Raw genomic sequence first — 57,671 nt, 5'->3', positions numbered from 1 at the left:
ATGCTCCGAATACCCATTGGCGACATCGATACAAATAAACTTCAGTTCCGACGACAGCGCCAGAATCTGCTTGAGTTTGATGAAATCAGCTTCTGAGGTACCGGTTGAGACCATCACATGGCGTAGCACGGACACGGATGCGCGTTGCACGAAAGCAGCCCATTGCTCCACCGAATAATGCTTGTGGACTGCCGTTAATACGTCAAAGGACGCCAACGCCTCCGCCATGCCAAATGTCCCGACGGTATCCATATTGGCGGCGATAACCGGCACGCCGGACCAGTCGCACCCGGCGTGGAGAAAAGTGAATTGCCGCTCAAGCTCAACATCAGAACGGCTTTTGAGAGTAGAGCGTTTGGGTCGGATGAGAACGTCTTTAAAGCCTAACTTTAAATCTTCTTCAATACGCATGAGCTTTGGATTCCTGGCTAGTGGCGACGATTCGCAAAAATTGCGAGCGATAAGATTAATGCCATTCCCAGTGACGTTATCATACGCAGGAATAATCCTGCGGCAAGACTGCGAATTTTCCTTTATTTGCGATAAAATCAGATAAATTTATCCATTAACTTTAAAAATCGGCATATGACCTATATCGTAGCCTTAACCGGCGGTATCGGCAGTGGGAAAAGCACGGTAGCCGATGAGTTTGCCAAACTTGGGGTAACCATCATTGATGCGGATATCATTGCGCGTCAGGTCGTTGAACCCGGAAAACCCGCGCTGGACGCCATCAAACACCGATTTGGCGACAATATCCTTAACGCTGATGGTTCTTTGCATCGTGCGGCGTTACGTCAAAAAATCTTTTCCTCTCCGGAGGACAAACAATGGGTGAATAGCCTGCTACATCCATTAATTCACGCACAGACGCAGTCTCAAATTCAAGCATCGACCGCCCCCTATGTATTGTGGGTTGTGCCATTACTGATAGAGAACGATTTACAACAACATGCTCAACGTGTTCTGGTTGTCGACGTGAACCGGGACACGCAGCTTGAACGTACGCTGGCGCGGGACGGCATCAGTCGACAACAAGCTGAAAACATACTGGCGGCCCAGGCTACGCGGGAACAACGCCTGGCTCATGCCGATGATATTATTGATAATAACCGTAGCCAAAGAGAGCTTGCTTCATGCGTTGCGCAATTGCATCAACGTTATCTTGAGCTCGCCGCCTCAGCCGCTAACAGGATTACTAAGAATGAGTGACGCATCCTCAACCATTTTGTTTGAATATCCGTTAAACGAGAAAATGCGTACCTGGTTGCGTATCGAGTCGTTGTTACAGCAGTTGCATCGCAACCATTCCCTCACTGATATGGGAAGCGCGTTGACGTTCTTTCGCGCCATTGCCGATCTGATGGACGTATTGGAACGCGGGGACGTTCGTACCGAACTGTTGAAAGAGCTGGAACGCCAGCAACAGAAGTTATTGCAATGGAGTAACGTGCCGGGTGTCGATATGGAACGTATCCATGCTCTGCGCCACCAGTTGAAGGAACATGCAACGGTACTGATGGCGGCGCCGCGTATGGGACAAATATTGCGCGAAGACCGCCTGATCGGCATGGTTCGCCAACGGATAAGCATACCGGGGGGATGTTGCAGTTTCGACTTGCCGACCCTGCATATCTGGCTCTATCAGCCACAGGAACTGCGCGAACAGTTGGTGGCGGGCTGGCTTGACTCATTGGCGCCGTTGAAGACATCGCTGACGATGATACTGGAGTTGATTCGTCATTCTGCGCCATTCCGCCCGCAAATTAGTCTGAACGGTTTCTTTCAGGATAATGCGTCAGACGCCGATCTTCTGCGCTTACGCATCGATTTGGCCCTTCAACTTTACCCACAAATATCTGGTCATAAAACGCGCTACGCCATCCGTTTCCTGGCGTTGGATAGCGAGAACGGACAAATTCCACAACGCCTGACGTTTGAACTGGCCTGTTGTTAATCATTTTTAAACAGTTAATCAGAATATACCCTATCGATTTCAACGCAACCATTTGAAAGATAAAAGGTATAGGAGAACCCCATGGATAATGACGTAACCATCGTAAAATGCCCGACCTGTAAAAAACCGGTCGAATGGAGCGAAAAAAGTATATATCGCCCGTTTTGCAGCAAACGCTGCCAGCTTATCGATCTGGGGGAATGGGCGGATGAAGAAAAACGTATCCCCAGTGACGATATCATTTCAGACAGCGAAGAGTGGAGCGAATCTCAGCATTAAAACACATAGCGACCGATTGCAACCGTCTGATTTTAAAAGTTAATGGGATTTCAACCAGCGGATCATTTCCGCATTCGCTGGTGGGAATTCATCTTCAGACAGCTCCTCCACCCGCAGCCAGCGAGAAGCCTGCCCTTCGCGGCCATACGGCTCACCCCGCCAATGCTCCACCAGAAAGAAATGCAGCGTTATCATACGTTCCGGCGTGGAGAACGTTTTATTGCCCAACGGCTGCGGATTTTCCGCTTCGATGCCGGTTTCCTCGCGCAGTTCGCGAATCAATGCCTGCTCCGGCGTTTCTCCCGCTTCAACTTTCCCACCGGGAAACTCCCACATACCGGCCATATGCACACCCGCGGGGCGACAGGCAATAAAGTACTTTTGCTCGGCATTACGGATAATACCCACCGCAACGGATAACTGTTTTTGCTCCATCATACGTCCTATCAAGTAAAAGGCGATCTCTGCGACCGCCTTTATATTATCGCTCAATTCAACGATCGGTTATTTCTGTAAACGACCGTGGCACTGCTTATATTTTTTCCCGGAACCGCAAGGACAGGGATCGTTACGACCAATCTTGCGGTCGGCATGAACAGGCGCGCCGGCGGTCTGGCCGGCCTCCTCCTGGTGACTCAGCTGCTGCTGGCGAGCCAGGCGTTCCGCTTCTTCACGACGCTGTTGTTCCAGCGCCTCAATCTCTTCCGGCATGCGGACCTGCACCTTGCTCAGCGTGCTGATCACTTCATATTTCAGCGATTCCAGCATAGCGGCAAACATGGCGAAAGACTCACGTTTATACTCCTGCTTGGGATCCTTCTGCGCATAGCCTCGCAGGTGAATCCCCTGACGCAGATAGTCCATTGCCGCCAAATGCTCTTTCCACAGGGAGTCCAGCGTTTGCAACATAACGCCTTTCTCAAAGTTGCGCATCACTTCGCTGCCCACAACCTCTTCTTTACGCTGATATTCTTCAATCGCCTGTTGCAGAATGCGCTCACGCAGCGTCTCTTCGTGTAGCTCGGGTTCTTTATCCAGCCATTCTTTAATCGGCATATCCAGATCGAAGTCGTTTTTCAGACGCTGCTCCAGACCTTCGGTATCCCACATTTCTTCCAGAGATTGCGGCGGAATGTAGCTATCGATCGTCACCTTGAAGACATCTTCGCGAATGCTGTTAATGGTTTCGCTAATATCGGAAACGTCCAGCAGTTCGTTACGCTGAGAGTAAATCGCCCGGCGCTGATCGTTGGCGACATCATCATATTCAAGCAACTGCTTACGAATATCGAAGTTACGACTTTCCACCTTGCGCTGCGCGTTGGCGATCGCCTTCGTTACCCAGGGATGCTCAATCGCCTCGCCGGGTTTCATACCCAGTTTACGCATCATGTTGGAGACACGGTCGGAAGCAAAGATACGCATCAACGCATCTTCCATCGACAGATAGAAACGCGACGACCCCGCATCCCCCTGACGACCGGAACGACCACGGAGCTGGTTATCGATACGACGGGATTCATGGCGTTCAGTACCAATGATATGCAAACCGCCTGCCGCCAGTACCGCATCATGACGTGTCTGCCATGCGGCTTTAATCTCGGCTATCTGCGCCTCATCCGGGTTTTCCAGTCGGGCGATTTCCGTCTGCCAACTGCCCCCCAGCACGATATCGGTACCACGACCGGCCATGTTGGTGGCGATGGTTACCGAGCCGGCTTGCCCCGCCTGCGCAATGATATCCGCTTCCATAGCGTGGAATTTAGCGTTCAACACATTGTGCTTGATGCCCGCTTTTTCCAGCGCCTGAGACACCACCTCCGACTTCTCGATGGAAATCGTCCCTACCAGCACCGGCTGCCCTTTTACGGAGCGATCTTTGATATCCTCAATGATGGCGTCAATCTTCTCGCTCTCGGTCATATAGACCAGATCGGGCAGATCTTTACGAATCATCGGGCGGTTGGTTGGAACCACAATGGTATCCAGCTTATAAATAGAACTAAATTCAAAGGCTTCGGTATCCGCCGTACCGGTCATCCCGGCCAGTTTTTCATACAGGCGGAAATAATTCTGGAAAGTGATCGACGCTAATGTCTGGTTTTCATTCTGAATAGCGACGTTTTCTTTCGCTTCCACCGCCTGGTGTAAACCATCGGACCAGCGACGCCCCTGCATGGTACGTCCGGTGTGTTCATCCACGATGATGACTTCACCATCCTTCACAATGTAATCCACATCACGCGCGAACAGCACATGAGCGCGCAAAGCCGCGGTGACATGGTGCATCAGCATGATATTGGCCGGCGAGTACAGCGACTCGCCTTCATCCATGATGCCTTCTTTCACCAACAGCTCTTCAACCAACACCAGACCACGTTCGGTCAGGTTAACCTGACGCGATTTCTCATCAACCGAGAAATGCCCTTCGCCGTGGAAAGTATCTGAATCCTCTTTCTCCTGACGGATCAGGTGGGGAATAATTTTGTTAACCCGGATATACATCTCAGAACTGTCTTCCGCCGGACCGGAAATAATCAGCGGGGTACGGGCTTCATCGATCAGGATGGAGTCGACTTCATCCACCAACGCATAATACAGCTTACGTTGCACGCGTTCTTCCGGGCTGAAAGCCATGTTGTCGCGCAGGTAGTCAAAACCATATTCGTTGTTGGTGCCGTAAGTGATATCGGCGGCATAGGCCTCGCGCTTGGCAGGCGCCGGCATGCCCGGCAGGTTAATCCCCACCGTCAGGCCCAGAAACTCAAACAGCGGACGGTTATTTTCCGCATCACGCTGCGCCAGATAATCGTTCACCGTCACCACGTGAACGCCGCGGCCGGTCAAAGCATTAAGATAGGCCGGCAGCGTCGCCGTCAGCGTTTTACCTTCACCGGTACGCATCTCGGCGATACAACGCTCATTCAGCACCATCCCGCCGAGTAACTGAACGTCGAAGTGACGCATCCCGAACACGCGTTTGCTCGATTCGCGCACCACGGCAAAAGCTTCCGGCAGCAAACCGTCCAATGATTCGCCTTTTTTCAGACGCTCACGAAATTCATCCGTTTTGGCTTTCAGTTCATCGTCCGAAAGCTTTTCCATATCAGGTTCCAGACGATTAATAATATCAACTTTCTTGCGCATACGGCGCAGGGTTCGTTCGTTACGGCTACCAAAAATTTTTGTTAATATATTCATGACCATAATAAATTTAATCTCACAAATGCCACTCATCCAGTGGCTGAACAACATCAAAAAACCGGGAAAAAGTCCTACCGCTGTTAATTATCAATCAATATTTTTCAGCAATGGAAATAGGGACCGGCTCGAATGCCGCGAACCTGGGCCAGCCAGATCCCGGTCTGATGCTGCGTAAGGGGAAAAGCGGAGATTCGCCCTGTCTGGCGAATAATGGTAGGTGGTTTCTCTTCGCGCGTTAACAGCGCATTGAGCGTATCCAGCAACACCAGAGAGTGCGGAGGTAAATCATCAACCTGCTGCGCGTTTATCTGCTGCGGCGCGGTCAGCGCAAAAGAGAGGTGACGGATGACCGTACGGATGGCATGCTGGTGCCAGTAGTCCACAGCAAAAGAAGAGCGACGCTGCGCTTCTTTCAACGCCACTAAATCGGTAAGGCTGAGCGATACGCTGTGCTGGCGGCTGACGCTGGAAGAGGAATCAGGTAACGGAACCATCTTCTGCGACGCATTCAGACTGTTGGGCAAGCCAAGGCTTGCCGCGACCATCCCCAATAGGAGATGCGGCCAGAAATAACGTCTGCCAAATTGTCGCCAACGATTTAGAATACCGATCACTAGTTTAACGTCCGTCGGAGCCTGATTTATGCGTGATAGCCGCCCACAATCACTGGAATCTCTGTTTGATAGCGCATCGGGTGCGGGTACTGGCCCACTGCGTGATGTGCAGCAGCGCGCTATCGCGTTATTAAAACTCAACCGGGCGGTGCGTGGCATCCTCCCCGCACAGTTACACCCCTGGTGCCGCGTCGCCAACTATCGGCAGGGGCTGCTGGTTTTGGAAACCGCCAACGCTAACTGGTTGATGCGGTTACGTTATGAACAGCCAGCATTGCTCTCTGCATTACGCGCCCAAATATTACCATCATTGGCCTCAATCGACATCAGGATTAATCCCGCGCTCGCCGCAAAAGGGCATGAAATGGTGAAAAGTCGTGATATCACCACGCCTGACCAGGCAGATCAACGGCCATTGCGTCAGTTGAGTGAACAAAGTGCGGAAACATTAAGAGGTTTGGCGAGTCACAGCCCGGAGAAGCTACGCAAGATACTAGAACGACTGGCTTCGCTGGCCGGAGAGAGTACCAGTAAAACCAGTCGTAATAAGAAATAACGACTTATACGTTAAGCCAGAACGGTCGACGGTGCTTTAAATGCCAACGGCATTTCCGCATCGTCTTCGAACGTCACGTATTCCCACGCTTCCTGCTTCGCCAACACCGCCTGCAACAGTTTGTTGTTCAAGGCATGTCCTGACTTGAATGCAGTAAACGCGCCGATGATATTGTGGCCGCACATGAACAGATCGCCGATGGCGTCCAGCATTTTATGGCGTACAAATTCATCTTCGAAACGCAGTCCGTCTTCGTTCAGCACGCGGTAATCATCTACGACTATCGCACAATCGAAACTGCCGCCCAGGCACAACCCACGAGACTGCAAATATTCGATATCACGCATAAAACCGAAGGTACGCGCACGGCTTATCTGACGCACGAAAGCATCGGCAGAAAAGTCCAGGCGATAACGCTGAGAACCCGCATCAATAGCCGGATGGTTGAAATCGATGGTGAAATCCAGGCTAAAGCCGTTAAACGGCGTCAGTTCAGCCCATTTATCGCCATCTTCAACCCGTACAGGCTGTTTGATACGCACGAATTTCTTGGCGCTGTTCAGTTCTTCAATACCGGCATCCAGCAGCAGGTATACAAAAGGACTGGCGCTACCGTCCATAATTGGAATTTCCGGTGCATTCACTTCAATGACAATATTGTCAATGCCTAACCCCGCCAGCGCGGCGTTAAGGTGTTCCACCGTAGAAATACGCACGTCATGCTCATTAACCAGGCAAGTACAGAGCATGGTATCACGCACGGATTTTGCATCAGCCGGAAAATCAACCGGTGGATTCAAGTCAGTGCGACGATAGATGACCCCGGTATTTGCCGGTGCAGGACGCATGGTCAGGGTGACTTTCTTGCCGGTATGCAAACCGACCCCTGTCGCCTGAACAATACGTTTTAATGTACGTTGTTTGATCATCATTTTATCTCGCATGTTACTGAACCTACCGACCTAGCATACACTAGGCTCGGTGGTACAGTTTAGCACAAAGAGCGGAGATTCCAACGTTATGAGACGGTATTAATCCGCCTGCTTACGCAGAAACGCCGGGATATCCAGGTAATCCGGCTCTTTATTCGTCTGCGGATTCTGGTCGTTAACCACTTTCGCCGCCGGCTTTTCCTGCGTCAGCGGCGTCATGCCATGCTGCTGATAGCGATGATCCATAACCGGCTGACTGGACTGCTTATTCGTCACCAGCGTAATTTCCGGACGCTTGTCCATCCCAATACCGGTAGCGACGACAGTGACGCGCAATTCGTCGTTCATTTCCGGATCGAGCGAAGTACCGATAACCACCGTCGCGTTGTCAGAGGCGAATGCACGGATGGTGTTACCCACCGTTTCGAACTCATCCAGACGCAGATCGAAACCGGCCGTGATGTTAACCAGCACGCCGCGCGCGCCGGACAGGTCGATATCTTCCAGCAGCGGACTGGAGATCGCCATTTCAGCGGCTTCTTCCGCACGGTCTTCGCCGCGCGCCACGCCTGAGCCCATCATGGCATAACCCATTTCGGACATCACGGTGCGCACGTCGGCAAAGTCGACGTTCATCAGACCGGGACGGGTAATCAGTTCGGCAATCCCCTGAACCGCGCCTTTCAAGACATCGTTCGCGGCGCCGAATGCATCCAGTAAGGAGATACCGCGCCCCAGAACTTTCAGCAGTTTATCATTCGGAATAGTGATCAGGGAGTCGACGTGTTTGGATAGCTCGGCGATGCCCTGCTCGGCGAATGCCATACGCTTTTTGCCTTCGAAGTTGAAAGGCTTGGTCACCACGGCAACCGTCAGAATGCCCAGGTCTTTCGCCACTTCAGCGACTACCGGCGCAGCGCCCGTCCCGGTACCGCCGCCCATGCCCGCGGCGATAAACACCATATCGGCGCCTTCAAGCGCCGTACGCAACGCTTCACGGTCTTCTTCCGCTGAATTCCGGCCGACTTCCGGGTTGGCGCCGGCACCCAGACCTTTGGTGATGCCGCTGCCGATCTGAATGGTTTGACCGACCGCGGTCTTACGTAATGCCTGCGCATCGGTATTCACTGCAAAGAACTCAACGCCTTCGATGCGCTCACGCACCATGTGTTCGACGGCGTTGCCGCCGCCGCCGCCAACGCCGATGACTTTTATCACCGCGTCGTTGGTTAATTCCATTGGTTCAAACATAGTTTCTCTCCGCTTTGTGCCTGTAACTGCGAGATCATAAACTGTGCTAAATGATCTCTTTGATAAAATTAAAATTCTTTCCTCAGCCAGCTATTGATTCTTTTGAACCAGTTGCTCACTGAAGCGCGTTTTTCGACTTCATGCTCACCACCGAGGTGAGACTCCTTGCCGTAATGCAGTAACCCGACAGCCGTGGAGTAGTAAGGTTCCTGCGCATAATCCGTCAGACCTGTAATATTTAGTGGCTGGCCGATGCGCACCTGAGTGTGGAACACTCGCTGTGCGCAGGCCGCCAGTCCGTCTATCTGCGCCGCACCGCCGGTAAGCACGATACCTGCCGCCAGGTGGTGTTTAACGCCTTGTTGACGTAACTGCTCCTGCAACTGTAAAAGTTCGTCGTTCACCAAATTCAACAGTTCGGTGTAACGCGGTTCAATCACTTCCGCCAGCGTCTGCCGTTGCAAACTGCGCGGCGGGCGCCCCCCTACGCTGGGAACCTCGACATTTTCGTCTTTGCCGACAATCGCGCCCAATGCGCAGCCGTGACGGACTTTTATCGCTTCGGCATCCGTCGGCGGCGTACCAAAGGCATAGGCGATATCGCTGGTTACCACGTTACCCGCGTAAGGGATAACTTTGGTATGCCGCAAGGCGCCGCCGGTATAGACCGCAATATCCATCGTGCCGCCGCCGATGTCGACGACGCAAACGCCCAGCTCACGCTCATCTTCCGTCAATACCGCGTAGCTGGACGCCAAACCGGCGAAAATCAGCTGATCCACTTTCAGACCGCAACGTTCGACGGCCTTGACGATATTCTTCGCCATATCGTTATGGCAGGTAATCAGGTGAACCTTCGCCTGCATACGCACGCCGGATAATCCGACCGGATTTTTAATCCCTTCCTGGTAATCAATCGCATACTCTTGCGGAATCACATGCAGAACGCGGTGTTCATCGCGCACGCGCACGGACTTGGCCGTATGCACCACGCTTTCCACATCCTCCTGCGTGACTTCCTCTTCTGAAATAGGCACCATCCCTATCTCATTCTGGCAACTGATATGTTTGCCGGAGAGCGCCAGATATACCGAGGAAATCTGGCAATCCGCCATCAGTTCAGCCTGGTCAATCGCGCGCTGAACGCATTTGACGACCGATTCAAGATCGTTAACGCCGCCTTTATCCATACCGCGAGACGGACAACTGCCCACGCCGATAATATTGACCATGCCATCGGGCAGAACCTCCCCTACCAGCGCAGCCACCTTTGCCGTACCGATTTCCAGCCCAACTACCAGTTTTCTGTCCGTCGACTTGATCATTGTTGTTTAGCCTGTGTCTGATTCTGATTACTGTTCTGTTGCTGATCAATGTGTTGCTGTTCAAACAAGGCCGCCCCCCAGCCTACCGCCGCACCAGAGTCATAACGCAGATCGACATAGTTGATACGTTTGTTATCGCTCTGTGCCTGACGTTGCAACAGCGGATAAAGCTCGATAAAACGATCTAAACGCCTGGCCCGATCGTCCCGTCCCAGTTCAAGACGGGTATCGTCATTCAATCCCAGTTGCCATGAATGACGCGCGCTCATCGCAACCATTTTCAAGGTAAACTTGCCTGCCGCCAGCACCTGACTCATGGTCCGATATCCTTCCAGCACTTCTTTTTCACTGCCTTCCGGGCCGTACAGCAACGGCATTTTACGATTACCGATGCGCTCGGCCGGTACGCTGAAAGCGTTCCCGTCATTATCAACCATGAACAGATCATTCCAACGCGCCGCCGGAACATATTCAACCAGATGAATCTTCAATTCATCCGGCCACTGCTTACGCACGCTGGCCTGCTTGATCCACGGCAGACGTTCAATCTGCTGTTGGATCACGTTGACATCCTGCGTCATAAAGGTTCCCGGCGAACCCAACGCTAAAATCGCCTGACGAATATCGTCGTTGGTGGTGTATTGCCTTTCACCGGTCACCACCAGTCTGGAGAGCGGCAGACGACTGGCGTCCTTCATCCACTCGACGACCATCCAGCCCCCCCAGACGATCGTCCCTATCACCATCAGCAGGAAAATCAATCCCGCCAGTTGGCCTCCGTTACTGCGACGCGCCCCGCGAGTCTCATGTTCTCGTCCACGCGTATTCAACGCTGCCTGCGACATATCAGTCAGCCAACTCCAGAATCCGGGCAACCAGTTGTGAGAACGTCATGCCGCGCTGACGAGCCGCCATCGGCACCAGACTATGGCTGGTCATTCCCGGAGAGGTGTTGACCTCCAACAGATAAAAAGCCCCGTCGCCGTCCATCATCAGATCCACCCGGCCCCAGCCGCTGCAATCCAGCGCACGGTAAGCCGCCATCGACAGATCGGCCAACGCCTGCTCTTTTTCCGATGACAGACCGCTTGGGCAAAAGTACTGTGTTTCATCCGACAGATATTTCGCTTCGTAGTCGTAAAACGTACCCGCGGCCTGGATACGGATAGACGGCAGCACCTCGTCGCCAAGGATGGCAACCGTGTACTCCGGGCCGCTGAGCCATTTTTCCACCAGCACCTCGTCGTCATGACGAAACGCCTCTTCCAGCGCGGCAGGCAGATCTGCTATCTCATTCACCTTGCTCATGCCGACGCTGGAGCCTTCGCGGCTTGGCTTCACAATCAACGGCGTGCCTAAATGCGCGAATTTTCCCGGCAGCTCATCCGGAGCGATCGCGGAAAACGCTTGCCGACTCAGGGCGACATAAGGCGACACCGGCAACCCCAACGCCTGCCATACCTGCTTGGTGCGCAGTTTGTCCATCGTCAGCGCGGACGCCATCACCCCGCTGCCGGTATAGGGCAGTTGTAAAAATTCCAGCAGCCCCTGCAAAGTCCCGTCTTCGCCGCCGCGGCCATGCAGCGCGATAAAAACTTTAGTGAACCCTTCATCCTTGAGATGCGTCACCGGAAACTCGCGCGTATCGATAGCGTGGGCGTTAATCCCCGCTTCTTGCAAACCTGCCAGCACCGCCTGACCTGAAAGCAACGACACGTCACGTTCGGCAGAGGTTCCACCAAGCAATACGGCAACTTTCTCTGTCATGATGTTCCTCATTCACTTATCTGCGGCTGTAACCTGGAATCAGCCAGTTTCCGCGCCAGCTTGCCGATATTGCCAGCCCCTTGCACCAAAACCAGATCCCCATCACGTAGCGCCTGTGACAACAACTCAGGCAAAGTATCCACGTCAGTCACTAAAATCGGATCAATCTTACCGCGTCCCCGGATAGTGCGGCATAACGACCGGCTATCCGCCCCCGGTATCGGCGATTCGCCCGCCGAATAAACATCCAGCATCAACAACACATCCACCTGCGACAGCACATGGGCAAAGTCATCATATAAATCGCGAGTACGCGTATAACGGTGCGGCTGAAAAATCATCACCAGACGTTTGTCCGGCCAGCCTGCGCGCGCAGCCTTGATGGTCGCATCGACTTCGGTCGGATGGTGTCCGTAGTCATCCACCAGCATGGCGCTGCCGCTTTGACCGTTAACCAGTTCCAACGGGTATTCACCCAGAAAATCGAACCGCCTGCCGGTTCCTTCAAATCGCTCCAGCGCACGCAGGATCGATTCATCGTCTATGCCTTCATCCGTCGCGACGGCAACGGCGGCCGCGGCGTTTAACGCGTTATGACGCCCCGGCGAGTTCAGCGTCACATTCAGCAGCGGTTTATCCTGGCGCGCCAGGGTGAAATGCCCCTGCGCGCCGACCTGCCGATAGCTGGCGATGCGCACATCGGCATCGTCGCTAAAGCCGTAGGTGGTGATATGACGCCCGACCCGAGGCAACAACTCGCGGATGACATCATCGTCCACGCACATCACCGCCCGACCGTAAAACGGCAAATTATGCAAAAAGTTAATAAACGTCTGTTTCAGGTTTTCAAAATCGCCCTGATAGGTATCCATATGGTCGGCTTCGATATTGGTTACAATCGCCGCCATCGGTTGCAAATGCAGGAACGAGGCGTCGCTTTCGTCCGCTTCGGCAATCAGATATCTGCTGGAACCCAGACGCGCATGCGTTCCCGCCGCCTTGACCAAACCACCGTTCACGAATGTCGGATCCAACCCGGCCTCGGCATAAATGCTGGCGACCATGGCCGTGGTCGTGGTTTTGCCGTGCGTTCCCGCAACGGCGATGCCGTGACGAAAACGCATTAACTCGGCCAGCATCTCAGCCCGGCGAATCACCGGGATACGCGCTTCATGCGCCGCCACAATCTCCGGGTTGTCGGCGGAAATGGCGCTGGAGACCACGACCACGCTGGCATTCAATACGTTTTCAGCTCGGTGGTGAAAATAAATCTGCGCCCCCAGTTCACTCAACTGTTGAGTCACGGCATTCGGCGCCAGATCGGACCCGCTAATCTCGTAGCCTTCATTAGCCAACACTTCGGCGATACCGCCCATGCCGGCACCACCAATGCCGACAAAGTGGATGTGCCGGACGCGATGCATCTCGGGCACGATTGAACGCAGTTTCGCCAGTTGTTGAGTATTCACTTTTTTCTATCGCTACCTTATTTAATCCCCGGCGGCTGTCCCGCCGGCGATACTAAATTAATGATCCGACCATGAACCGCATCGGTCGTTTAGCTAGCGCGCAGCGGCGCTCACTTCCGCCGCCACGCGCTCTGTCGCATCGGGAATGGCCACCGTTCGAGCCTTTTGCGCCATCGACAGCAGCGTGGCGCGATCCCAGCCCGCCAGCGTTTCACTCACGGACGTCACGTTAAACTGCGGTTGTTCGATAATCTTCGCCGCACCCGCTTTCTCCAGCGGCCGGGCGTTCCAATACTGCTGCCGATCCTTATGCAGGAAAGGGACAAACAGCGCCGGCAGCCCGGCGGCGGCAATTTCACTGACCGTCAGGGCGCCGGAACGGCACACCACCACGTCAGCCCAGGCATACGCCTCCGACATGTCATCAATAAACTCGTCGATGCGATGCTGAGTCCGCCCCGCCTGCTGGTAAGCTTGCTTAACATCCGCCAGGGCGCCTTTACCGACCTGATGCCAAATCGTAATACTGTCGCCTAACTTCGCGGCGACGCCCGGCAGCGTCTGGTTCAGGACTCTTGCCCCCTGACTGCCGCCGATCACCAGAACGCGAATCGGCCCGCTGCGTCCAGCCAGACGAATCTCCGGCGTCGGCAGAGCCAGCACATCCGTTCTTACCGGGTTACCGACCACATCCGCCTTCGGAAACGCGCCGGGAAAAGCCTGCAACACTTTTTTGGCGATATGCGACAACCAACGGTTGGTCAGCCCGGCAATGCCGTTTTGTTCATGCAGCACCACGGGAATGCCGCACAGCCAGGCGGCCAAACCGCCGGGGCCGGAAACGTAACCGCCCATCCCCAGCACCACATCCGGCTGATAACGACGCATAATCGCCCGCGCCTGACGAACCGCGCGGAAAATACGCAGGGGCGCGCTGAGCTGGGCTTTCAGCCCTTTTCCCCGCAGCCCGGAAATACGGATGAAATCGATCTCGATCCCATGCCGCGGCACTAAATCCGCTTCCATGCGATCGGCGGTGCCTAACCACCTCACCTGCCAGCCTTGAGCCATCAAATGATGCGCGACGGCAAGACCGGGGAAAACATGTCCTCCCGTTCCGCCCGCCATCACCATCAAACGCTTTCCTTCGCCACTCATCTGGCACTCCTCGTAAACGCCTGCGCTTTTGTCAGGCGCGTTTCAAAATCAATGCGTAACAACAAAACGATGGCCGTCGACATAATGAGCAAACTTGAACCGCCGTAACTGATCAACGGCAGCGTCAGTCCTTTGGTGGGCAGCATTCCCGCCGCCGCCCCGACGTTGACCAACGTCTGAAAACTAAACCAGATGCCGATAGAGCATGCCAGAAACCCCGAAAAGCGCTGATTAATCTCCAGCGCCCGCCGCCCGATAGACATCGCACGAAAAGCGACGAAGAATATCATTAACAGCGCTAAAACCACACCGATATAGCCGAGCTCTTCGCCTAAAATGGAGAAAATAAAGTCGGTGTGCGCTTCCGGCAGATATTCCAGCTTCTGCACCGAATTTCCCAGTCCTTGTCCCCACAGTTCGCCCCGACCGAACGCCATCAGAGATTGGGTCAACTGATAGCCGCTACCGAACGGGTCTTCCCACGGATTCCAGAAGGAAGTCACACGCCGCATACGGTAGGGTTCGGCGATAATCAGCAGGCAAACGGCGAAAATACCGCAGCCGATAATCGCCAGAAACTGCCAGAGCTTCGCCCCCGCTAAAAACAGCATCGCCAGCGTAGTGATAAACAGCACGACCACCGTTCCCAGGTCCGGCTGAGCCAGCAGCAACACGGCCAACACCACCATCACGCCCATCGGCTTACAAAAGCCCCAGAAATTGTTACGCACTTCTTCTACTTTGCGCACCATATAGCTGGAGAGATAACAAAACAGCGCCAGCTTGGATAACTCGGCAGGCTGAATACGCAGCGGCCCCAGGGAAATCCAGCGTGACGCCCCGTTGACCGAACTGCCGACCACCAGCACGACCAGCAGCATCACCATCGCCAACAGCAGCAGCACCGGGCTGTAACGCTGCCAAATTTCCATAGGAATGCGCAGCGTCACCAGCGCCAGCGCAAAAGCCAGCCCCAGATACAACGCATCCCGTTTGGCAAACAGAAAAGGATCGTCCGCCAAACGCTGCCCGATCGGCATTGAGGCCGATGTCACCATCACAAAACCAATCACAGCCAGCCCGAACGTCAACCACACCAGCGTACGGTCATACAGCACAAGGCTCAGCGAATCGCTTTCCCGCGACCCCATCACCCAATTTCTTAGAGGTTCGATCAATGCCAGTCCCGGGAACCGCATTAGCCCAACTCCTCAGCCAGGCGGGCGAATTCATCGCCGCGCTGTTCAAAACTGCGGAACTGATCGAGGCTGGCGCACGCCGGCGACAGCAACACCATATCGCCCGGCGCCACGCGCCCGGCTATCAGCCGCATCGCTTGTTCCATGGTCTCTGTTTGCTCTGCGATTTCAGGCCGCAACGCCGCCAACTGCCGGCCATCGCGGCCGAAGCAGTAGAGCCGGATGTCGTCGCCCTGGAAATAACGCAGCAAAGGAGAAAAATCGGCGGATTTGCCGTCTCCCCCCAATAATAAGTGTAAGGTACCCTCGACCTTCAGGCCGTTTAACGCCGCTTCGGTACTGCCGACGTTGGTGGCTTTGGAGTCGTTGATCCAACGCACGCCGTTGCGCTCCCAAACCAGTTGGAATCGGTGGCTCAGCCCGGTAAAAGCGGTCAGCGCGGTTAACGCGGATGAACGCGGAATACCGACGGCATCAGCCAATGCCAGCGCGGCCAGCGCATTGGTATAGTTATGCCGTCCTACCAGTTTGATTTCCCGGGTGTTCAGCACCCGCTCCCCCTTAATCCGCAGCCAGGTTTCTCCCTGCTGGCGGTTCAGGTGATAATCGCCGACGTCGACGCCGAAACTGACACAGCGTTCATCCGCGCCGCGAATGGGCATCGTCAGCGCATCATCCGCGTTAACAACGCACACTTTGGCGTTTTCATAAATACGCAACTTCGCGGCGCGATACTGCTGCAAGCCGAACGGGTAACGGTTGGTATGGTCTTCGGTCACATTCAGTATGGTCGCCGCCGCGGCATGTAAACTGCTGGTGGTCTCCAGTTGGAAGCTCGACAACTCCAGCACATAAAGCTGATATTCATGCTGAAGCAATTGCAGCGCCGGCAGGCCGATATTCCCCCCCACGCCCACCTGCCAACCGGCGGCGCGCGCCATATCGCCGACCAGCGTCGTGACCGTGCTTTTACCGTTCGACCCCGTAATCGCCACGATAGGCGCCTGAGCCTCACGGCAAAACAGCTCGATGTCGCCGACGATCTCAATTCCCGCGTCTGCGGCATCGCACAGTATGGGCGTGGACAAGGCGATGCCCGGACTCGCCACAATCAAATCGGCGTCCATCAGCCAGGTTTCATTGAGATCGCCGAGATGACGCTCGACATTTTCCGGTAACTTATCCAATCCGGGAGGACTGACGCGGGTATCCACCACGCGCGGCACCACGCCACGCGCGAGAAAGAAATCAACGCAGGAGAGACCGGTTAGCCCCAACCCGATGATGACGACTTTTTTACCCTGATAGTCCACCATATTTTACCGTACCTTCAGCGTTGCCAGGCCAATCAGCACCAGCATCAGCGAAATAATCCAGAAACGTACGATCACGCGCGGTTCCGGCCACCCTTTAAGTTCATAATGATGATGAATCGGCGCCATGCGGAAAATACGCTGACCACGTAACTTAAAAGACCCTACCTGCAAGATGACCGACAGCGTTTCCACCACGAATACGCCGCCCATAATCACCAGCAAAAACTCCTGACGCAGCAGCACCGCGATGGTGCCCAGCGCGCCGCCCAACGCCAGCGAACCCACATCCCCCATGAAAACCTGGGCGGGATAGGTGTTAAACCACAAGAAGCCGAGTCCCGCCCCGACAATCGCCGTACAGACCACCACCAGTTCGCTGGCATGCCGGATATAAGGAATATGCAGATAACCGGCAAAGTTCATGTTCCCCGTCGCCCAGGCGACCAGCGCAAATCCCGCGGCGACGAAGACCGTCGGCATGATCGCCAGGCCGTCCAGACCATCAGTCAGGTTCACCGCATTACTGGTCCCGACAATCACAAAGTAGGCCAGTACGATATAAAGCAGTCCCAACTGCGGCATGACGTCCTTAAAGAACGGCACCACCAGTTGCGTCGCCGGCGTATCCTTGCCGATCGAATACATGACGAACGCCACCACCAGCGCAATCAGCGACTGCCAGAAATACTTCCAGCGCGCAATCAGTCCCTTGGTGTCTTTGCGCACCACTTTGCGGTAATCGTCAACAAAGCCGACGAAGCCGTAACCCAGCAGGACAACCAGCACGCACCAGACATACGGATTAGCCAGATTCACCCACATCAGCACCGAAATGGAGATGGAGGCCAGAATCATCACGCCGCCCATCGTCGGCGTTCCCCGCTTGCTGAAATGCGACTCCGGTCCGTCATTACGCACCACCTGCCCAATCTGCAAGCGTTGCAGCCAGGCGATCAAATGCGGCCCCATCCATAAAGAAATGATCAATGCGGTCAGCAGGCTGACGATGGCGCGAAACGTCAAATAGGAAAAGACGTTGAAGCCGGAATAAAATTTGACCAGATGCTCGGCCAGCCACACTAACATGTTGCATTCTCCTGTAATGCGCGTACTACCTGCTCCATCGCAGTGCTACGTGAACCCTTAACCAATATGCTTATTATTTTGTGTTCAGACACCAACGCGCCAAGTCGTGAAACCAGTGCGGCTTTATTCTGAAAATGTTCGCCCTTGCCGCTGGCATGGCCGATTAATTCGCTTAACGTCCCCACGCTTAATACCTTGTCGATACCGGCCGCGCGCGCGGCCTCGCCCACCTGACGATGACACTCCGCCGCCTGCTCGCCCAATTCGCCCATATCGCCGACCACCATCACGCGGTAGCCCGGCATTTCGGCAAGAACCTGCGCCGCCGCCGTCATTGAGCCGACATTGGCGTTGTAGCTGTCATCCAGCAGCAATTTTCCTTCCGCCAGCACGATCGGGAACAGTCGTCCCGGCACCGCCTTGATTTGCGCCAAACCGGTTTTGACCGCCGCCAATGTCGCGCCGACGGACATGGCCAGCGCCGTCGCCGCCAGCGCATTCGCCACGTTATGCCGCCCCGGCAAAGGCAGCATCGCCTCAATCTGCCCGAACGGCGTATGCAGATTGAACGCCGTCCCCTGGGCAAGCACCCGGACGTCGCTGGCAAAGAAATCGAAATTGCTGGCTGCCTGCGCGGCAAAACGCCAGAGCGTTTTGTGGTTCAGGATTGTCTGCCAGTGCGGGAAATCGTTGCTGTCCGCATTGATAATCGCCACGCCGTCGGCGGGCAGACCGGCGAAGATTTCCCCTTTCGCCTGCGCCACGCCGGCCAGAGAACCGAAGCCTTCCAAATGCGCGGCGGCAAGATTGTTGACCAACGCGCTTTCGGGACGCACCAGATCGGTGGTGTAAGCAATCTCGCCGATATGGTTGGCGCCTAATTCAATGACCGCGAACTGATGTTCCGGCGTCAGACGCAATAGCGTCAACGGCACGCCGATATCATTGTTAAAGTTGCCGGCGGTATACAGCACATTGCCGCACTGGCGCAGAATGGCGGCGGTCATTTCCTTGACCGAAGTCTTACCGGAAGACCCGGTTAACGCCACTACGCGCGCGCCTGACTGCTCTCTTACCCAGCCGGCCAGTTTGCCCAACGCCAGGCGGGTATCTTTCACCAGCAACTGCGGCGCATTAACAGGTAAGCGCTTACTGACCAACAGAGCCGCGGCGCCGCTTTGACAGGCCGCGTCGGCATAATCATGCGCATCAAATTTCTCGCCTTTTAACGCGACGAACAAACACCCTGCTTTCAGCTTACGCGTGTCGGTTGAAACCTCATCGATCTCGACGTTCTCGCCAATCAATTCGGCGCTCACCACGGAGGCTATCTGCTGTAAGGAAACGCGAATCATGCGATCACCCCCAGCAAGCGGGCGACGGTAATCCGATCCGAATAATCCAGACGCTGATTGCCTATCAATTGATAATCCTCATGGCCTTTACCGGCTACCAACACCACATCCTGTTCTTTTGCCTGCATGACCGCGCGGGTCACGGCTTCAGCCCGACCATGAATCACCTGGACACGCCCGGCATCCAGCAAGCCCGATAAGATATCGTCGATAATGGCGGCGGGCGCTTCGCTACGCGGGTTATCGTCGGTCACCACGACACGATCGGCCAGTTGCTCCGCTATTCCCGCCATAAGTGGGCGCTTACCTTTATCGCGATCGCCGCCGCAACCGAAGACGCACCACAGTTGGCCTTTGCAATGCAGCCGCGCGGCCGCCAGCGCTTTTTCCAGCGCGTCCGGGGTATGGGCATAATCCACCAACACCATAGGGCGGCCTTCGGCGTGAAACGCCTCCATCCTGCCGCACACGGGTTGCAGATGCGATCCGGCCGCAATCAACTGGCTGAGGGGATAACCCAGCGAAAGCAGCGTCGCCAGCGCCAGCAACAGATTGCTGACGTTAAATTCGCCGATCAGATGGCTTTCAATCTCGCCATGCCCCCAACTGGAGTCAAAACGAATAATGGTGCCGTTGTCGTGATAATCGACGCCGGTGGTTTTCAGCCAGCGCCCACGACAGCCGGGAATCAGATTGTTTTCCATGGTAACGGCGACGGCATCCGGCAGTTTATCCAGCCAGCGACGACCAACGTCGTCATCCGCATTGATAATCATCTGCCCTACCCGATGCTCGGCAAACAGGGACCATTTAGCGGCTTCGTAATGTTCCATATCGCCATGATAATCCAGATGATCCCGACTCAGATTGGTGAACGCCGCGGCGGCAAACGGCAGCGCCGCCACACGGCCTTGCGCCAGACCATGAGAAGAAACCTCCATGGCGGCGAACGTTGCGCCCTGATCGACCAGTTGCCTCAATACATGTTGCACATCGACTGCCGAACCCGTGGTGTTTTCCGCCGGCGTGATGCGTCCCAGCAGGCCGTTGCCGACCGTACCCATGACGGCGCTGGTTTCTCCCAACGCCTGGCTCCACTGCGCCAGCAACTGCGTCGTGGTGGTCTTTCCATTGGTGCCGGTCACGCCGATCAACTGTAATTTTTCTGCCGGCTGTTGATAGAAGCGTCCCGCCAGTGCGGAAAGGCGATGGTTCAGATTGCTAAGGTAAACCACCGGTACGCCATGCATTTCACGCACCGTACCATCGGAAGCTTCGTCCTCGGCTTCAGCAATAATCGCAGCCACGCCTTGTGCAATCGCCTGCGGGATATAGCGCCGCCCATCCGTTTGGTGGCCGACGACAGCGACAAACAGATCCCCGGCAGCCGCATTGCGGCTGTCTAGTATCATTTCCCGCAGCGCACACGCCGGAGCACCCTGCACCCACGGCGCTAATAACTCGCGCAAATTACGATCTGCCACCTGACCCCTCTTCTCGATTAATCACAAAATCATTTTTGTCACCCGTGGGCAAGGCATCAGGCTCTACATTCATCGTACGCAGAACGCCCCCCATGATGGCGCCAAAGATCGGCGCGGAAACCGCACCGCCGTAATACTTACCGGCCTGGGGATCGTTGATAACCACGACCAACGCAAACCGGGGGTTGCTGGCGGGCGCGACGCCCGCCGTATAGGCAATGTATTTATTGATGTACTTGCCATCCGGCCCGACCTTTTTCGCCGTCCCGGTTTTAATGGCAATCCGATAACCTTTAATCGCCGCTTTGGTGCCGCCGCCGCCCGGCAGGGCGACGCTTTCCATCATATGCACCACGGTACGCACCAACGCTTCGGGAAACACGCGTTCACCCGCAACCGGCGGATCGACTTTGGTAATCGATAACGGGCGGTAAACCCCGAAGCTGCCGATGGTGGCGTAGACTCGCGCTAATTGTAACGGCGTTACCATTAGCCCGTAGCCGAAAGAGAAGGTGGCCCTCTCTATGTCAGACCACCGTTGTTTTTGCGGGTATAAGCCACTGCTTTCTCCGACCAACCCCAAATTGGTCGCTTTTCCCAACCCCATGCGCGAGTATGTTTCGACTAGCGCGGAGGAAGGCATCGCTAACGCCAGCTTGGAAACACCGACGTTACTCGACTTCTGGAGGATCCCGGTAAGGGTCAATTCATTGTAACGGGCCACGTCTTTGATTTCGTGACCGTTAACGTAATACGGCTGGGTGTTGAGCACGCTGTTTTCTTTTATCACCCCGCGTTGCAACGCGGTCATTACCACCATCGGCTTCACGGTGGAGCCCGGTTCAAAAATATCGGTAATGGCGCGGTTGCGCATAATGTCTTTAGGCGTACCGGACAGATTATTGGGGTTATAGGACGGACTGTTCGCCATCGCCAGCACTTCCCCGGTATTCACATCAACCAATACCGCCGTGCCGGACTCCGCCTTGTTAAAGGCCACGGCGTTGTTCAGCTCACGATAGACCAGCGCCTGTAAACGCTCGTCAATGCTCAACGCCAGATTATGCGCGGCCTGACTGTCAACGGAAGAAATGTCTTCAATCACCCGGCCGAACCGATCTTTACGCACGGTGCGTTCGCCCGGTTGTCCGGTCAGCCAGCGATCGAAGCTTTTTTCGACCCCTTCAATGCCCTGGCCGTCGATATTGGTAAAACCAATCAAATGAGAAGTGACCTGACCCGAAGGATAATAACGGCGCGACTCCTGGCGTAAGTTAATGCCGGGCAGCTTCAGTTTATGAATATATTCGCCGATTGCCGGATTCACCTGGCGCGCCAGGTAGACGAAGCGTCCTTTGGGATTGGCGTTAATCTTCGCGGTCATTTGATCCAGCGGAATCTCAAGCGCATCGGAAAGCGCCTTCCAGCGCGTATCCTGCGTGATGCCGCCATGGTCATTCAGATCTTTCGGATCGGCCCAGACCGCGTTTACCGGCACGCTGACCGCCAGGGGGCGCCCGGCGCGATCGCTGATCATGCCGCGAGCCGTCGGTATTTCCTGTACGCGCAGGGAGCGCATGTCCCCTTCGCGCACCAGTTTATCGGGGTTGATCACCTGGAGATAAGCGGCACGAACCATCAGTCCAACCATCGCCAACAGAATACAGCCGCAAAGCAACGCAAAACGCCAGCTAACAAAGCTGGCCTGGTCTTCCTGGCGTTTCAATCTTCCTGTACGAGCTGCTTTCATGCTTAATTGGATGCCTGTTTAGTTCATTGCTTAACCACAATATTTTCCTGTGACGGATCGACATGTCCCATTTTCAGTTTTTCCGTCGCGATCCGCTCAACGCGGCTATGATCCCCTAAGGAGTTCTCTTCCAGAATCAAGTTACGCCATTCAATATCCAGTGCATCGCGCTCCAACAACAGATGTTCGCGCTCCGAGGTCAACAAACGCGTTTTATGCGCCGTCGTGACGACGAACACCGCGGAAACCAGCACGGCAATCATCAACAACGTCGGGATCTTGGCATTACGCAGCAGATCCTCGCCGATAACGCCGACCAGTCCATGACGCTCATGCCCTATCATGCCGGCAGCCTCTCGGCAAACCTCAGAACCGAACTGCGAGCCCGCGGGTTTTCAGCCACTTCTTCAGCGGAAGGCTTCATTTTCCCCACCGACTTCAACGTTTGTCCGCCCTGACTGCGAAGTTGCGCTTCCGTCAACGGCATACCCGCCGGCACCTGGGGACCGCGGCTCTGATGACGAATGAAGCGCTTCACAATTCTGTCTTCCAGCGAGTGGAAGCTGATAACCGACAGGCGGCCATGCGGAGCCAATACGCTCAACGCGCCGTTCAACGCCTGTTCAATCTCTTCCAGTTCGCTGTTGATATAAATCCGGATAGCCTGAAAACTGCGCGTCGCCGGATGTTTATGCTTCTCGCGAATCGGACTGGCGGCCGCTATCAGTTCGGCCAGCTCTTTGGTTCGCGTCATCGGTTCGGTGCGGTTACGTTCGACAATGGCGCGGGCGATCCGCTTCGCAAAACGTTCTTCGCCGAAGGTTTTTAATACCCAGACGATGTCATCCGCTTCCGCTTTCATCAGCCATTCCGCCGCCGAAACGCCGCGCGTGGGATCCATGCGCATATCCAGCGGACCGTCGCGCATAAATGAAAAACCGCGTTCGGGATCGTCAAGCTGAGGCGATGACACGCCCAGATCCAGCAACACGCCGTCAATGCGACCGGTAAGATCGCGCTCCGCCATATAGTCTGCCAGCGCTGAAAACGGGCCATGAATAATAGAAAAGCGGGGATCGTCTATCGTCTTGGCGACCTCAATGGCCTGAGGATCGCGATCGATTGCCAGTAAACGTCCTTCTGGTCCCAGTTGGGAAAGAATAAGACGAGAGTGGCCGCCACGGCCAAAAGTACCGTCTACATAGATTCCGTTACCGCGAATGTTCAAACCGTTAACGGCTTCATCCAATAGCACGGTTGTGTGTTTATAATTTTCCGGCATGACTATAGTGATAAGTCCTGCAATCGCTCAGACAGCGCTTCCTGAGTCGACTGTTCTGCGTCGATATCATCCTTGACCTGTTGATACCAGGTCTGTTCATCCCACAGCTCAAACTTGTTGAACTGCCCGACCAGCATCACTTCTTTTGTAAGACCTGCGTGTTGCCGCAACGTACTGGCGATTAATAAACGTCCCGCATTATCCATCTGACATTCGCTGGCATGCCCCAATAACAAACGCTGAACACGACGTTCGGCGGGGATCATGCTCGACAGACGAGAAAGTTTCTGTTCAATAATTTCCCACTCAGGCAAGGGATAAAGCAGCAGACATGGCTGGTGAAGATCAATGGTGCAGACCATTTGACCTTGCGATTCCTCGTTCAGCGTATCCCGATAACGGGTGGGTACGGCAAGCCGCCCCTTGCTGTCGAGATTAACCAGCGTAGCCCCACGAAACATACCTGAGTTACCCCTTCATAACCTTTTTCGCCACTTTATCCCACAAATTCCCACATTGGAGAGTGTACGGAGGGTATGAAAACCTTGTCAAGCCAGAGCGGGCGTGCTTTGGAATTATTTCTGCATGAATTTGAGCCGACATGAGGGTAAAAAAAATAAGGATGGATAATTAATAAAGATTAACGTCATGAAAATTTAAGAAAAATTCACCCAAAAATAACTTTGTATAAAGATATGGCAATAAATTCGCAGCAAGAGATTATTTTTACTGTCACAGACTGATACCAAATATAAATATTTCCAGAATAGTCCGAATGCGTCTCAGGCCTGAGCAGACAAGGCTTGCGCGCTTTGGAGCCATTATACTGCCATCGGTGAGATTTGCTCAACGTCACATTTTTGACATCCTCACTTATTGTTTCTTTATTAATCATCAAATCGACATTAATTTACATTTCCTTCCCCGCCGACTTCACGACCAGAGGAAATAAAAACACTGTTTATATAAACAGAGTAATGACCCGCTTTAATAACCTTTGCTGTCGTGGTTAAAGACGAACAGAACTATTTCCATCATTAATTATCAACCTCCGCCTTATTCCCTTTTTATTAATGTCACTATCGCCGTGAACCCTTCTGGGGTAAAAATCACAACCTATTGTTTAAAAAGATTTTTCACATCCTTCGCACCATAAACTCGCGATTCCATGAATTGGCAGAAATAAAGTAGCGATAAAACTGACCAAGCGGTCAAAAATAAATATTTTAAGCTACTTATTAAGCAACAATGCAGTGATGTACACTAGCAAAAAATTTAAAAGCAAAACAAAAGACCAACACAGATGCTTTACTCTGATTTTTGTTCTATCCGCCACCTTAAACTGGAGTTAGCTGGTATGTTCTCCCCGACATCGCGATTACGGAATGCCACCGCAGATACCTTTGCGTTAGTCATTTACTGCTTCATCACCGGCATGGTGATTGAGATTGGGCTGTCCGGCATGAGCTTTGAACAGTCGTTTTCTTCTCGTCTGCTGTCCATTCCGGTCAATATCGTGGTCGCCTGGCCCTACGGCATTTACCGCGACCAGGTGCTCGGCATCGCCAGACGTCATCTATCGGAACATTTCCTGATGCGCAACCTTGCCGACCTATTCGCGTATGTCAGCTTTCAGTCTCCGGTTTATCTCGCGATTCTCTGGGCTATCGGGGCGGATGAATCACAGATACTGACCGCCGTTGCCAGCAATGCGGTCATCTCCATGGCGATGGGGGTCGTGTACGGATACTTTCTGGAATACTGCCGTCGGTTATTCAGGGTGGCCGTTCCTCTTCAATTTCACGACACCAACCGGCGGCAACCGAACTAACGTCCTGCGCTCAGCCGAATAATCGCGCGCAGGCCGGGATCTTACTGGCGGGAAGCCGTCTTACGGCGCAGCTTGGCAAGCTGTACCTTGAGGCGGCTGCGCTTCAGGTCGGAAAGGTTGTCGAGCAACGAGACGCCGTCCAGATGATCGATCTCGTGTTGCAGACACACGGCAAATTCCCCTCCGGCATCTATTTCCTGGGTTTTGCCGTCCAAATCGAGGAATGTCACCTTCACCCGCTTTGAGCGTTCCGCCGGCATAGGATGTTCCGGAATGGAAGAACACAGCTCCAGATGTGCCGTCTTTTCTTCCGAGTATTCGGTTATCTGCGGATTGATCAACGTCAGACGCTGACGTTTGCCCTGCTCATCCGCCATATCGATCACGACAATACGTAGTGGAATACCGAGTTGAATGGCGGCAAGCCCCGAATCCTTCATCTCGTCAATAACGGCAAACATCTGCTCGACCACCGCTTTCACATGATCATCAATGGTATCAACAGGACGGGAAACCTGTTGCATCCGCGGATCGTCGATCCATAGCACTTCTGTTGCTGTCATCGTTATCTCCGTTTTCATCTCTCGTTCTGTAGCGACATGAGTACCGTACGCAGTTTTTCATCATGCGCGTACAGGTAAAGTCCATGGATGGCGCGGGTCATCAGCACATTGATGGCATTAAGCATGATGCGCTCTTTCACCGCCTCGCTGTTATCAATCCGCGCCTTGCCCTGAAAAGCCGCGCTGTCTTCGTATCTGGCGGGATCGAGCACAATCTCTTTTCTCTGCGCATCCCAGGCCACCGAAGGGCCAAGGATCAAACCGACGTAGTTCAGATCGAATCCCTGCACGGTATAGACCGATCCCACTTCATCAATGGTGTCTTCGCGCTCTGCCCACGGCAATCGCTCGCTGGGTTTTGAGCGATCCCAACGCAGGCGGAACCGCCCTTCCGCAATAAAATAATCCTGTCCGTCCAGCCGATAAGGATAATCGTAAGTGGACAACATTCTCGACAGCCCGCTGGCGGCATTTTTTTCTTTTACCGCGTCATACATTGCCTGCGCATCGTCGAATATTCGGATTTCGAAATCGCTTTTCCCTCCGGCTACGGCGGAAGACGGCAAAGGCTGTAGTTTGCGCTGGCAGAAAGCGCGGATCCAGCGCTGAACCGCCGCATCAGCCCGCATTCTGAACTGGTGTTGCAGCACATAAACGTCATGCGGCCACTGGTTCATCATGCGCGACAACTGGCTCTCGCTCCACAGGCTCTTGAATTTCAGCACCTGACGCTCATCAAAAACCAGGACGACGATCCGCGCCAGGCGAATAATCTCATCCAGATGATTATCGTAGAAAAAGTGGTTATAGCTATCGCGTCGGGTCAGCAGCAGATGGGCTTCATCAACCAGAACGATATCCGCGATTGCTCCGCGTTTGTCCATACGATTAATAAAGGTGGTGGGACGCTCATAATCCTTTTTGCGCAGGCTCGGTTGGTTATCCGTCGCATTTTTATAGGCTTTCAGCATCTCGGGATGGTTTACCAGCAGATAGTTTTCACTGCCGTAAAGCGGATGCCGTGGCTGAAGGCGGGCATGGGTTTGTATATCGCGAAAAATGGCGTTCAATAAAACGCTTTTGCCGGTTCCTGCTTCGCCGTGAATCACAAAGAACGCATGCCGATCGTGCCGATGCGTGTTCAGGAAGTCCTCAATGTTGCGTTTCAATGCGTTCTGTTCGCCCGAAAGGGCTTTTTCCGGCGAGAGTTTGAAGCTGGCCTGATTAATGTCTGACATAGTGACTAACTAATTGATGAATGATGCGTCCGTTGCAAGCAGGCGCCATATTTTCCGATAAGTCATATGGCGCAATAAAAGCGGAATTAACGTCGGCTGAGCGATCCCCGACGATAAAGGTTACGGCGGATGCGGTTAAGGCCCGGTTTCGGCCTTTTCGGCTCATCCAGACTGGCCAGCACCAGTTCCAACACGCGCTCAGCCACTTCACGATGACGCTGGGCCACCGACAAGACCGGACATTCCAGAAAATCCAACAGCTCATTATCGCCAAAAGTGGCAATCGCCAGATTGTTCGGCAAACGCCCGCTCATTTTCAGCGTCACGTCCATCACGCCTTGTAAAAGCGGAAAAGCGGTGGTGAATAACGCCTTCGGCATCGGATGATCTTTCAGATACTCGGCGAATACCGTTGCCGCCTCCACGCGTTCGTAACTATTGGCGTACAGGTAATTCACTTCGCGAGGATCGCCGGCCCAGGCCTGACGGAACCCCTGTTCGCGCAGGAAACTCACGGAAAGCTCAGGTAACGCCCCCAGATAAAGCACCGAATCCGCCGGAATTTTTCTCAGTTCCTGCGCCAGCATTTCGGCATCCTCCAGATCGGCGCCCACCACGCTGGTAAAATGTTCGCGATCCAATGCCCTGTCCAGCGCGATAATCGGCAGACTGTCATTGGCCCAACGCTGATAGAACGGGTGCTCCGGCGGTAACGCCGTCGACACGATGATGGCATCGACCTGGCGTTGCAGCAGATGTTCGATACAACGCATTTCGTTATCCGGCCGATCTTCAGAGCAGGCAATCAACAACTGATATCCGCGTTGTCGCGCCTGGCGCTCAAGATAGTTGGCAATACGCGTATAGCTGGTATTTTCCAAATCGGGAATCACCAGACCGATAGAACGCGTGCGCCCGGCACGCAATCCGGCGGCGACGGCATTAGGATGATAATTATGCTCTCTGACCACGGCCATGACTTTTTCAACGGTCTTATCACTGACGCGATACTGTTTTGCTTTACCGTTGATCACATAACTGGCGGTCGTGCGTGAAACACCCGCAAGACGCGCGATTTCATCCAGTTTCACGGAAACCCCTTAGTAAGCCGGATAAATAAATAGAGCGATGACCATAAGCTCCTCATGGATATGGCGTAGATCTAACCGCAGACGCTACTGAACAGCAACCGCTTTTATCATATACCTGCATATTTCAGATTGCCGCCGATCCGTACGTTAAAATCAGCAGACAAGGAAGACGCGGAATGCGGTAGTCGGCAGGCCCGACGCCATGGTCGAGCCTGGTCAGCGAAAATCGGCCTTAGCGCATGATTTTATCGCCGCGGGAGACGCCGACGATCCCGGAACGCGCGACTTCCACAATATCCGCCGCTTCACGCACCGCATTCAGAAATGCATCCAGCTTATCGCTGGTTCCCGCCAACTGTACGGTGTAAAGCGAGGTGGTGACATCGACAATCTGCCCGCGAAAGATCTCGGCGCAACGTTTGACCTCTTCACGGCCGTAACCTGTCGCCTGCAATTTCACCAGCATGATTTCACGTTCGACGTGAGAGCCTTGTCCCAGTTCGCTGACGCGTAATACATCCACCAGCTTATGCAGCTGTTTTTCTATCTGCTCCAGCGCTTTTTCGTCGCCGACCGTTTGAATGGTCATGCGCGACAGCGTTGGATCGTCAGTGGGCGCGACCGTTAAACTTTCGATGTTGTAGCCGCGCTGAGAGAACAGGCCGACGACACGCGACAATGCGCCTGATTCATTTTCCAGTAATACCGATAAAATCCGACGCATGATCAGGTCCTCTCCGTTTTGCTTAGCCACATTTCGTCCATCCCGCCGCCGCGGATCTGCATGGGGTAGACATGCTCGCTGCTGTCGACGTTGACATCCACAAACACCAGACGATTTTTCTGCGCCAGCGCCTGCGCCAGCTTCTCTTCCAGCTCGTCAGGCGTATTGATGGAAATACCGATATGGCCATAGGCTTCCGCCAGCTTGACGAAATCCGGCAGGGATTCCATATAGGAGTTGGAATGGCGGCCGGAATAAATCATGTCCTGCCACTGCTTCACCATACCGAGGAAGCGGTTGTTAAGGTTAACCACCACGATCGGCAGGTTATATTGCAGCGCGGTGGAAAGCTCCTGGATATTCATCTGGATGCTGCCATCGCCGGTGACGCAGATAACCGTCTCTTCCGGCAACGCCAGCTTGATGCCCAATGCGGCGGGCAGACCGAATCCCATGGTGCCCAGACCGCCGGAGTTAACCCAACGGCGCGGGAGATCGAATTGATAATAGAGCGCGGCAAACATCTGATGCTGACCCACATCCGAGGCCACATAAGCCTCGCCCTTCGTCAGCCGGTACAGGGTTTCAATCACGGCCTGAGGTTTTATGCTATCGCCATCCTGGTTATATGCCAGGCAATGCCGCGACCGCCATTGCTCGATATTCAGCCACCAGTCGCGCAACGCATCGAACTGCTGCTGAGCGCCGTCCTGCGCCAGCAACTCCAGCATCAACGTCAGTACCTGCCTGGCATCGCCGACGATCGGCACATCCGCCGAAACCGTTTTCGAGATCGACGCCGGATCGATATCGATATGCAACACCGTCGCCTCAGGACAATATTTCGCCAGATTATTGGTGGTGCGATCGTCAAAACGGACTCCGACGGCGAAAATCACGTCGGCATGATGCATGGCCATATTGGCTTCATAAGTACCGTGCATGCCGAGCATGCCCAGACTTTGACGATGCGTGCCGGGGAAACCGCCCAGTCCCATCAATGACGTGGTCACCGGCAGATTGAGTTGCTCCGCCAGCGCCAGCAGTTCCTGATGGCAATCGGCGCTAATCACCCCGCCGCCGCTGTAGATAACGGGTTTCTCCGCCGCCAGCAACGTTTGCAGCGCGCGGCGGATCTGGCCTTTATGTCCCTGAACCGTCGGATTGTACGAACGCATGCTGACATGGTCGGGATACATATAAGGCAGCTTATTGGCCGGACTCATCACGTCTTTCGGCAAATCCACCACCACAGGACCGGGACGGCCGCTGGATGCCAGATAAAAGGCTTTTTTCAGTATGGTTGGCACATCTTCCGCCTGCTTGACCAGGAAACTGTGTTTCACGATGGGACGGGAAATGCCCACCATGTCGCACTCCTGAAACGCGTCATAGCCAATCAGGGATGACGCCACCTGACCGGAAAGCACCACCATGGGAATCGAATCCATATAAGCGGTGGCGATGCCGGTAATGGCGTTAGTCGCGCCGGGACCGGAGGTCACCAACACCACGCCGACGTCGCCGGTGGCGCGCGCATAGCCATCGGCCATATGCACCGCGCCCTGTTCGTGACGAACCAAAATATGTTCAATGCCGCCAACCGTATGCAAGGCGTCATAAATATCCAGCACGGCACCGCCGGGGTAGCCGAACACATGTTTTACGCCCTGATCGATTAACGATCGGACCACCATCTCGGCGCCTGACAACATCTCCATGGGTTTGCCTCTTTTGTTCAGAAAGCGGTTACGCTTCTCTCTATCTTTTATATAGACGGGGGAAATCCCGATGTTCGCTCTGTTTTGATTTCGTTATTTTATTCAAAAGCGCATTTAATATATACACAATAGATTAGGGAAAAGCCGTACATAATTTTGGCAGCAGTCTACCGTTATCCGCCAAAACCGCAATGTTATTCGGCGGCGCAAACAAAGCCGCCGGGCGATGATTCGGCCGTAGCCAAACAAATCAAATATTGACATAACCCTGCAAATCAAGTACCAATATGGGCAGCGAATCAATTTCAGATGACGAGATATCATGTTCAATTTCTCTTTCCTACTAGGCCTACTACTAAACGCATCTACGTTGCGCGGTATGCTGGTGGGCAGGATTCAGAACTGATTTCGCACCTTCCAATAAAAAAACCCGCGCCGATGCGCGGGTTTTTTTTTAACTCGCCGGGCGCCAGTAAATACGATAAGGAATCAAGCCGATGAGCCAACAAGTTATTATTTTCGATACCACATTACGTGACGGTGAACAGGCGTTGCAGGCCAGTCTGAGCGTTAAGGAGAAACTCCAGATTGCACAGGCGCTGGAAAGAATGGGCGTCGACGTAATGGAAGTCGGCTTTCCGGTGTCCTCTCCCGGCGATTTCGAATCGGTACAGACCATTGCCCGCCATATCAAAAACAGCCGGGTTTGCGGCCTCACTCGCTGCGTTGAAAAAGATATCGACGTCGCCGCCGAGGCGCTGCGCGTGGCCGACGCCTTCCGCATCCACACCTTTATCGCCACCTCGCCGATGCATATCGCCACCAAGCTGCGCAGTACGCTGGACGACGTTATCGAGCGCGCGATTTATATGATCAAACGCGCGCGCAACTACACCGACGATGTGGAATTCTCCTGTGAAGACGCCGGGCGCACGCCAATCGCCGATCTGTGTCGCGTGGTGGAGGCCGCCATCGATGCCGGCGCCCGCACCATCAACATCCCGGACACCGTCGGTTATACCCTGCCTCACGAATTCAGCAATATCATCTCTTCTCTGTATCAACGCGTACCCAATATCGATAAAGCCATTATCTCCGTTCACACCCATGACGATCTCGGTCTGGCGGTGGGCAACGCCATGGCGGCGGTCAACGCCGGCGCGCGTCAGGTGGAAGGCACGCTGAACGGCATCGGCGAACGCGCCGGCAACTGCGCGCTGGAAGAAGTGATCATGGCGATCAAAACCCGTCATGACATTCTGAATCTGCAAACCAATATCAATCATCAGGAAATCTACCGTACCAGTCAGTTGATCAGCCAGATTTGCAACATGCCGATCCCGGCCAACAAGGCCATCGTCGGTTCCAACGCTTTCGCCCACTCCTCCGGCATTCATCAGGACGGCGTGCTGAAAAACCGCGAAAACTACGAAATCATGACGCCGGAATCCATCGGCCTGAAAGAAGTCCAGTTGAACCTGACTTCCCGTTCCGGTCGTGCGGCGGTGAAACACCGTATGGAAGAGATGGGTTATAAAGACAGCGATTATAATCTGGATAATCTGTACGCCGAATTCCTGAAACTGGCCGACAAAAAAGGTCAGGTTTTCGATTACGATCTGGAAGCGCTGGCCTTTATCAATAACAAGCAAGAGGACGCGGAATTTTATCGTCTGGACTATTTCAGCGTACAATCGGGTTCCAGCGTGATGGCGACCGCCTCGGTCAAACTGGTCTGCGGCGATGAAACCCAGTCAGAAGCCGCGACCGGCAACGGTCCGGTTGACGCCGTTTATCAGGCTATTAACCGCATTACCGGCTATCAGATTTCACTGGTCAAATATCAACTGACCGCCAAAGGACACGGCAGAGATGCATTGGGTCAGGTGGATATCGTGGCGGATTATCAGGGTCGTCGTTTCCACGGCGTCGGCCTGGCGACGGATATCGTCGAATCCTCCGCTCAGGCGATGGTGAACGTTCTGAACAATATCAAACGCGCTCAGCAGGTAGAAAAAGAAATTCAGCGTCTGCAACAGCACAATAGCAAACAACAAAATAGTCAGGAAACAGTGTGATGACAAAGAGTTACCATATCGCCGTCTTACCCGGAGACGGTATTGGCCCGGAAGTAATGGCGCAGGCCCACAAAGTGTTGGAAGCGGTACGTCAACGCTTCGACATGCGGATCACCACCAGCGAATACGACGTGGGCGGCATTGCCATCGATCGTCAGGGGATGCCGTTGCCGCCGGCGACGGTTGCCGGTTGCGAGCAGGCCGATGCGATTCTGTTCGGCTCAGTGGGCGGCCCGAAATGGGTGAACCTGCCGCCGGACGAACAGCCGGAACGCGGCGCATTGCTGCCGTTACGCAAACATTTCCGCTTATTCAGCAACCTGCGCCCCGCGCGTCTGTATCAAGGGCTGGAAGCATTCTGTCCGCTGCGCGGCGACATCGCCGCCAAAGGCTTTGATATTCTGTGCGTGCGCGAACTGACCGGCGGCATCTACTTTGGTCAACCGAAGGGACGCGAAGGCAGCGGTCAGTACGAACGCGCATTCGATACCGAGGTTTATCACCGTTTTGAGATCGAGCGTATTGCGCACATCGCCTTCGAGTCCGCCCGTAAACGTCGCGGCATCGTCACCTCGATCGATAAAGCCAACGTGCTGCAAAGCTCTATCCTGTGGCGTGAAATCGTCAGCGAAATCGCCAAAAGCTATCCTGACGTGCAGCTCTCGCATATGTATATCGACAACGCCACCATGCAGCTGATTAAAGATCCGTCCCAGTTTGACGTGGTGCTGTGTTCCAACCTGTTTGGCGATATTCTGTCCGACGAATGCGCGATGATCACCGGTTCGATGGGCATGCTGCCGTCCGCCAGCCTGAACGAGCAGGGCTTCGGTTTGTACGAACCGGCGGGTGGTTCCGCGCCGGATATCGCCGGCAAAAACATCGCCAATCCGATTGCGCAGATTTTATCCCTGGCGCTGCTGTTGCGTTACAGCCTGGACGCGGATGACGCCGCCACAGCGGTTGAAAAAGCGGTGAACCTGGCATTGTCCGAAGGCTATCGCACTTCGGATCTGGCCAGCGACGGCAACGCGGTGGGTACGGATGAAATGGGCGATATCATTGCCCGGTTTGTTGCGCAAGGGGCCTGATCATGAGTAAGACGTTATATCAAAAATTGTTCGATGCGCATGTCGTCTACGAGGCGCCGAATGAAACGCCCCTGCTGTATATTGACCGCCATCTGGTACACGAAGTGACCTCGCCGCAGGCCTTCGACGGTCTGCGCGCCAAAGGACGCAAACTTCGTCAGCCGGGTAAAACCTTCGCCACCATGGACCATAACGTCTCCACCCAGACGAAAGATATCAACGCCTGTGGCGATATGGCGCGTATTCAGATGCAGGAACTGATTAAAAACTGCGCTGAGTTCGGCGTACAGCTGTATGACCTGAATCACCCGTATCAGGGCATCGTGCATGTTATCGGCCCGGAACAGGGTATGACGCTGCCGGGCATGACCATCGTCTGCGGCGACTCCCATACCGCCACGCACGGCGCGTTCGGTTCGCTGGCGTTTGGCATCGGCACGTCGGAAGTCGAGCATGTAATGGCAACGCAAACCCTGAAACAAGGGCGCGCGAAAACCATGAAAATCGAAGTGACCGGTAATGCCGCGCCCGGCATCACCGCCAAAGATATCGTGCTGGCGATTATCGGTAAAACCGGCAGCGCGGGCGGTACCGGACACGTCGTGGAATTTTGCGGCGACGCCATCCGGTCGCTGAGCATGGAAGGCCGCATGACGCTGTGCAACATGGCGATCGAAATGGGCGCCAAAGCCGGTTTGGTGGCGCCGGATGAAACCACGTTCGCCTATCTGAAAGGCCGCCAGTTCGCGCCTAAAGGCGCAGACTGGGATGCCGCCGTCGCTTACTGGAGCACGCTGAAATCCGATGACGACGCCAGCTTCGACACTGTCGTCACGCTGAACGCGGCCGATATCGCGCCGCAGGTCACCTGGGGTACCAACCCCGGTCAGGTGATTGCCGTCAATCAGACCATTCCCGCGCCGGAATCCTTCAGCGATCCGGTGGAACGGGCTTCAGCGGCCAAAGCGCTGGCGTATATGGATTTGCAACCCGGCATCAAACTGACCGAGGTGGCGATCGATAAAGTCTTCATCGGCTCCTGTACCAACTCGCGTATCGAAGACTTGCGCGCGGCGGCGGAAGTCGCCAAAGGCCGCAAGGTCGCCAAAGGCGTGCAGGCTATCGTGGTACCCGGCTCCGGCCCGGTGAAGACCATGGCGGAACTGGAAGGGCTGGATAAAGTGTTTATCGAAGCCGGCTTTGAATGGCGCCTGCCCGGTTGCTCCATGTGTCTGGCTATGAATAACGACCGCCTGAACCCCGGCGAGCGCTGCGCCTCCACCAGCAACCGTAACTTCGAAGGCCGTCAGGGCCGCGCCGGCCGCACGCATCTGGTCAGCCCGGCGATGGCCGCCGCGGCTGCCGTTACCGGCCGTTTTGCCGATATCCGCGAGTTGAATTAAGAGAGAAACCGACATGGCTAAATTTACCCAACATACAGGTCTGGTGGTTCCTCTGGACGCCGCTAACGTTGATACCGACGCGATCATTCCCAAGCAGTTTCTGCAAAAGGTGACGCGTACCGGTTTCGGCCAGCACCTGTTCAACGACTGGCGTTTTCTGGACGAGTCCGGCCAGCAACCCAACCCTGATTTTGTGCTGAACAAACCGCGCTATAAAGGCGCCAGCATTCTGCTGGCGCGGGAAAACTTCGGCTGTGGTTCTTCACGCGAACACGCGCCCTGGGCGCTGACCGATTACGGTTTTCAGGTGGTGATTGCGCCGAGCTTTGCCGATATCTTTTACGGCAATGCGCTCAACAACCAGCTGCTGCCGGTCCGATTGAGCGAAGCGGATGTCGATACGTTGTTCAAGCTGGTCGACGGCGAAGAAGGCATCACCTTCACCGTCGATCTGGAAAAGCAGACCGTATTGGCCGGCGGCAAAAGCTATCCGTTTGAAATCGACAGCTTCCGCCGTCACTGCATGCTCAATGGTCTGGACAACATCGGCCTGACATTGCAGCACGAGGCGGCCATCGCCGATTACGAAAAGAATCAGCCCTCTTTCCTGCATTGATGACTACCGGAAATACCGGACTCGGTATTTCCCTCATCGCGTAACCGCAGCGCTTCCCCGAGGAAGCGCTGCGTTTTTTGCCTTTATCTGGCGATTAAGATCGGAAATAACGCCATCCTGGCAGATCGATCGTCAAATGCGCTAATCAATATATTTCGATTGCCTCTACCGCCTTTCCTTAATTTGCACAAATGTGCAAAATTTTATTTTTACGAAAATAAAAATGTGACGAACTACCGATTTCCGCTCACTCGTGCAAAATAAACCGCGCGCCACAAACGTAAGCTCTATCAATTAAATAGCCAATAATGCACAACTGTGCGTTATTTAATGCTTTGTAAATAAAATTTATCGGTAAATAAAACCAGAAAAAACAAATTTATCGCCAGTCGACATTTTGACAGGCTGATATGAACATGATTATATCAAATCAGAAATAGCCGATTAATGCCTGCACAAATGTGCAAATATATTGGGGGGGGCCAATGGAGAACAATGACGACCTGCGTTTGCTGATCAAAATTGCACAAATGTATTACGAGCAGGATTTGACCCAGTCGCAGATCGCGAAATCGCTCGGCATTTATCGCACCACCATCAGCCGGATGCTGAAAAAGATCCGTCAGCAAGGCATTGTTACTATCGCCATCAATTACCAGTTCAATGAAACGCTGCTGTTGGAACAACGGTTAAAACAGCGATTTGGACTAAAAGAAGCCATTGTATCCCCGGTGGATGCCGGGCAGTCGATGCAGGAACAACTCAATAGCATGGGGTTACTGTGCGCCAATTTTCTCAATGGCATTATTGAAGATCGTGATGTGATCGGCTTCTCATGGGGCAGCGCGCTGGCAGCGGTCGTAGACCAGATGGCCGACGGCTGCGGCAAAAAAACCGTCACCTGCGTGCCGATGGTCGGCGGCCCATCCGGCAAGTTGGAAAGCCGCTACCACGTCAATACCATCGTTTACAGCGCGGCAAGCAAGATGCGGGCAGAATCAAAGCTGATTGATTTTCCAGCTATTCTTGAGCAGAAACTGATTCGCGACGGCATCATGGAATCACAGCATTATCGCGCTATTTCCGAATATTGGGACAAACTGGATATTGCCGTTTTTGGCATTGGCTCGCCCAATATTACTGGACATTCTATCTGGCGCGCTTTTTATGGCAGCGATGTTATTGAACACGTTAATACAGCACTGGTTGCCGGAGATATATGCTCCCGTTTTTACGACTCGGACGGAAAAGGCATCACGACTTATCTTTCTGAGAAAACCATCAATATTACGCTGGATAAAATTAAACGCGCCAATTACGCCATAGGCGTAGCGCATTCCTATGAAAAGTTGTCCGGCATTATCGGCGCCATTAACGGCGGCTATATTAATTGTCTGGTTACAACCAAGGAGACGGCGGAAAAACTGCTAACTATTACGCCATAACAGAACCAAAGAAAAATAACGATTTTAAACGGCGACTCGTCGTTTACGGCCTCCCCTTGCCGAAAAACAACCAACCAATAATGAGGAGCAAGAATATGCAGGACTGTTCAAATAATGATTATCGTCACGGATGGGTGCGACTATCTCGCCGGCGGCAAAATCCGCGGTTAGGAGGCTGAAGATGACCACTCCCGTGATCCTATGCGCCCATGGCAAGCTGGCCCCTGCGCTGCTTGATTCGGTCAATATGGTGTACGGCGCAACCGGGCCGATCCACCCGCTGATCTTCAGTAAAGGGCAAAATGCCGATGACATCATGCGCAACATGCAGCAAATCATGGCGCAGTTGCCGCCGCAGCCGTGGCTGATTGCCGTCGATCTATTTGGCGGCAGCCCATACAACGCCGCCGCGATGCTGGCGCTGAAAAATCCGCAGTTGGAAGTGATTACCGGCATCTCTCTGCCGCTGTGCCTGGAGATAGCCGACAACCAGCAGGGAATGAGCGCCAGACAGTTGGCCGTACATCTAACGGAGATCGGCAAGGCGTGCGTCTGCTCTTTGCGCGATCTGCACACCTGTGAAGAAGAAGAGGCGGATTTCCAATGAAAATAAAATTAGCCAGAATCGACGATCGCCTAATCCACGGTCAGGTCACCACCGTTTGGGCCAAAGAGGCGAAGGCGGAACGCATCATGATCTGCAACGACGATGTTTATCACGATGAGCTACGCAAAACGTTATTAAAACAAGCGGCTCCTCCGGGGATCAAAGTTAACGTGGTGAATATTGAAAAAGCCGTGGCCGTTTATCACAACGAAAAATATGCCAACGATACGGTATTTTATTTATTTACCAATCCGAACGACGTACTGCGCATGGTTAATGCCGGCGTAAAAATTAAAAAAATAAATATCGGCGGTATGGCTTATCGTATCGGCAAAACACAGTTAACCAAAGCCGTCTCGCTGGATAAACAGGATGTTGATGCTTTTCAGCAATTGGCATCCGCCGGGGTTGAATTGGATTTACGCGTCGTCATTTCCGACCCACCGATAGATTTTATTAATAAGATTAACGCCGTTGAATTCAGTTAACGCTTAACCAAACGCTTTATTTCATCACCGACAGCGTTTCATGTCCTCGCATGAAACATGGGGTTGTTTTACACAAAATAAGTAAGGCGCACCATCATGGAAATAAGCATCGTACAAATTATCCTGATATTTATTTTTGCCTGTATTGCCGGAATGGGCAGCGTATTGGATGAATTCCAGACGCACCGCCCGTTGATCGCCTGCACCGTCACCGGATTAATTCTGGGCGACATGACGTCCGGCGTGATCCTCGGCGGCACGCTGGAACTGATTGCGCTGGGCTGGATGAACATCGGCGCGGCGCAATCACCGGATTCCGCGCTCGCCAGTATCATTTCCACCATTCTGGTCGTCGTCGGCCACCAAAGCATCCCCACCGGTATCGCCATTGCGCTGCCGGTAGCGGCAGCCGGACAGGTGCTGACGGTGTTCGCCCGGACTATTACCGTCATTTTCCAGCATGCCGCCGACAAAGCGGCGGAAAAAGCCAACTTCGCCATGGTCGATCTGCTGCACATCTCCGCGCTGGGCGTACAAGCGCTGCGGGTCGCCATTCCGGTGCTGTTTGTCTCGATATTCGTCAGCGCCGATATGGTCAGCCAGATGCTGAGCGCCATCCCGGAAGTCGTGACGCGCGGTCTGCAAATTGCCGGCGGGTTCATCGTGGTGGTGGGTTACGCCATGGTACTGAACATGATGGGCGTCAAATACCTGATGCCGTTTTTCTTCCTCGGGTTCCTGGCCGGCGGCTACCTCAATTTCAGCCTGCTGGCCTTCGGCGGCGTCGGCCTGATTATCGCGCTGATTTACATCCAACTGAATCCGAACTACCAGCCAGCACGCCGCGCCCCGCAGGAACACGACCAGCGCTTAGACGAACTGGAAGATTAGGAGAACGATGATGGAAAATTCACCAAAACGCTTAACCCGCGCCGATCTATTCAAAATGTTCCTCAGATCGAACCTGCAACAGGCGTCGTTTAACTACGAACGCATTCACGGTCTGGGTTTTTGTTACGACATGATCCCGGCCATCAAACGTCTGTATCCGTTAAAAGAGGATCAGATCGCGGCGATGAAACGCCATCTGGTGTTTTTCAACACCACGCCTGCGGTGGTCGGTCCGGTACTGGGCGTAACGGCCGCGATGGAAGAGTCGCGCGCCAACGGCGCCGACATTGATGAGGGCGCAATCAATAGCCTGAAGGTCGGCCTGATGGGGCCGCTGGCCGGGGTCGGCGATCCGCTGGTGTGGGGTACGCTACGGCCAATCACCGCCGCGCTGGGCGCTTCGTTGGCGCTCGGCGGCAACGTCATGGGGCCGATACTGTTCTTCCTGATCTTCAATCTGGTGCGGCTGGCGTTGAAATGGTTTGGTCTGCAATACGGCTTTAGCAAAGGGGTAGATATCGTCAAGGACATGGCGGGCAACCTGCTGCAAAAACTGACGGAAGGCGCTTCAATCCTCGGCCTGTTCATTATGGGCGTATTGGTCACCAAGTGGACCACCATCAACGTGCCGCTGGTGGTATCCGAAACGCCCGACCCACAAGGCCAACCGGTCGTGATGACGGTACAGAACATCCTCGACCAACTGTGTCCCGGCTTGTTGGCGCTAGGGCTGACGCTACTGATGATGCGCTTGCTGAAACGCAAGATAAACCCGATCTGGCTGATTTTCTCGCTGTTTGGGCTTGGCATTTTCGGCTACTGGCTCGGCATTCTTTCTTAATCTTTCACCTGCGATGATGAGGACATGATGAAAACGACCGCACTGCGCCTGTATGGTAAAAACGACCTGCGTCTGGAGCAATTTGAATTACCGGAAATGGCTGACGACGAAATTTTAGCGACCGTCGTCACCGACAGTATTTGCCTCTCTTCCTGGAAAGAGGCCAATCAGGGGGCTAACCATAAAAAGGTGCCGGATAACGTGGCGGAAAACCCGATTATCATCGGCCATGAATTCTGCGGCGATATCCTGCGCGTCGGTAAAAAATGGCAGCACAAATTCAAGCCCGGCAGCCGCTATGTTATCCAGGCCAATCTGCAACTGCCGGATCGCCCGGACTGTCCGGGCTATTCCTTTCCCTATATCGGCGGAGAAGCGACACATGTACTGATCCCCGATGAGGTGATGGCGCAGGATTGCCTGCTGGCTTATCAAGGCGACAGCTACTTCGAAGGCTCTCTGGTTGAACCGCTGTCATGCGTCATTGGCGCATTCAACGCCAATTATCACCTGACCGCCGGCGGCTATGATCACACGATGGGCATCAAACCGGGAGGCAATCTACTGATTCTGGGCGGCACCGGACCAATGGGGCTGCTGGCGATCGACTATGCGCTGCACGGCCCAATCCAGCCACGGCGTCTGGTAGTAACCGATCGCCATGAAGAAAAGGTCCGTTATGCCGAACATCTGTATCCCGCCGATAATAATACGCAGGTGAACTACATCAATGTGAAAACCTTAGCGGACCAACGCGGTTATCTGCTTGGTTTGACCGAGGGCGCTGGCTATGACGACATCTTTGTCTTCGTGCCGTCTGAGGAATTGGTCGCCCTCGCCTCTTCGCTGCTGGCCCCCGACGGCTGTATGAATTTCTTCGCCGGCCCACAGGACAAATCATTCAGCGCGCCCATTAACTTTTACGATATGCACTATGCATTTACCCATTATGTCGGCACGTCCGGCGGCAATACCGCAGACATGCGCGCCGCGGTGAAACTGATTGAGGGTAAAAAGATCGATGTCAGCAAAGTGGTTTCTCATATACTGGGTCTGAATGCTGCGGCGGAAACCACGCTGAATCTTCCACAAATTATTGGCGGAAAAAAGTTGGTCTATACCGGGAAATCCCTTCCGCTGCTTAGCCTGAGGACGTTAGCTCAGGCACCGCAGGAGACGGAATTTACCCGGCAATTGCAGGTGTTGCTGCGCGAAAATGACGGTCTGTGGTCGAAAGCCGCGGAAGATTTCGTGCTCAATCAGGCGCCAGCCATCTGAATCCGCCGCTATTGGGCGTAGGCTGAAAGGCATAGATGCCTGTCAATGTACTGAGGAATCCCCATGAGTCGTGAAATTAACAAAGATACTCAACTGTGCATGTCATTGTCGGGGCGTCCCGGCAATTTCGGCACCCGGTTCCATAACTATCTGTATCAGGAACTGGGCCTGAATTTTATCTACAAGGCCTTTACCACAAAAGATATACAGGCGGCGGTGGGCGGCGTGCGGGCATTGGGAATCCGTGGTTGCGCCGTGTCCATGCCGTTCAAAGAGCGCTGTATCCCTTTTTTAGACCAGTTGGATACTTCCGCCAAAGCGATTGAATCGGTAAACACCATCGTCAATGACGATGGTTTCCTTCGCGCCTACAACACCGACTATATCGCCATCGCAAAACTCTTGGATCAACACCAGGTGCCGCCAGCGACAACCTTTGCTCTACGCGGCAGCGGCGGCATGGCAAAGGCGGTCACCGCGGCGCTACGCGATGCGGGATTCAAAAACGGATACATCATTGCCCGTAATGAAGCCACAGGCAAAGCGCTGGCGACACAATATGGCTATACCTGGCAACCCGAAGTGGGCGTTTTACCGGTGGAGATGATAATCAACGTGACGCCTATCGGTATGGCGGGGGGAGAGGAATCCGAACAGTTGCCGTTTGAACCCGCCACCATCGATGCCGCGAAAATCGTATTCGACGTGGTGGCTTTGCCGGCGGAAACCCCCTTGATCCGTTATGCGCGGCAAAAAGGCAAGCAGGTGATTACCGGGGCGGAAGTGATCGCGCTACAGGCGCTGGAACAGTTTGTGCTGTACACCGGCATACGTCCAACCGACGAGCAGCTCGCCCGGGCCGCCGCCTACGCGCGCGGGGAAGCCGTCGAGTAGGCGGCGGGACGGCTGTCGATTCCGCCATAATTTCAGCGCGTTGCTTAATGACAGCAACGCGTTGGATGCGTATGTATTGCCGCTGACCGCGCTTTATTGAACAAGCATAAAAAAAACCAGCGGAAGATCCGCTGGCTGGTGAAATGCACCATTACTCAGAATTATTCTTTAACTATCACTTATCGCTCGGCGACTTACCCTTAAATCCAGTGCCGATAGGCATCTTCCGGCATTTCCTCGATTTGCCACTGCGTCGCCTGCTGCAATAACGCCAGCCGCTGTTGAGCCGATATCCCGCTTAACCATTTAGATTTGCCCGCAGCAAGATAGGCTTGATAGAACAGATACAATGACGAAACTTTCATAATCCACCTCCCCGCTTTCATTGCATAAAAGTATCAACGTAATATAAGGAAAGATAAATTGATGACTTTAGCGCGGGGAGTTCCTCTTTTATGTCTTCATCTCGTCTGCAACAACAGTTCATTCGCCTGTGGCAGCGCTATCAAGGGCAAACCACCGAAACGACGCTGCAAGAGCTGGCAGGAGTATTAAGCTGTTCCCGCCGCCATATCCGCTCGCTGCTCGGGGCGATGCAAAAACAGGGATGGCTTATCTGGCAGGCGGAAGCCGGACGGAGCAAGCGTTCGCGGCTTACCTTCATCTATACCGGGCTGGCGCTGCAACAGCAGCGGGCTGAAGACCTGCTGGAACAGGACCGCATCGATCAACTGGTGCAACTGGTGGGCGATAAAGCGACCGTACGACAGATGCTGCTTTCGCACCTTGGCCGCAGTTTTCGTCAGGGCAAACACATTCTGCGTATTCTTTATTATCGTCCGCTGCGTAATCTGCTGCCGGGATCGGCCCTGCGTCGCTCGGAAATGCACATTGTCCGTCAGATATTCAGCGGACTGACCAACATAAATGAGGAAAACGGGGAACTAAAACCTGATTTAGCCCATCACTGGCAAATGTTGTCGCCGTTGCACTGGCGCTTTTATCTGCGCCCTTCCATTCGTTTCCACCATGGTCGGGAACTCGCGATGACGGACGTCATTACCTCGCTCACCCGGCTCGCCGAGTCCCCGCTGTTTTCACATATCGACAAGGTGACCTCCCCCATGCCGTTTGTGATCGATGTCCGACTGACCAGTTCCGACGACTGGTTGCCGTGGTTGCTTGGCAGCGTGTCGGCGATGATTTTGCCGGAAGAGTGGCGCACCCTGCCTGATTTCGCCCGAAATCCTGTCGGAACGGGTCCGTACGCAGTCACGCGCAATAATGATAATCAATTGAAAATAAAAGCATTTGATGACTATTTCGGTTATCGGGCGCTGATTGATGAAGTCAATATCTGGGTGATTCCCGACGCGACCGAGATGTACCCCTACTCCCTGCATCTGGAATCAGATGATTCGTCCCATAATCAGTTGGAAAGCCGCATGGAGGAAGGTTGTTATTTCCTGCTGTTCGACAGGCGTTCGGCGCAGGCCGGCCAATTGGCCGTGCGCCGCTGGCTGTGTCAGATATTCAATCCCATAGCCCTGCTGCGTTATGCGGATCTTTCGCACCAGCGAGACTGGTCGCCGGCTTATGGTCTGCTGCCGCGCTGGCATCACCGGAACCATATCGAACCCCAGGATAAACCCGACGATCTGAAGCGGATTACCCTGACAATCTACCGGGAACATCCTGAATACAAGGTGATCGGCGGCCTCATGAAAAAGGTGCTGGCGGAACAGGGCGTTCAACTCGATTTACAGACGGTCGGTTACCAAGAATGGTACCGCGGCGAAGCGGAAAGCGACATCTGGCTAAGCAGCAACAACTGTTATCTACCGCTGGAGTTCTCGCTGTTCGCCCTGTTTTACGAACAACCGCTGATACAACATTGCCTTAATGAAAATCTGTTGCAGGATGCCGCCCTGTGGCGCAACAAGGCGCTGCCCATGGCCGAATGGAGTGAAAAACTGGTCAGCGACAGCGAGTTGCATCCGTTGTTTCACAACTGGCTGCAACTTGAGGGGCAACGCAGTATGCGCGGCATCCGCATGAATACCTTAGGCTGGTTCGACTTCAAATCCGCCTGGTTCGCGCCGCCGGAAAACTAGGCTTCTTGCTTTCACAACTATCTATAAGTCTTTACAATAGAGCGTTCTCAGCGGGGTGCGGAAAACGTTTAACGCCTGTGCGACTCGTTTTTCGCTGAGAAAATACCCGTCGAACCTGATCCGGTTAATACCGGCGAAGGGATTTGAGAGTGCTCATCGCTGACTCAAAGACCTTTGCCACCCTATGACGACAGGAGTGCAAAGTGTTAAATATCGCATTACGCAAACAATCGCGGTTCCCGCGTTCAACGTCAATATTGAAAAAAATCCTGCCCTGCCTGTTGCTGGTGTCGGCTTCCTCGTTCGCCAAGCCGGCGCTGACGGTTTATACCTATGATTCTTTCGCCTCGGAGTGGGGACCCGGACCGGTCATTAAAACCGCCTTTGAAAAAGAGTGCGAATGCGAGCTGAATTTTGTCGCGCTCGCCGATGGCGCCGCACTGCTGAACCGCCTGCGCATGGAAGGGAAAAACAGCAAGGCGGATATCATTCTGGGGCTGGATAACAACCTGTTGCAGGCGGCGGAACAGACCGGGTTATTCACCAAACATAATCTGGATACCCAGGCCGTCGTTGATGTCCCCGGCGGCTGGGACAATGCGACGTTTATCCCTTACGACTACGGCTACTTCGCCTTCGTCTACAATAAAGACCGGTTGAAAAATCCGCCCAAAAGCCTGCATGAACTGGTCGACGGCCCTGAACCCTGGAAAGTGATTTATCAGGATCCGCGCACCAGCACCCCAGGACTGGGCCTGCTGCTATGGATGCAGAACGTGTACGGCGAGCAGGCGCCGCAGGCATGGCAAAAGCTGGCTAAAAAAACGGTCACCGTGACCAAAGGCTGGAGCGAAGCCTATGGGTTGTTCCTGAAAGGCGAAGCCGATCTGGTGCTCAGCTATACCACTTCTCCGGCATACCACATCATTGAAGAGAAGAAAGACAATTACGCGGCGGCGGATTTCAGCGAAGGGCATTATCTGCAAATTGAAATCGCCGGACAGCTTGCCGCCAGCAAGAATCCGGCGCTGGCGAAACGCTTTATGCAGTTCATCCTGACCCCCGCCTTCCAGCAGGCGATCCCCACCACGAATTGGATGTATCCGGCGATCAAAACCGATCTGCCGGCCGGGTTCGCCAATATCGCCATTCCCGCCAAAGCGTTGCAATACAGCACGCAACAGGTGGCAGAACAGCGCAATAACTGGATCCAGGAATGGCAGCGCGCGGTCAGCCGCTGAGTGCCGGCAGTCTGTGGCCGGGAGGACTGGCCGCAGCCCTGCTCATTACGGTGGCGACGCTGGCTTTCGGCGCCTTATGGCTACAGGCGCCGGAAAGCCAGTGGCAAACCCTCTGGCATGACAGCTATTTATGGCATGTCGTCCGCTTCACTTTCTGGCAGGCGTTTTTATCTGCCCTGCTCTCCACCATCCCGGCGATTTTTCTGGCCAGAGCGCTTTATCGCCGGCGCTTTCCCGGCCATCGTCTGCTCTTACGCCTGTGCGCCATGACGCTGGTGCTGCCGGTGCTGGTGGCGGTTTTCGGCCTGCTGAGCGTATATGGTCGTCAGGGATGGCTGGCGCATCTACTGGAGATCGTTGGCCTGCCGTACCCTTTTTCCCCTTATGGACTACAGGGCATTCTACTGGCGCATATTTTCTTCAACCTGCCGCTGGCGACCCGTCTGCTGCTGCAATCGCTGGAGGGCATCGCCACCGAGCAGCGTCAACTGGCCGCCCAGTTGGGCATGAACGGCTGGCAGCACTTTCGCATCGTCGAATGGCCCTCGCTGCGCCGGCAGATCCTGCCGGTGTCCTCACTCATTTTTATGCTCTGCTTCGCCAGTTTCGCCACCGTGTTATCCCTGGGCGGAGGCCCGAGGGCGACCACCATCGAGTTAGCGATTTATCAGGCGCTGAGCTTTGACTACGATCCGTCGCGCGCCGCGCTGCTGGCGCTGATTCAGATGACGTGCTGTCTGGGGTTGGTGCTGCTGAGTCAGCGTCTGGGGCGGGTTCTGCCGGTTGGCGGCACGCAGCAACTGGCGTGGCGCAACCCGCAGGATAGTCTGTTCAGCCGGGTATGCGATAGCCTGCTGATCGGCGCGGCGTTACTCCTGATCGTACCGCCGCTGCTGGCCGTGGTGGTCGACGGGGTAAATCCTTCCCTGTTCGCGGTATTGCAACAGCCCGCGCTGTGGCAAACCTTATTCACCTCGCTGCGTATCGCGCTGGCGGCAGGCGTCATTTGCGTCATCCTGACGATGATGCTGCTGTGGAGCAGCCGGGAGCTTAAGCTGCGTCAGCGACAGTTTTATGGTCAGTTGATGAACCTGAGCGGCATGCTGATCCTCGCCATGCCCGGTATCGTGCTGGCGACCGGTTTTTTCCTGTTGCTGAACAATACCATCGGGTTGCCGACGTCGCCTTATGGGTTGGTGGTGATGACCAACGCGCTGATGGCCATTCCTTATGCGCTCAAAGTGCTGGAAAACCCCATGCTGGACGTCGCCGAACGCTATAACCGACTCTGTCTGTCGCTGGATCTTCGCGGTTGGCAACGGTTAAAAATCATTGAGTTACGAGCGCTGAAACAGCCGCTGGTTCAGGCGCTGGCGTTTGCCAGCGTGCTGTCTATCGGCGATTTTGGCGTCATCGCCCTGTTCGGCAATGAACAGTTCCGCACCTTGCCTTTTTATCTTTATCAGCAGATTGGCGCCTATCGCAGCGTTGACGGCGCCGTCACCGCATTGCTACTGATGTTGCTCTGCTTTACGCTGTTCACCCTCATTGAAAAACTGGCGGATCGCGATGATCTTTCTCGATAAACTGACCTATCTCTATCAAGACTTTCCCATGCGCTTTGACTTAAACGTTCAGGCTGGGGAACGTATCGCGATACTTGGCCCCAGCGGCGCCGGGAAAAGCACCTTGCTGAATCTGATCGCCGGTTTTTTGATCGCCGACAGCGGCGAGTTACGCCTGAATGGGCAAGATCACCGCCATACGCCGCCGTCGAAACGACCGGTCTCCATCCTGTTCCAGGAAAACAATCTCTTTCCCCACCTGACGCTGGAAAAAAATATCGCGCTGGGATTGCACCCCGGCCTGCGGCTTAATGCCGGACAGCGTGAAACGCTGCAAGAGATTGCCCAACAGGTCGGACTCACCGAACTCCTCAACCGCCTGCCGTCGCAAGTGTCCGGCGGCCAACGCCAGCGCGCCGCGCTGGCGCGCTGTCTTGTACGCCGCCAGCCAATTTTGCTGCTGGATGAACCCTTTTCCGCGCTCGATCCCGCACTACGGCAGGAAATGCTGCAACTGCTGGAGAAAATCTGCGATGAACGTCAACTGACGCTGCTGATGGTGTCGCACAACCTGGACGATGCCAACTATATCGCCAGCCGGGCAATAACCGTGAATAACGGCTGTATTAGCGACAGTCGCCTGACAGATTAACCCGTTTATTATTTATTCCCGGCATAACTATTCTCAGCATTCACGCTAAAGCATGGCGCTCAGGAATGTATATCGGGAGTATTTTGTGACATGGCGCGTCACAGCTCGCGCCATACTGTGATCTATCCGGTTATTCTGGGAAAAAAATTGAATTGATGCGTGAAACAAGACAGAAAATAAAATAAGCTACTAAATAATCAATATTGATAACATAAATATTACTTACGGCACTAATGAGAGGGCTGTCACAAATAATAGCAATGAAATCTTATTTTTTGTTAAAAAACAAATATCCATTTGATTTTACTATTTATTTATATGAGAGAATCAAAAGAAACATCGTATCGCCCTTATATTACCGATCCTGTTTTCATTATTTTTTATTGCCTTAGGGGAAATTTAACCACATCGCATCAGTATTACTTACAACTTATTTTTTACATAAAAATTAATTTTAATTAACACAAAAACAACAATTACTTTGATAGAGATTGATAATAAAAGATCTGTTTTTCTCTGATGTCATAGCTATTCGCAATAGCAACATTGAAATAATAAGCCTGCTATTGTTAATTGCCGCTCAAAATAAAGAGTCGTCAGTCAACAGCATCGCCAGCCATATCGTTGTTATCAATCTCAATCAAAGTCACCAATTTGATACGGAATATATTTCTCTCGGCATGCGTTTCCAAGCCTATGCCGTAGAGGTGGAAGCAAGAGCCCTGGCAAGAGTATGCGGTACGTTGTTATCAGCCTCATGGGCTCTTGTCGCCTTATTCAGGGAAAGCCCCTGGCACGATATATTGCTAAATTGGAGACCACCATGGCCGTTACACAAATTGATGATCTTGATTCCTTGGTTGCCCGGGTGAAAAAGGCCCAACGCATTTATGCCGATTACACGCAGGAACAGGTGGATAACATCTTCCACGCCGCCGCGCTCGCCGCCGCCGCCGCACGCATTCCGCTGGCGAAAATGGCGGTGGAGGAATCGGGTATGGGCGTCGTGGAAGACAAAGTGACCAAAAACCACTTCGCCTCCGAATACATCTACAACGCTTACAAAAACGAGAAGACCTGCGGCATTCTGTCGGAAGACGACGCCTACGGCACCATTACCATCGCCGCCCCCGTCGGTCTGATCTGCGGCATCGTCCCCACCACCAACCCAACCTCCACCGCGATTTTCAAAGCGCTGATCAGCCTGAAAACGCGTAACGGCATTATCTTTTCGCCGCACCCGCGCGCGAAAAACGCCACCAACAAAGCGGTGGAGATCGTCCTACAGGCCGCGGTCGCCGCCGGCGCCCCGGCGGATATCATCGGCTGGGTTGCCGAACCCACCATCGAGCTGACCAACCAGTTGATGCACCATCCGGACATCAACCTGGTTCTCGCCACCGGCGGACCGGGCATGGTGAAGGCGGCCTACAGCTCCGGGAAACCCGCTCTGGGCGTCGGCCCCGGCAACACGCCGGTGGTGGTGGATGAAAGCGCCGACGTCAAACGCTTCGTGGCCTCCATTCTGATGTCGAAAACCTTCGATAACGGCATGATCTGTTCATCCGAGCAGTCCGCCATCGTCGTCAAAAGCATTTATGACGAAGTTCGTGAGAATTTCATCGCTCAAGGCGGCTATATTCTGCAAGGGCAAGAGCTGGCCGCCGTGGGGAATATCCTGAGGAAAAACGGCGGGTTGAATGCCGCCATCGTCGGCCAGTCAGCGGTGAAAATCGCCGAGATGGCCGGCATCAGCGTCCCGCCGGATACCAAGGTGCTGATCGGCGAAGTATCCAAGGCTGACGAATCCGAGCCCTTCGCCCACGAAAAACTGTCCCCCACGCTGGCGCTGTATCAGGCGCAAAATTTCGGCGAAGCGGTCGATATCGCCGAAAAACTGCTCAATATGGAAGGCGTCGGCCACACCAGTTGTCTGTATACCGATCAGGATAATAATTCCCATCGCGTGCTCTATTTCGGCGAAAGAATGAAAACCTCCCGCGTACTGATCAACTCGCCGACCTCCTACGGCGGTATCGGCGATCTGTACAACTTCAAGCTGGTGCCTTCTCTGACGCTGGGCTGCGGCTCCTGGGGCGGCAACTCCGTATCGGAAAACGTGGGGCCGAAGCACCTTCTCAATATAAAAACCGTAGCCAAGCGAGCGGAAAATATGTTGTGGCATAAACTTCCCAAATCCATCTATTTCCGGCGCGGATCGCTTCCCGTCGCACTGGCCGAAGTGGTGCGCGATGGCGCGAAACGCGTATTTATCGTCACCGACCGCTTCCTGTTCAACAACGGCTATGCCGATCAGGTGATCTCGCGTCTGAAAAAACACGGCGTCGCCACCGAAGTCTTCTTCGAAGTGGAAGCCGACCCGACGCTGAGCATCGTGCGCAAGGGGACGGAGCAGGTAAACGCCTTCAATCCGGACGTGATCATCGCGCTGGGCGGCGGCTCGCCGATGGATGCGGCCAAACTGATGTGGGTGATGTATGAGCACCCGGAAACCCGCTTCGAGGATCTGGCGCTGCGCTTTATGGATATCCGCAAGCGTATCCACACGTTCCCGAAAATGGGCGTCAAAGCGCGGATGATCTGCATTCCCACCACCTCCGGCACCGGTTCCGAAGTCACGCCGTTCGCGGTCGTGACCGATGATGTCGCCGGGATAAAATATCCGCTGGCGGACTATGCCTTGACGCCGGATATGGCGATTGTGGATGCCGATCTGGTGATGAGTATGCCGAAATCGCTGTGCGCATTCGGCGGTCTGGATGCCGTCACCCATGCAACGGAAGCCTATGTGTCGGTGCTGGCCAATGAATTCAGCGACGGGCAAGCCTTGCAGGCGCTGAAACTGCTGCACGGCAATCTGGTCACCAGTTATCAGCAAGGCGCGAAAAACCCGGTGGCGCGCGAGCGAGTGCATAATGCGGCGACTATCGCCGGCATCGCCTTCGCCAATGCCTTCCTGGGCGTGTGCCACTCCATGGCGCATAAGCTGGGCTCGGAATTCCATATTCCGCACGGGTTGGCCAACGCCATGCTGATTTGCAACGTCATTCGCTATAACGCGACCGATAAGCCGACCAAACAGGCGACCTTCAGCCAATACGGTTATCCGCAGGCTCGCAAACGCTATGCGGAAATCGCCGATTATCTTGCCCTCAGCGCGCCCGGCGACGATGTAGGTCAGAAAATTGACAAACTGTTGGCCTGGCTGGAAGAAACCAAAGCGGCGCTGGATGTGCCGGCCAGCATTCGCGACTTCGGCGTGCAGGAAGCGGATTTCCTGGCCAAAGTGGATAAACTGTCCGAGGATGCGTTCGACGACCAGTGTACCGGCGCCAACCCGCGCTATCCGTTAATCTCCGAACTGAAGCAGATCCTGTTGGATACCTACTACGGTCGCGCCTACGGCGATATCGCCGCCAGTGCGGCTAAACAGGCTGATGAGTCCAAGTCCACGACCAATGGCAAAAAGGGGAAAGCGAAAAACTGATGATTAACGTCTGCAATTAACCGCTATGGGCTTATGTGGAATCGCGCATAAGCCCATAGCTAACGCATTCCCTTGCAGCCCATTGCCTTTTCTCTTACTCAGTATTTAGGCGTCATGCCTCATCCCAGCGCGTTTTTTCATTCTCACGCGACGGTCAGCAAATGTGATCCAGCATAAATTTTCACTTTTTATCCCCTATGGGGGTTGTGTCTTTTTCACAAGTCATGTTTATATAAAGCGGTTATCAAATAATTAACCGGATCCCCATGAGACACCCATCCTCCACTTCAGCACTACTAAGCACCGCGCATGTCGACGCGGTCGTCGTCGTGCGCGTGGTCGTGGTGGTCGTCGGCAGCGCGCCGTAACGGGTCCGAATCAAAGCAAAGATTCCCAAACCCCGCCGGCGCAAGCCGAGCGGGGTTTCTTGTTTCTACCCTCCCCGCTCCGCTACCCGCACCGGCTCTGATGAAGGATATGATCATGCGTTATACAGGAGCTCAGTTGATCGTTCGGCTGATTGAACGGCAGGGCATCACGACAGTGGCGGGTATTCCCGGCGGCGCCGCCCTGCCGCTTTATGATGCCCTCGGCCAGAGTAAAACCATTCGTCATGTGCTGGCCCGACATGAACAGGGCGCCGGCTTTATGGCGCAAGGGATGGCGCGAACCAGCGGACGCGCCGCGGTGTGTCTGGCGTCCAGCGGGCCAGGCGCCACCAACCTGCTGACCGCCATCGCCGACGCCAAACTCGACTCGATTCCGCTGGTCTGCATCACCGGACAGGTCTCTTCCTGCATGATCGGCACCGATGCCTTTCAGGAAGTGGATACCTACGGTATTTCCATCCCGGTGACCAAGCATAACTATCTGGTACGGGATATCAGAGATTTACCGCGCGTCATTCCTGAAGCCTTTCGTATTGCCGAGTCAGGCCGCCCCGGCCCGGTATGGATTGATATTCCCAAAGACGTGCAAACCGCAGAAATCGAGCTGGCTGAACTTCCGGCGATCGCTCAGCACACCGCGCCGCCGACTATCGACACAGGGAAAATCGAACAAGCCGCGGCAATGATTAACGCAGCGCAGCGTCCGGTGCTCTACCTGGGCGGCGGCATCATCAACGCATCGGCGCATGAGCAGGCGATCCGGTTAGCTGAGCGCGCCGGCTTGCCCACCACCATGACGCTGATGGCGCTCGGCGCCATGCCGGCCGATCATCCGCTGTCGCTGGGCATGTTGGGCATGCACGCGGCGCGATCAACCAATCTGATCTTACAGCAGGCGGATTTGTTGATTGTGCTGGGCGCCCGCTTTGATGACCGGGCGATTGGCAAGGCCGAACAGTTCTGCCCGCAGGCCAGTATTATCCACATTGATATCGATCCGGCCGAACTGGGTAAAATCCGGCAACCGCACGTCGCGCTGAATGCGGATGTCGCACAGGCGCTGGATCAATTACTGCCGTTGATCGCGCCCCGACAGCGCACAGGCTGGCGTGATGCGGTCAGCGCGTTACAGCGCGAGTTTCCTTTCAGCATGCCGGACGCAGACAACCCGTTGAGCCATTACGGTCTGATACGGGCTACCGCGCAGGCGTTGACCGATGACGCGGTGATCGCCACCGACGTCGGCCAGCATCAGATGTGGGTCGCGCAATCCTATCCGTTGCGCCGGCCGCGCCAATGGCTGACCTCCGGCGGGCTGGGAACCATGGGCTTCGGCTTGCCCGCCGCCATTGGCGCCGCGCTGGCCGAACCGGAACGCACCGTGGTTTGCTTTTCCGGCGACGGCAGCCTGATGATGAATATTCAGGAAATGGCGACCGCCGCGGAAGCCGGGCTGAACGTTAAAATCATTCTGATGAACAACCAGTCTCTTGGTCTGGTGCATCAACAACAAGAGCTGTTCTTCCAGCAGCGCATCTTTGCGGCCGATTATCCCTACCGCACCAACTTTCTGGCCATCGCCGCCGGTTTCGGTTTTGCCGCCTGCGATCTGAATGCCGCGGAAGATCCGCGCGCCGCGCTGTCTGAAGCGTTGAATCGCCCCGGTCCCGCGTTGATCCATGTACTCATCGATGCGAATGAAAAAGTTTATCCGATGGTGCCGCCGGGCGCCGCCAATATCGATATGATTGGAGACTAATACCATGCCGAATCAATCTACTTCAACCCAGGTGACGCTGGAGCTATCGGTACGCAACCATCCCGGCGTGATGTCCCATGTATGCGGGTTATTCGCCCGTCGGGCGTTTAACGTTGAAGGCATCTTATGTATGCCGCTGCCCGGCGGCGATGAAAGCCGGATCTGGCTGCTGGTGCAGGACGATCAGCGACTGCAACAGATGATCAGTCAGGTAGAAAAGTTAGAGGATGTGCTTCAGGTACGCCGTCACGGCGATGAAATGCGTATCTTTGATCAGGTATCGGAGTTTTATCGCTAATCGGCAACAAACGAGCGCGGGGGAAAACCGTACCGTTGCGGGTTCAGCCAATCAGTATCTGAAAGCGGGAGCGCGCATCGTTCAGACTGCCGGCACACGCCTGACTTCCGCTGTCAGGCGTGTGCCGGCATAAGGAATACTGTGCCGGCGGGAGAAATGGCAAGGTTCGCAGTAATGTTGGATGTCAGCGGGTTCATGAACGAACGGCGCCTCGAACTTCTCCACGATAGATAACGGTACAGGGCAACTGACCGCCCAACCAGTAAGCCAGTTCAGCCGGACGCGACAACGGCCAGTGAATAAAATCAGCAACTTTCCCGGCTTCCAGCGTACCGTGGGAGTCCTGTAAACCGAGCGCACGCGCAGCGTGACAGGTGATCCCGGCCAGCGCTTCCTCGGGCGTCAGACGAAACAGCGTACAGCCCATATTGAGCATCAGGCGTAGTGAAAGCGCGGGAGAGGTGCCTGGATTGGCATCACTGGCCAATGCCATCGGCACTTTATGCCGACGGAAATGATTGACCGGCGGATACTGTGTTTCCCGCAGCAAATAATAGGCTCCCGGCAGTAAAACGGCGACGGTGCCGCCGGCAGCCATCGCTTTGGCGTCTTCTTCGGTCGCATATTCCAGATGATCGGCCGATAACGCGTGATGCCGCGCGGCCAGTGCGCTGCCATGCAGGGAGGAAAGTTGTTCCGCGTGCAATTTAACGGGTAAACCTAACGCTTGTGCCGCATTGAAAACCCGCTCAACCTGTTCAGGCGAGAAGGCCAGATGTTCGCAAAATGCATCAACCGCATCCGCCAGTTTTTCTCTGGCGACGACAGGCAACAATGTCTCGCAAATCAGCTGTATATATTCATCCGCGTCCCCGTTGAATTCAGGCGGCACAGCATGCGCGGCAAGACAGGTGGATTTCACCTCAACCGGCAGCATAGCGCCCAGCCGACGGATCACCCGCAGCATCTTGAGCTCGTTTTCCACGCTCAGCCCGTAGCCGGATTTAATCTCAACACAGGTCACGCCTTCGGCCAGCAGCGGTTGCAGCCGAAATAACGCCTGAGCCAGCAATTGGTCTTCGGTTGCCTCACGAGTCGCATTAACCGTCGATAAAATTCCGCCGCCTGCCGCTGCGATTTCCGCATAACTCACGCCGTTCAGTCGCTGTTCAAACTCCGCGCTGCGGTCGCCACCAAAAACCAGATGCGTATGGCAATCGATAAATCCCGGCGTGATGATCCCGCCGTCGAATTCATGCAACCGTGCGCCGGGGAACGCCGGGCAATCCGCCGCGCTGCCGAGCCAGACGATTTTACCGTCGGTAACGGCAATCGCACCGTTTTCGATCAGGTTGTAATGCCCGTCCTGCATGGTCACAAGCGTGGCGCCTCGCCATATACTGTCACAGCGGGAAGGCAACGCTGCGGAAAACTGAGGGGATAACGCGACCGGCATGACGGACTCCAGGCTGAATTCATCTTGTATAGACAACTAAAGTCAACCTAACGCATAACCGACAAACCAGCAAGGCGGCCAGCGATAGTTTTTTCTTATTACGAAACATCCGGCAAAATGTAAACCGGGGGATACGGCCTTTTCAGGCCGCGATTGGGGTAGGCAGGAAGGAGAAAAACATCAGCCGTGGCTGGTGAACCGCCCAAACAACTGATAGCGGGAGCCTGGATAAATCAGGCGCGCGGAGGTCACCACACGGCTGCCGCTCCAGGTGCGGCGATGGATCAGGAGGCAAGGCTCATGCTCGTTCAGGTGCAGCAACTCGCGCTGCTCATCACTGGCGCTGATCGCCTCTACGCGGTGTTCACCCGCGGTCAGGGGCGCAATCTCCATCAGATAGGCATAGGGCGTCTGTTTTTTCATTACCTGTCGCAGGTAGTCCGGCGCGGTTGCTGGATTCACGAAACGATCTTCGATCTGCACCGGTACGTTATTTTCGTAATGCACAATCTGCGAATAGAACAGCGTGTCGCCGGTAGCGATCCCCAATTGCAATGCCTGATCGGCATCTGCGGAGCGCGCTTCGCAAACCAGAATCTGACTGTCATGACGATGGCCGCGCTGGGCGATTTCATCGGCGATGTTATGCACTTCCAGCATCGGCGTGTAAGCCTTGGCTTCGGCAACAAACGTACCGACGCCCTGCATACGGATCAGAAAACCTTCGCTGGTCAGTTCACGCAGTGCGCGGTTGATGGTCATCCGGCTGACGCCCAGTTCGTTTACCAGTTCGCTTTCCGAAGGCACGCGCTGATGCGGTCTCCAGACACCTGCGCGGATCTGGCCAACGATCGCCTGCTTCACACGCTGATAAATTGGCGCGGGGGCAGCGCTCATCGCGGCAGACAGTTCGGACAATGTCTGCCGGGACACGCCCTGGTGCGCAGCACCATTTTGCGAAAGTGGTGTGGACTCCGACATGTCTTTTACCTCGCTCTATGAATATTCACAGGTATTTCAAAAAATTCCCTGAACGCCCGCGTGTCCTCCAGCAGAAAACGGACGGAAAGTGCGTGACGGAAAACTAAATTGATAAAAAGGGTTATTGCAAGTCTACAGCGCAATCAGGCACATGTATATGTATAGACAAGTCGGATAGAGGTGTTGTCATTGTCGTCATAAAATCCCATTTATGTTTCTCCTTGCTGACCAGGAATGCTGTCATGCCTGCTTATTTTGCTTCATATGACTTACTCGCTCAAGGCTGGGCGCACGATGTGCATCCGAACGCCGATGCTGCCGGAATACTTGCCGCCGTGACGCTTGAGCAAGCGTATCAGGTACTGGCGAACATGGCGAATGACATCGCGGACGCGGCGGCTGATTTCCTGCGCCTGCCGGATCCGCTCGCGGAGGATGCGGCATGAAGGGCTGGCGGCATTTCAACTTTGCCGCTCTTCCGGTCAGCCCATGGCGCAACGGCGGCGGCGAAACCCACGAGATCTTCAGTTGGCCTGCGGGCAAAAGCGAAGAAAACCTCCTCATGGCCGCACAGCAAAACCATAGCCTTTTGCTGTGAGCATCGATCACGGACGGAGTCCGCCGCAATGTTGCGCCAAAATGGAGCAGACGACGCACCGAATTAATTCATCAGACGAACAAAAAACCGCACATGGGACGCAAAACCTGAAGTAAAACGGCGATCTTCAAACTGGCATATAGTTTGCTTAAACCTTGCCGACTTACTTGTATAGACAAGAATATACAGTGGCGTGATTTGCCGGCTGCTTTCACAGCAACAGGCACTCGCCGAGACAGATACTTTGGCAGGAGTGGCAGATGAGCAACATGAATTCCAGAGCGGTACTGAGACGTTCGTTGTCTTTGTTAGGGCTGGCGGCGACG

Annotated in this window: 54 protein-coding genes, 1 pseudogene and 1 riboswitch (2 of these 56 running past the window's edge); of the genes and pseudogenes, 27 read left to right on the top strand and 28 right to left on the bottom strand. The window is 54.5% G+C overall.

Annotation, left to right across the window (positions count from 1 at the left end; translation table 11 throughout):
• Window positions 1-411, bottom strand: the 5' end (the start) of a protein-coding gene (locus ABRZ28_RS04035; RefSeq protein ID WP_330519542.1) for a GMP reductase. The gene continues 630 nt to the left of window position 1, outside the view; 411 of the gene's 1,041 nt are visible here — the first part of the coding sequence; it begins with the start codon at window positions 409-411; its stop codon lies off the left edge, out of view.
• 174 nt (window positions 412-585) lie between these two features.
• Here ABRZ28_RS04035 and coaE point away from each other — a divergent pair, with 174 nt between their 5' ends.
• The 3 genes from coaE to yacG all read left to right on the top strand — a co-directional run bounded on the left by coaE (window position 586) and on the right by yacG (window position 2,236).
• Window positions 586-1,212: a dephospho-CoA kinase gene (coaE, locus tag ABRZ28_RS04030; protein ID WP_319604606.1), complete on the top strand. Its 627-nt coding sequence runs from the start codon at window positions 586-588 to the stop codon at window positions 1,210-1,212.
• Entirely contained in the window at window positions 1,205-1,957 is a 753-nt protein-coding gene (gene zapD, locus ABRZ28_RS04025) for a cell division protein ZapD (protein ID WP_319604607.1), read from the top strand. The genes coaE and zapD overlap by 8 nt, the downstream gene beginning before the upstream one ends.
• A gap of 81 nt (window positions 1,958-2,038) precedes the next feature.
• Entirely contained in the window at window positions 2,039-2,236 is a 198-nt protein-coding gene (gene yacG / locus ABRZ28_RS04020; RefSeq protein WP_319604608.1) for a DNA gyrase inhibitor YacG, read from the top strand.
• A gap of 39 nt (window positions 2,237-2,275) precedes the next feature.
• Here yacG and mutT read toward each other — a convergent pair whose 3' ends face one another.
• The 3 genes from mutT to secM all read right to left on the bottom strand — a co-directional run bounded on the left by mutT (window position 2,276) and on the right by secM (window position 6,054).
• A complete protein-coding gene (gene mutT, locus ABRZ28_RS04015) occupies window positions 2,276-2,671 on the bottom strand; it encodes an 8-oxo-dGTP diphosphatase MutT (RefSeq protein WP_319604772.1) in 396 nt (131 codons plus the stop codon).
• Window positions 2,672-2,740: 69 nt separating this feature from the next.
• Entirely contained in the window at window positions 2,741-5,443 is a 2,703-nt protein-coding gene (secA, locus tag ABRZ28_RS04010; protein ID WP_330519541.1) for a preprotein translocase subunit SecA, read from the bottom strand.
• Between the two features lie 98 nt (window positions 5,444-5,541).
• Window positions 5,542-6,054, bottom strand: coding sequence for a secA translation cis-regulator SecM (gene secM, locus ABRZ28_RS04005; protein ID WP_319604611.1), 513 nt, complete (start codon window positions 6,052-6,054; stop codon window positions 5,542-5,544).
• Window positions 6,055-6,082: 28 nt separating this feature from the next.
• On the opposite strand from secM, the gene ABRZ28_RS04000 reads away from it, so the two are divergent.
• Window positions 6,083-6,610, top strand: a complete 528-nt coding sequence (locus ABRZ28_RS04000; protein WP_319604612.1) for a DUF721 domain-containing protein — start codon at window positions 6,083-6,085, stop codon at window positions 6,608-6,610.
• An 11-nt stretch (window positions 6,611-6,621) separates the two neighbouring features.
• Here ABRZ28_RS04000 and lpxC read toward each other — a convergent pair whose 3' ends face one another.
• The 16 genes from lpxC to mraZ form a co-directional block, all read right to left on the bottom strand.
• Window positions 6,622-7,539 (bottom strand): UDP-3-O-acyl-N-acetylglucosamine deacetylase, encoded by a 918-nt coding sequence (gene lpxC / locus ABRZ28_RS03995; protein WP_319604773.1) that lies wholly within the window; start codon window positions 7,537-7,539, stop codon window positions 6,622-6,624.
• Between the two features lie 102 nt (window positions 7,540-7,641).
• Window positions 7,642-8,793: a cell division protein FtsZ gene (ftsZ, locus tag ABRZ28_RS03990; protein ID WP_319604613.1), complete on the bottom strand. Its 1,152-nt coding sequence runs from the start codon at window positions 8,791-8,793 to the stop codon at window positions 7,642-7,644.
• 68 nt (window positions 8,794-8,861) lie between these two features.
• On the bottom strand, window positions 8,862-10,118 hold the full coding sequence (ftsA, locus tag ABRZ28_RS03985) for a cell division protein FtsA (protein ID WP_109052476.1): 1,257 nt from the start codon (window positions 10,116-10,118) through the stop codon (window positions 8,862-8,864).
• Complete coding sequence (gene ftsQ, locus ABRZ28_RS03980; RefSeq protein WP_319604614.1) at window positions 10,115-10,963, bottom strand: cell division protein FtsQ; 849 nt, start codon at window positions 10,961-10,963, stop codon at window positions 10,115-10,117. The genes ftsA and ftsQ overlap by 4 nt, the downstream gene beginning before the upstream one ends.
• Window position 10,964: 1 nt before the next feature.
• Window positions 10,965-11,885 carry a D-alanine--D-alanine ligase gene (locus tag ABRZ28_RS03975; RefSeq protein ID WP_319604615.1) on the bottom strand — a complete coding sequence of 307 codons (921 nt, stop codon included), beginning with the start codon at window positions 11,883-11,885 and terminating at the stop codon, window positions 10,965-10,967.
• Window positions 11,886-11,893: 8 nt separating this feature from the next.
• Window positions 11,894-13,354, bottom strand: a complete 1,461-nt coding sequence (murC, locus tag ABRZ28_RS03970) for a UDP-N-acetylmuramate--L-alanine ligase (RefSeq protein WP_319604616.1) — start codon at window positions 13,352-13,354, stop codon at window positions 11,894-11,896.
• 93 nt (window positions 13,355-13,447) lie between these two features.
• On the bottom strand, window positions 13,448-14,512 hold the full coding sequence (gene murG, locus ABRZ28_RS03965; protein ID WP_319604617.1) for an undecaprenyldiphospho-muramoylpentapeptide beta-N-acetylglucosaminyltransferase: 1,065 nt from the start codon (window positions 14,510-14,512) through the stop codon (window positions 13,448-13,450).
• Complete coding sequence (gene ftsW / locus ABRZ28_RS03960) at window positions 14,509-15,711, bottom strand: cell division protein FtsW (RefSeq protein WP_319604618.1); 1,203 nt, start codon at window positions 15,709-15,711, stop codon at window positions 14,509-14,511. The genes murG and ftsW overlap by 4 nt, the downstream gene beginning before the upstream one ends.
• Window positions 15,711-17,027, bottom strand: coding sequence for a UDP-N-acetylmuramoyl-L-alanine--D-glutamate ligase (murD, locus tag ABRZ28_RS03955; protein ID WP_319604619.1), 1,317 nt, complete (start codon window positions 17,025-17,027; stop codon window positions 15,711-15,713). The genes ftsW and murD overlap by 1 nt, the downstream gene beginning before the upstream one ends.
• 3 nt (window positions 17,028-17,030) lie before the next feature.
• Window positions 17,031-18,113 (bottom strand): phospho-N-acetylmuramoyl-pentapeptide-transferase, encoded by a 1,083-nt coding sequence (gene mraY / locus ABRZ28_RS03950; protein ID WP_330519540.1) that lies wholly within the window; start codon window positions 18,111-18,113, stop codon window positions 17,031-17,033.
• Entirely contained in the window at window positions 18,107-19,468 is a 1,362-nt protein-coding gene (gene murF, locus ABRZ28_RS03945) for a UDP-N-acetylmuramoyl-tripeptide--D-alanyl-D-alanine ligase (protein WP_330519539.1), read from the bottom strand. Before murF ends, mraY begins: the two co-directional genes overlap by 7 nt.
• Window positions 19,465-20,952, bottom strand: coding sequence for a UDP-N-acetylmuramoyl-L-alanyl-D-glutamate--2,6-diaminopimelate ligase (gene murE / locus ABRZ28_RS03940; protein ID WP_319604622.1), 1,488 nt, complete (start codon window positions 20,950-20,952; stop codon window positions 19,465-19,467). Before murE ends, murF begins: the two co-directional genes overlap by 4 nt.
• Window positions 20,939-22,702: a peptidoglycan DD-transpeptidase PBP3 gene (gene ftsI / locus ABRZ28_RS03935; protein ID WP_319604623.1), complete on the bottom strand. Its 1,764-nt coding sequence runs from the start codon at window positions 22,700-22,702 to the stop codon at window positions 20,939-20,941. The genes murE and ftsI overlap by 14 nt, the downstream gene beginning before the upstream one ends.
• 23 nt (window positions 22,703-22,725) lie before the next feature.
• Window positions 22,726-23,046, bottom strand: coding sequence for a cell division protein FtsL (gene ftsL, locus ABRZ28_RS03930; RefSeq protein ID WP_319604624.1), 321 nt, complete (start codon window positions 23,044-23,046; stop codon window positions 22,726-22,728).
• Window positions 23,043-23,984, bottom strand: coding sequence for a 16S rRNA (cytosine(1402)-N(4))-methyltransferase RsmH (gene rsmH / locus ABRZ28_RS03925; protein WP_319604625.1), 942 nt, complete (start codon window positions 23,982-23,984; stop codon window positions 23,043-23,045). Before rsmH ends, ftsL begins: the two co-directional genes overlap by 4 nt.
• A gap of 2 nt (window positions 23,985-23,986) precedes the next feature.
• Entirely contained in the window at window positions 23,987-24,445 is a 459-nt protein-coding gene (gene mraZ, locus ABRZ28_RS03920; RefSeq protein ID WP_319604626.1) for a division/cell wall cluster transcriptional repressor MraZ, read from the bottom strand.
• A gap of 896 nt (window positions 24,446-25,341) precedes the next feature.
• On the opposite strand from mraZ, the gene ABRZ28_RS03915 reads away from it, so the two are divergent.
• Window positions 25,342-25,815 (top strand): L-alanine exporter AlaE, encoded by a 474-nt coding sequence (locus ABRZ28_RS03915; protein ID WP_319604627.1) that lies wholly within the window; start codon window positions 25,342-25,344, stop codon window positions 25,813-25,815.
• A 41-nt stretch (window positions 25,816-25,856) separates the two neighbouring features.
• Here the strand turns inward: ABRZ28_RS03915 and def are convergent, their stop codons facing one another.
• The 5 genes from def to ilvI all read right to left on the bottom strand — a co-directional run bounded on the left by def (window position 25,857) and on the right by ilvI (window position 31,152).
• Complete coding sequence (def, locus tag ABRZ28_RS03910; RefSeq protein ID WP_319604628.1) at window positions 25,857-26,378, bottom strand: peptide deformylase; 522 nt, start codon at window positions 26,376-26,378, stop codon at window positions 25,857-25,859.
• A gap of 14 nt (window positions 26,379-26,392) precedes the next feature.
• A complete protein-coding gene (locus ABRZ28_RS03905; protein ID WP_319604629.1) occupies window positions 26,393-27,616 on the bottom strand; it encodes a DUF2075 domain-containing protein in 1,224 nt (407 codons plus the stop codon).
• Window positions 27,617-27,702: 86 nt separating this feature from the next.
• Window positions 27,703-28,707, bottom strand: a complete 1,005-nt coding sequence (cra, locus tag ABRZ28_RS03900; protein WP_319604630.1) for a catabolite repressor/activator — start codon at window positions 28,705-28,707, stop codon at window positions 27,703-27,705.
• A 232-nt stretch (window positions 28,708-28,939) separates the two neighbouring features.
• Window positions 28,940-29,431 (bottom strand): acetolactate synthase small subunit, encoded by a 492-nt coding sequence (ilvN, locus tag ABRZ28_RS03895; protein ID WP_319604631.1) that lies wholly within the window; start codon window positions 29,429-29,431, stop codon window positions 28,940-28,942.
• Between the two features lie 2 nt (window positions 29,432-29,433).
• Complete coding sequence (gene ilvI / locus ABRZ28_RS03890) at window positions 29,434-31,152, bottom strand: acetolactate synthase 3 large subunit (RefSeq protein WP_330519538.1); 1,719 nt, start codon at window positions 31,150-31,152, stop codon at window positions 29,434-29,436.
• 497 nt (window positions 31,153-31,649) lie between these two features.
• On the opposite strand from ilvI, the gene leuA reads away from it, so the two are divergent.
• The 11 genes from leuA to ABRZ28_RS03835 all read left to right on the top strand — a co-directional run bounded on the left by leuA (window position 31,650) and on the right by ABRZ28_RS03835 (window position 42,784).
• Entirely contained in the window at window positions 31,650-33,230 is a 1,581-nt protein-coding gene (leuA, locus tag ABRZ28_RS03885; protein WP_330519537.1) for a 2-isopropylmalate synthase, read from the top strand.
• On the top strand, window positions 33,230-34,321 hold the full coding sequence (gene leuB, locus ABRZ28_RS03880; RefSeq protein ID WP_330519536.1) for a 3-isopropylmalate dehydrogenase: 1,092 nt from the start codon (window positions 33,230-33,232) through the stop codon (window positions 34,319-34,321). The genes leuA and leuB overlap by 1 nt, the downstream gene beginning before the upstream one ends.
• Before the next feature lie 2 nt (window positions 34,322-34,323).
• Window positions 34,324-35,724, top strand: a complete 1,401-nt coding sequence (gene leuC, locus ABRZ28_RS03875) for a 3-isopropylmalate dehydratase large subunit (RefSeq protein WP_319604635.1) — start codon at window positions 34,324-34,326, stop codon at window positions 35,722-35,724.
• 13 nt (window positions 35,725-35,737) lie between these two features.
• Window positions 35,738-36,340 (top strand): 3-isopropylmalate dehydratase small subunit, encoded by a 603-nt coding sequence (gene leuD, locus ABRZ28_RS03870; protein WP_319604636.1) that lies wholly within the window; start codon window positions 35,738-35,740, stop codon window positions 36,338-36,340.
• Window positions 36,341-36,825: 485 nt separating this feature from the next.
• Entirely contained in the window at window positions 36,826-37,785 is a 960-nt protein-coding gene (locus ABRZ28_RS03865) for a sugar-binding transcriptional regulator (RefSeq protein WP_319604637.1), read from the top strand.
• A 181-nt stretch (window positions 37,786-37,966) separates the two neighbouring features.
• Window positions 37,967-38,392: a PTS sugar transporter subunit IIA gene (locus ABRZ28_RS03860; protein ID WP_330519535.1), complete on the top strand. Its 426-nt coding sequence runs from the start codon at window positions 37,967-37,969 to the stop codon at window positions 38,390-38,392.
• A complete protein-coding gene (locus ABRZ28_RS03855) occupies window positions 38,389-38,880 on the top strand; it encodes a PTS sugar transporter subunit IIB (protein WP_330519534.1) in 492 nt (163 codons plus the stop codon). Before ABRZ28_RS03860 ends, ABRZ28_RS03855 begins: the two co-directional genes overlap by 4 nt.
• Window positions 38,881-38,976: 96 nt before the next feature.
• Window positions 38,977-39,771: a PTS mannose/fructose/sorbose transporter subunit IIC gene (locus tag ABRZ28_RS03850; protein WP_330519533.1), complete on the top strand. Its 795-nt coding sequence runs from the start codon at window positions 38,977-38,979 to the stop codon at window positions 39,769-39,771.
• A 10-nt stretch (window positions 39,772-39,781) separates the two neighbouring features.
• Complete coding sequence (locus tag ABRZ28_RS03845; protein ID WP_319604774.1) at window positions 39,782-40,612, top strand: PTS system mannose/fructose/sorbose family transporter subunit IID; 831 nt, start codon at window positions 39,782-39,784, stop codon at window positions 40,610-40,612.
• A gap of 27 nt (window positions 40,613-40,639) precedes the next feature.
• Window positions 40,640-41,890: a zinc-binding dehydrogenase gene (locus ABRZ28_RS03840; RefSeq protein WP_330519652.1), complete on the top strand. Its 1,251-nt coding sequence runs from the start codon at window positions 40,640-40,642 to the stop codon at window positions 41,888-41,890.
• Window positions 41,891-41,953: 63 nt separating this feature from the next.
• A complete protein-coding gene (locus ABRZ28_RS03835) occupies window positions 41,954-42,784 on the top strand; it encodes a shikimate 5-dehydrogenase (RefSeq protein WP_330519532.1) in 831 nt (276 codons plus the stop codon).
• 200 nt (window positions 42,785-42,984) lie between these two features.
• On the opposite strand, the gene sgrT is transcribed toward ABRZ28_RS03835, so the two are convergent.
• The gene (sgrT, locus tag ABRZ28_RS03830; protein ID WP_330519531.1) at window positions 42,985-43,149 is read right to left on the bottom strand and encodes a glucose uptake inhibitor SgrT; all 165 of its coding nucleotides are present in this window, start codon (window positions 43,147-43,149) and stop codon (window positions 42,985-42,987) included.
• A 90-nt stretch (window positions 43,150-43,239) separates the two neighbouring features.
• Here sgrT and sgrR point away from each other — a divergent pair, with 90 nt between their 5' ends.
• From sgrR to ilvN (ABRZ28_RS03790), 8 genes are all read left to right on the top strand, one after another.
• A complete protein-coding gene (sgrR, locus tag ABRZ28_RS03825) occupies window positions 43,240-44,898 on the top strand; it encodes an HTH-type transcriptional regulator SgrR (RefSeq protein WP_330519530.1) in 1,659 nt (552 codons plus the stop codon).
• 41 nt (window positions 44,899-44,939) lie between these two features.
• Window positions 44,940-45,058, top strand: a riboswitch (TPP riboswitch).
• A 94-nt stretch (window positions 45,059-45,152) separates the two neighbouring features.
• Window positions 45,153-46,139, top strand: a complete 987-nt coding sequence (gene thiB / locus ABRZ28_RS03820; protein WP_319604775.1) for a thiamine ABC transporter substrate binding subunit — start codon at window positions 45,153-45,155, stop codon at window positions 46,137-46,139.
• Complete coding sequence (thiP, locus tag ABRZ28_RS03815; protein WP_330519529.1) at window positions 46,115-47,725, top strand: thiamine/thiamine pyrophosphate ABC transporter permease ThiP; 1,611 nt, start codon at window positions 46,115-46,117, stop codon at window positions 47,723-47,725. The genes thiB and thiP overlap by 25 nt, the downstream gene beginning before the upstream one ends.
• Entirely contained in the window at window positions 47,709-48,356 is a 648-nt protein-coding gene (gene thiQ, locus ABRZ28_RS03810) for a thiamine ABC transporter ATP-binding protein ThiQ (RefSeq protein ID WP_330519528.1), read from the top strand. The genes thiP and thiQ overlap by 17 nt, the downstream gene beginning before the upstream one ends.
• 823 nt (window positions 48,357-49,179) lie before the next feature.
• A complete protein-coding gene (gene adhE, locus ABRZ28_RS03805) occupies window positions 49,180-51,864 on the top strand; it encodes a bifunctional acetaldehyde-CoA/alcohol dehydrogenase (protein WP_330519527.1) in 2,685 nt (894 codons plus the stop codon).
• Window positions 51,865-52,130: 266 nt separating this feature from the next.
• Window positions 52,131-52,232: an ilvB operon leader peptide IvbL gene (gene ivbL / locus ABRZ28_RS03800; RefSeq protein WP_319604648.1), complete on the top strand. Its 102-nt coding sequence runs from the start codon at window positions 52,131-52,133 to the stop codon at window positions 52,230-52,232.
• 115 nt (window positions 52,233-52,347) lie between these two features.
• Window positions 52,348-54,012 (top strand): acetolactate synthase large subunit, encoded by a 1,665-nt coding sequence (gene ilvB / locus ABRZ28_RS03795; RefSeq protein ID WP_330519526.1) that lies wholly within the window; start codon window positions 52,348-52,350, stop codon window positions 54,010-54,012.
• A 4-nt stretch (window positions 54,013-54,016) separates the two neighbouring features.
• On the top strand, window positions 54,017-54,310 hold the full coding sequence (gene ilvN, locus ABRZ28_RS03790) for an acetolactate synthase small subunit (protein ID WP_319604650.1): 294 nt from the start codon (window positions 54,017-54,019) through the stop codon (window positions 54,308-54,310).
• 193 nt (window positions 54,311-54,503) lie between these two features.
• On the opposite strand, the gene hutI is transcribed toward ilvN (ABRZ28_RS03790), so the two are convergent.
• The gene (gene hutI / locus ABRZ28_RS03785; protein ID WP_330519651.1) at window positions 54,504-55,766 is read right to left on the bottom strand and encodes an imidazolonepropionase; all 1,263 of its coding nucleotides are present in this window, start codon (window positions 55,764-55,766) and stop codon (window positions 54,504-54,506) included.
• A 180-nt stretch (window positions 55,767-55,946) separates the two neighbouring features.
• Window positions 55,947-56,747: a histidine utilization transcriptional repressor HutC gene (gene hutC / locus ABRZ28_RS03780; RefSeq protein ID WP_319604651.1), complete on the bottom strand. Its 801-nt coding sequence runs from the start codon at window positions 56,745-56,747 to the stop codon at window positions 55,947-55,949.
• A gap of 242 nt (window positions 56,748-56,989) precedes the next feature.
• Between hutC and ABRZ28_RS03775 the strand changes: the two genes are divergently transcribed.
• The 3 genes and pseudogenes from ABRZ28_RS03775 to ABRZ28_RS03765 all read left to right on the top strand — a co-directional run.
• Window positions 56,990-57,193, top strand: a complete 204-nt coding sequence (locus tag ABRZ28_RS03775) for a hypothetical protein (protein ID WP_330519525.1) — start codon at window positions 56,990-56,992, stop codon at window positions 57,191-57,193.
• Window positions 57,190-57,297 (top strand): annotated as a pseudogene (locus ABRZ28_RS03770) (HutD/Ves family protein); the annotation flags it as partial. The gene ABRZ28_RS03775 and the pseudogene ABRZ28_RS03770, both read left to right, overlap by 4 nt.
• 308 nt (window positions 57,298-57,605) lie before the next feature.
• On the top strand, window positions 57,606-57,671 hold the start of the coding sequence (locus ABRZ28_RS03765; protein WP_319604653.1) for an ABC transporter substrate-binding protein. Its footprint extends 915 nt past the window's final position; 66 of the gene's 981 nt are visible here — the first part of the coding sequence; its start codon is at window positions 57,606-57,608; its stop codon lies beyond the right edge, outside the window.

Source organism: Brenneria sp. g21c3 (assembly GCF_040240345.1).
Classification (GTDB): Bacteria; Pseudomonadota; Gammaproteobacteria; order Enterobacterales; family Enterobacteriaceae; genus Brenneria.
The sequence above is the reverse complement of the archived record's forward strand: the minus strand, read 5'-3'. Positions and strand labels throughout refer to the sequence as shown.

Excerpts from the sequence above, each read along its gene's own strand:
- coaE (WP_319604606.1), top strand. The coding sequence starts at position 586 with ATGACCTATATCGTAGCCTTAACCGGCGGTATCGGCAGTGGGAAAAGC.
- zapD (WP_319604607.1), top strand. The coding sequence starts at position 1,205 with ATGAGTGACGCATCCTCAACCATTTTGTTTGAATATCCGTTAAACGAG.
- yacG (WP_319604608.1), top strand. The coding sequence starts at position 2,039 with ATGGATAATGACGTAACCATCGTAAAATGCCCGACCTGTAAAAAACCG.
- mutT (WP_319604772.1), bottom strand. The coding sequence starts at position 2,671 with ATGGAGCAAAAACAGTTATCCGTTGCGGTGGGTATTATCCGTAATGCC.
- secA (WP_330519541.1), bottom strand. The coding sequence starts at position 5,443 with ATGGTCATGAATATATTAACAAAAATTTTTGGTAGCCGTAACGAACGA.
- ABRZ28_RS04000 (WP_319604612.1), top strand. The coding sequence starts at position 6,083 with ATGCGTGATAGCCGCCCACAATCACTGGAATCTCTGTTTGATAGCGCA.
- lpxC (WP_319604773.1), bottom strand. The coding sequence starts at position 7,539 with ATGATCAAACAACGTACATTAAAACGTATTGTTCAGGCGACAGGGGTC.
- ftsZ (WP_319604613.1), bottom strand. The coding sequence starts at position 8,793 with ATGTTTGAACCAATGGAATTAACCAACGACGCGGTGATAAAAGTCATC.
- ftsA (WP_109052476.1), bottom strand. The coding sequence starts at position 10,118 with ATGATCAAGTCGACGGACAGAAAACTGGTAGTTGGGCTGGAAATCGGT.
- ftsQ (WP_319604614.1), bottom strand. The coding sequence starts at position 10,963 with ATGTCGCAGGCAGCGTTGAATACGCGTGGACGAGAACATGAGACTCGC.
- ABRZ28_RS03975 (WP_319604615.1), bottom strand. The coding sequence starts at position 11,885 with ATGACAGAGAAAGTTGCCGTATTGCTTGGTGGAACCTCTGCCGAACGT.
- murG (WP_319604617.1), bottom strand. The coding sequence starts at position 14,512 with ATGAGTGGCGAAGGAAAGCGTTTGATGGTGATGGCGGGCGGAACGGGA.
- ftsW (WP_319604618.1), bottom strand. The coding sequence starts at position 15,711 with ATGCGGTTCCCGGGACTGGCATTGATCGAACCTCTAAGAAATTGGGTG.
- murD (WP_319604619.1), bottom strand. The coding sequence starts at position 17,027 with ATGGTGGACTATCAGGGTAAAAAAGTCGTCATCATCGGGTTGGGGCTA.
- mraY (WP_330519540.1), bottom strand. The coding sequence starts at position 18,113 with ATGTTAGTGTGGCTGGCCGAGCATCTGGTCAAATTTTATTCCGGCTTC.
- murF (WP_330519539.1), bottom strand. The coding sequence starts at position 19,468 with ATGATTCGCGTTTCCTTACAGCAGATAGCCTCCGTGGTGAGCGCCGAA.
- ftsI (WP_319604623.1), bottom strand. The coding sequence starts at position 22,702 with ATGAAAGCAGCTCGTACAGGAAGATTGAAACGCCAGGAAGACCAGGCC.
- ftsL (WP_319604624.1), bottom strand. The coding sequence starts at position 23,046 with ATGATAGGGCATGAGCGTCATGGACTGGTCGGCGTTATCGGCGAGGAT.
- rsmH (WP_319604625.1), bottom strand. The coding sequence starts at position 23,984 with ATGCCGGAAAATTATAAACACACAACCGTGCTATTGGATGAAGCCGTT.
- mraZ (WP_319604626.1), bottom strand. The coding sequence starts at position 24,445 with ATGTTTCGTGGGGCTACGCTGGTTAATCTCGACAGCAAGGGGCGGCTT.
- ABRZ28_RS03915 (WP_319604627.1), top strand. The coding sequence starts at position 25,342 with ATGTTCTCCCCGACATCGCGATTACGGAATGCCACCGCAGATACCTTT.
- def (WP_319604628.1), bottom strand. The coding sequence starts at position 26,378 with ATGACAGCAACAGAAGTGCTATGGATCGACGATCCGCGGATGCAACAG.
- ABRZ28_RS03905 (WP_319604629.1), bottom strand. The coding sequence starts at position 27,616 with ATGTCAGACATTAATCAGGCCAGCTTCAAACTCTCGCCGGAAAAAGCC.
- ilvN (WP_319604631.1), bottom strand. The coding sequence starts at position 29,431 with ATGCGTCGGATTTTATCGGTATTACTGGAAAATGAATCAGGCGCATTG.
- ilvI (WP_330519538.1), bottom strand. The coding sequence starts at position 31,152 with ATGGAGATGTTGTCAGGCGCCGAGATGGTGGTCCGATCGTTAATCGAT.
- leuA (WP_330519537.1), top strand. The coding sequence starts at position 31,650 with ATGAGCCAACAAGTTATTATTTTCGATACCACATTACGTGACGGTGAA.
- leuB (WP_330519536.1), top strand. The coding sequence starts at position 33,230 with ATGACAAAGAGTTACCATATCGCCGTCTTACCCGGAGACGGTATTGGC.
- leuC (WP_319604635.1), top strand. The coding sequence starts at position 34,324 with ATGAGTAAGACGTTATATCAAAAATTGTTCGATGCGCATGTCGTCTAC.
- leuD (WP_319604636.1), top strand. The coding sequence starts at position 35,738 with ATGGCTAAATTTACCCAACATACAGGTCTGGTGGTTCCTCTGGACGCC.
- ABRZ28_RS03865 (WP_319604637.1), top strand. The coding sequence starts at position 36,826 with ATGGAGAACAATGACGACCTGCGTTTGCTGATCAAAATTGCACAAATG.
- ABRZ28_RS03860 (WP_330519535.1), top strand. The coding sequence starts at position 37,967 with ATGACCACTCCCGTGATCCTATGCGCCCATGGCAAGCTGGCCCCTGCG.
- ABRZ28_RS03855 (WP_330519534.1), top strand. The coding sequence starts at position 38,389 with ATGAAAATAAAATTAGCCAGAATCGACGATCGCCTAATCCACGGTCAG.
- ABRZ28_RS03850 (WP_330519533.1), top strand. The coding sequence starts at position 38,977 with ATGGAAATAAGCATCGTACAAATTATCCTGATATTTATTTTTGCCTGT.
- ABRZ28_RS03845 (WP_319604774.1), top strand. The coding sequence starts at position 39,782 with ATGGAAAATTCACCAAAACGCTTAACCCGCGCCGATCTATTCAAAATG.
- ABRZ28_RS03840 (WP_330519652.1), top strand. The coding sequence starts at position 40,640 with ATGAAAACGACCGCACTGCGCCTGTATGGTAAAAACGACCTGCGTCTG.
- ABRZ28_RS03835 (WP_330519532.1), top strand. The coding sequence starts at position 41,954 with ATGAGTCGTGAAATTAACAAAGATACTCAACTGTGCATGTCATTGTCG.
- sgrT (WP_330519531.1), bottom strand. The coding sequence starts at position 43,149 with ATGAAAGTTTCGTCATTGTATCTGTTCTATCAAGCCTATCTTGCTGCG.
- sgrR (WP_330519530.1), top strand. The coding sequence starts at position 43,240 with ATGTCTTCATCTCGTCTGCAACAACAGTTCATTCGCCTGTGGCAGCGC.
- thiP (WP_330519529.1), top strand. The coding sequence starts at position 46,115 with ATGGCAGCGCGCGGTCAGCCGCTGAGTGCCGGCAGTCTGTGGCCGGGA.
- thiQ (WP_330519528.1), top strand. The coding sequence starts at position 47,709 with ATGATCTTTCTCGATAAACTGACCTATCTCTATCAAGACTTTCCCATG.
- adhE (WP_330519527.1), top strand. The coding sequence starts at position 49,180 with ATGGCCGTTACACAAATTGATGATCTTGATTCCTTGGTTGCCCGGGTG.
- ivbL (WP_319604648.1), top strand. The coding sequence starts at position 52,131 with ATGAGACACCCATCCTCCACTTCAGCACTACTAAGCACCGCGCATGTC.
- ilvB (WP_330519526.1), top strand. The coding sequence starts at position 52,348 with ATGCGTTATACAGGAGCTCAGTTGATCGTTCGGCTGATTGAACGGCAG.
- ilvN (WP_319604650.1), top strand. The coding sequence starts at position 54,017 with ATGCCGAATCAATCTACTTCAACCCAGGTGACGCTGGAGCTATCGGTA.
- hutI (WP_330519651.1), bottom strand. The coding sequence starts at position 55,766 with ATGCCGGTCGCGTTATCCCCTCAGTTTTCCGCAGCGTTGCCTTCCCGC.
- hutC (WP_319604651.1), bottom strand. The coding sequence starts at position 56,747 with ATGTCGGAGTCCACACCACTTTCGCAAAATGGTGCTGCGCACCAGGGC.
- ABRZ28_RS03775 (WP_330519525.1), top strand. The coding sequence starts at position 56,990 with ATGCCTGCTTATTTTGCTTCATATGACTTACTCGCTCAAGGCTGGGCG.